This is a genomic window from Pseudomonas crudilactis (genome assembly GCF_013433315.1).
GTDB classification, from domain to species: Bacteria; Pseudomonadota; Gammaproteobacteria; order Pseudomonadales; family Pseudomonadaceae; genus Aquipseudomonas; species Aquipseudomonas crudilactis.
Genome location: NZ_WXVV01000004.1, coordinates 114,352 through 172,022 on the forward strand (window position 1 = coordinate 114,352; position 57,671 = coordinate 172,022).

Here is a 57,671-nt window from a genome sequence, read left to right on the forward strand (position 1 = left end):
CGACCCTGAGGAGCCCGAATGGGCCGGTGAAGAAGTGGACACTGGCACCTGGGACGATGCCGAGGACGAGATGGAGAAATTGACGGGGATCGAGTTGCAGATTCCCAAAGAGGCGCTGCATCCGTACCTCAATACGGATGTCGAATTGCGTTACAAGTTTGTCGATGAGTCGAGCATGGAACCGTTTTCGCAGGCGGTGACGTTACGGATCAAGGCCTGACCGCTTAACCCCGCTGCGCCTGCGCCTCTTCATGGGCCTGGCGCAGTCTTTCACGGCTGTTGGTCAAATGCAGACGCATCGCCGCACGCGCTGCATCGGAATCCTGACGGGCAATCGCGTCGTAGATTTCTTCGTGTTCGCGGCTCAGGCGGCTCATGTAGTGCTGCTGATCATCGTGAGCCAGTCGCGCCGAGTTCAGCCGCGTACGCGGAATGATGCTGGTGCCCAGGTGGGTCATGATGTCGGTGAAGTAGCGATTGCCGGTGGACAGGGCGATTTCCAGATGGAAAGCAAAGTCTGAAGCCACAGCATCGCTGGCGTGGGCAGCACTTTCGTTGAGTGCATCGAGGGCGGCGCGCATGGTCGCCAGTTGCTCGGCGCTGCGACGTTGCGCGGCAAGGCCGGCAGACTCGACTTCGAGGCTGATGCGCAATTCGAGAATGGCCAGCACATCACGCAGGGTGACGACGGTGGCCGGGTCGATACGGAAACCGCTCGGGCTCGGCGTGTCGAGCACGAAGGTGCCGATGCCGTGACGGGTTTCCACCTGGCCGGCCGCCTGCAAACGGGAAATCGCCTCGCGCACCACGGTGCGGCTGACGCCATGGGCTTCCATGATCGCCGACTCGGTGGGCAGTTTGTCACCGCGCTTGAGCAGGCCATCGCGGATCTGCTCGCTCAGCACCGTCACCAGTTCCTGGGCCAGGCTGCGGCGCTTGCGCGGGAGACGCGGGGTTTCGATCAGGTTTTCCATGGTGTGCATCTAGTCTCGAAAATTCGGCTTGTGGGCATCATAGCTCAAGCGGGTTGTACGATCACTTTCCGGTTTACATCGCTTTATGTAGGAGTGAGCCTGCTCGCGATGACGTCCGCACATTCAACTTCAATGTGACTGACCCAACGCGATCGCGAGCAGGCTCACTCCTACAGGGGTTTAGCGGTGATCAGGCAGTCACGGTTTGTTCAACCAAATGGCCGCTGTCGATCCGCACGTGCCGTGGATGGAAGCGTTTCAGACTGCTGCGATGGCCGACGCTGACAATGCTCAGCCCCGGTATCTGATCAATCAACGCCTGATACAGCGTCGCCTCGTCTTCCTCGTCCATCGCCGAAGTCGCTTCATCCATGTACAGCCACTGCGGTGCGTACAGCAACGCGCGAGCGAAGGCCAGTCGTTGCTGCTCGCCCGGCGAGAGCATGCGTTGCCAGTGATTGGCCTCGTCCAGCCGCGTGACCAGATGCGGCAGACGGCAGGTTTCCAGCACTTGTGCATAACGTTCCGGCGCGTAAGTGTCGCCCGGTTGTGGATAACTCAAAGCCTCGCGCAGCGTGCCGATCGGCAGATACGGCTTTTGCGGCAGGAACAGATAACGTGCTGCCGGCAAGCGAATGTTGCCGTGGCCCGCTGGCCACAAATGGCCCATTGCTCGCAACAGCGTCGACTTGCCGCTGCCCGAACGCCCGCTGAGCATCACTCGCTCGCCCGCTTCGACGGTCATGTCGGCGCTGGTCAGCAAATGACGACCATCGGCCAGATCCAGACCGAGGTTGTGCACCTTCAATTCACTGCCCTGATTCTGCACATCGATGGCCGGCACGCGCTGCTCGTTGTCGCTCATGGCCTGACGGAAACTCAGCAGACGATCACAGGTGGCGCGCCAGGACGCGAGGCTCTGGTACGCACTGATGAACCAGCTGAAACTCTCCTGCACGTTGCCGAATGCCGAACTGATCTGCATCAGTTCACCCAGTTCGATCTTGCCGGAAAGGTAACGCGGCGAAGCCACAATGAACGGAAAGATAATGGCCGCCTGGCTGTAACCGGCGGTGAAGAAGGTCAGGCGCTTGGACACTTTCATGATGTCCCAGAAGTTGTGCCAGACATTCCCGAAGCGAGCGCTCAATCGGCGGTTCTCGTTCGGTTCGCCGTTGTACAACGCGATGCTTTCGGCATTTTCGCGAATCCGCACCATGGAAAAACGCAGGTCAGCTTCGAAGCGTTGTTGTTGGTTGTTCAGTCCGATCAAGCGACGACCAATCAAATGCGTCAGCCAACTGCCCACCACCGCATACACCAGCACGCACCAGAACATGTAGCCGGGAATGGTGATGCCATAGACTTCGATACTGCCCGACACGCCCCACAAAATGATCGAGAACGACACCAGACTGACGATATTGCGCAGCAGCCCGATGCCCAGTTCAAGGGTGTTGGAGGTGAAGTTGTTGAGGTCCTCGGAAATCCGCTGATCCGGGTTATCGGTGTAACCGCCCTGCTCCAGCTGGTAGTAATTCTTGTCGGCGAGCCAACGCGAGAAATGCTTTTCAGTGAGCCAGGCACGCCAGCGAATGGTCAGCATCTGCGTCAGGTAGAGCCGATACACCGCACCGACAATAGCCACCGCCGCAATGCCGCAGAAATACAGAATCAAGCGCCAGAACGCCGCTTCGTCCTTCTTTTGCAGCGCGTTGTAGAAATCCTTGTACCAGGTGTTGAACCACACCGAGATGCCCACGCTCAGCAGCGAGAGCGCGATCACCGCAATCAGCAGCGTCCAGGCCTTGCCCTTCTCTTCACTGCGCCAGTACGGCGTGATGATCGCCCACACCTTGCGAAAAAACTGCCCGCGCACAGCATCGTTGACCGCGGAATATTCAGCGTTCTGATTCATGGATAAGGCTCGATATAGAAAAGAACAGACACGCACCGATCATAGTAGATCGGTGCGTTTTATCGCGAGGGCTGGCGATAGTCGTTCAGCGCAGGTTCAGCGACGAACCGGGCGCTTCTGCAGTTTGCGCTGCAGAGTGCGACGGTGCATGCCCAGGGCGCGGGCAGTGGCGGAGATGTTGCCTTCGTGTTCGGTGAGCACGCGCTGGATGTGTTCCCACTGCAGACGGTCAACCGACATCGGGTTTTCCGGCACCAGACTGTCGAGGTCGGCGTGCTCGGACAGCAACGCGGCCAGCACGTCGTCGGCATCGGCCGGTTTGCACAGGTAGTTGCAGGCGCCGCGCTTGATCGCTTCGACCGCCGTGGCAATGCTCGAATAACCGGTGAGGATCACCACGCGCATTTCCGGGTCCAGTTCCAGCAGTTTGGGCAGCAGCACCAGACCGGAGTCGCCGTCCATTTTCAGGTCGAGCGCGGCGTAATCAGGTAGATCGGCCTGGGCAATGGTCAGGCCTTCTTCGGCCGAGCCGGCAGTGCTGACGCGAAAGCCACGACGAGCCATGGCACGGGCCATCACTCGGGTGAACGTTGCGTCGTCGTCGACCAGCAGCAAATGCGGCAGTTCTTCGCCTTCGACTTGGATTTCGTCACTCATGTTGGTCTCCTCGGGCGCCGTGGGGCAGGCGCAGCTCGGTGAGCGTGCCGCCTTCCTCATGACTATAGAGTTTCACTGAGCCGCCGGCGCGTGTCACGCTGGCCTTGCTCAAAAACAGGCCAAGGCCGAAACCTTTGCCCTTGGTGGTAAAAAACGGTTTGCCGATCTGTTCGGCGATGGCCAGCGGCACACCAGCGCCGTGGTCACGAATGCTGATGGTCAGGTTCTCGACGTCCCAGTCCAGGGTCACCTTGAGGTTTTCCGGGCAGGCATCGGCGGCGTTGTTGAGCAAATTAAGCAGCGCCTGAGTCAGATCCGGCGGCGGCGCCATGCGCGGCACGGCGCCCTGACCGAGGCGGTGGAAGCGGTAACTGGCCTCCGGACGCATCAGGTGCCAGCGGTTCAACGCTTCGTCGAGCCAGTCGGTGACGTCCTGCATCTCGACAGCCAGACGCCGGTTGGCTTCAGCGGCACGCACCAGTTGCTGCAAGGTTTCCTTGCAGAGCTTGACCTGATCCTGCAGCACCTTCAGATCATCCTGCAGCATTGGGTCGGGATGATCCTGCTGCATTTCCTTGAGCAACACGCTCATGGTCGCCAGCGGTGTGCCCAGTTCATGGGCGGCGCCGGCGGCCTGGGTGGCGACGGCGAGCAATTGCTGATCGCGCAAGCCTTCTTCGCGACGAATCGCCCGTAATTCTTCCTGACGACGCAACTCTTCGGCCATGCGCGCGGCGAAGAAGGTGATCACCGCCGCGGCGAGCGCGAAGCTCAGCCACATGCCGTAGATCTGCAGGTTTTCGCGGGCCACCGGCAAGGTTTCCAGCGGATAGAACCGCGTCAACATCACGGTGTACAGCGCCAGTGCGATACCGGAGAGGATTACCGAATAGCGCCACGGCAGCGTCACCGCAGCGATGGTCAGCGGCACCAGATAATAGGAAACAAAGGGGTTGGTCGAACCACCGGAGAAGTACAGCAGCGCACTGTGGATCACCAGATCACAGGCCAGTTGCAGCGCATATTCGAGTTCGGTCACCGGCCACGAGGTGCGCAACCGCACGGCGGTAAACACGCAGAGCAGCGTCGAGCAGCCAAGGGTCATCGCCAGTTGCACCCACGGCAACGGCAGCAGTTGCAGCCAGTAGGCCAGGCCTACGGAGCCGGCCTGCGCGGCAAGCACCAGGGTGCGGATGAAAGTCAGCCGCCAGAGGTTCTGGCGAGTGGCGGATGTCAGTTGTACGGGGGCGAGCATGAGCTCTCCTGATGAGCGCTCCAGGCGGATCGCACGGAGTATAACCAAGCCACGCGCCCGAGAGGCGAAAGTGCGGCAAACGACCACATGGCGAAAACATATTCGGCGGCTATAAGGACCTCTTCGCGAGCAAGCTCGCTCCTACCTTTGAAATGCATTCCCCTGTGGGAGCGAGCCTGCTCGCGAATGGCTGCGCAGCAGCCCCGTCGATGTGTATAGAAGTTGTAACTGGGCGAACCAGCTCATAAAAGCTAGAGTCTGATGGTTTCACGCAGGCCCCCCGAACTATCACCTGCGCCCTCATCAAGGAGCTTTCATGCACACATTTCGCCGCAGCGCCGCCCTTCTCGCCCTGACCGTCGGCAGCATCGCCAGCCTTCCGGCCCTGGCCGCCGATGAGCTGCACTACAACCAGATCTCCCTGCGCGCCGAAGTCAGCACGGAAGTGGCCCGCGACCTGATGATCGTCACCCTCTACACCGAAGAGCAAAATACCGACCCGGCCAAACTTGCCGCCGACGTCAGCACCACCATGAACAAGGCCTTGGCCCAGGCCAAGCAAGTCAAAGACATCACCCTGCGCCAGGGCAGCCGCAACAGCTACCCGATCTACGACACCAAAGGCCAGAAGATCACCGGCTGGCGTGAACGCGCCGAACTGCGCCTGGAAAGCGCCGACTTCGCCGCCCTGTCCAAACTCACCGGCGAACTGTTGGGCGATCTGAAGATGGGCGGCATGGACTTCGCCATCGCCGACCCGACCCGCAAATCCAGTGAAGACCAGTTGCTCAAAGAAGCCGTGACCGCCTTCAAGGCCCGCGCCCAACTGGCCACCGATGCACTGGGCGGCAAGGGCTACAAAATCGTCAATCTGAACCTCAACAGCAACGGTTATCCACAACCGTACCTGCGCGCGCCGATGATGATGAAAGCGGCGGCCATGGATTCGGCGCCGGTGACCCCGGAAGTTGAAGCGGGCACCAGCCAGGTGAGCATGACCGCTGATGGTTCGATTGAAGTTTTGATGCAGTGATTTGATTTGATTTGAGCTGAATGAAAAACCGCCGATCGGTGAATGTTCGGCGGTTTTTTTGTGCCTGGGATTTGCTGTGGATGAACCACCGTCTTCGCGAGCAAGCTCGCTCCCACAGTTTGAAATGCATTCCACCTGTGGGAGCGAGCTTGCTCGCGAAGAACGATAACGCGGTTTCAGTTCTGCGGATCAACCCGATCCAGCGCCCGATTAACCGCCAGCTCGGCCAGCATGATGATCTGCTGAATCGCCAACGCCGTATTGCGCTCAGGCCGGCCCAACTGATCGGCAAAGTTACCGGTTAACGTGTTCGCCGAAGCGAGTGACTCACAGGCATGCGCCAGCAGGCTTTCGGTGTCGATGTTTGGTTGGATCAGGAACATCGTGCTGGGCTGCCGGGGTTTGACCGGGTCGGGGCTGAGGTAGAAATCCAGGGCGCGCTTGATGGCTTCGCGGGTTTTGATCTGGTCGTCGGCGCGGATGGCGTCTTCGAGTGGGGTATCGAGGGGTGGGTCAGGTATCAATTTATCCATGGAAAATTTCCTTATGAACTGACGCCATTCATTTCCGATCTCACTCGAGAAATGAGGTGGCAACTATGTACGGAGTGAGATTACCGGTAAGGAAACCAACCCGGCCGGACAAAAGTCCGCCCGTACATAGCCGCCATAAAAACTGCTGACAGCATGAGCTGGCGGCGATTATGGAGGGGGTTGTGCAGGTTTCCAAATTCAATAACCGGGAATCTCACCTCCCGATCGCTGAGTCTTCAGCGACAGCCAAAGACTAGAGAGCCCACGTCCGACGGACAACCTGAAAACCTTGTGGGAAGATTCTGGTTATTTGACACAAATTTAAACAGCCAAAAGCCAACCCTCACCCTAGCCCTCTCCCAGAGGGAGAGGGGACTGACCGTGGTGTTTGGGAGAGTTACGCCGACGTGAAATACCGAGCCGAACTCAGATTCTGAAACAGATCAAAAGCCCCTCACCCTAGCCCTCTCCCGGAGGGAGAGGGGACTGACCGTGGTGTTTGGGAGAGTTACGCCGACGTGAAATACCGAGCCGAACTCAGATTCTGAAACAGATCAAAAGCCCCTCACCCTAGCCCTCTCCCGGAGGGAGAGGGGACTGATCGCGTGGACTGGAGGAGATACGCCGACTCGGGATACCGAGTCGAACTCAGATTCTGCAACAGATCAAAAGCCCCTCACCCTAGCCCTCTCCCGGAGTGAGAGGGGACTGACCGAGGTGTTTGGGAGAACTACGCCGACGTGCGATACCGCGTCGAACTGAGGCTTTGAAAAACACACAAATCGGCCCCCTCTCCCTCCGGGAGAGGGCTGGGGTGAGGGGCAAACCCACCACAAATCAAAAGGCCGAACACCCGCGCTCTTCACCACTCAATAGGCCGAGTGTCAGCTCGCCTGCTCTTGATCTTGATCCACGGGCGACGTCGGAAGGCTGAGTGGAGGGATTGATCCGGGCGTGGGAGCGCAGCGACCGTTGGGCGCAGCCAAACACAGCGGGAGTAGGTGCAGCGAAGCAAACCGGAGACGCTGCGCCCGGATCGATCCCGGAGCGAAGGAACCCCGAGCCCCAGCGAGCGGGCCGCACGTAGGAGCAAGCCTTTTTGGTTACTTTTTCGGCGTCTGGAAAAAGTGACCCGCCGTAAGGGCGGAACCCTAAGCCGCCATAACCGAAGCAACGGATATACACCCAATAAAAAACGCCAAGATATACCGAGATAGACACTCCCCCGAGAAAAACGATATTTCCGATACCCCGCTATTCCCCGCTAATCTCAACCAACAACCACCTCCAATCTTCCCGGGGACTCCATGCCAAGATTCACCCTAAAACCGCTCCTGATCTCCCTGGCCCTGGCCACAATCGCCCCGCTAGCCAACGCCGCCACCACCCTGGTCTACTGCTCCGAAGCCAGCCCCGCAGGCTTCGACCCCAGCCAATACACCAGCGGCACCGACTTCGACGCCTCCGCCGAAACCGTCTTCAACCGCCTCACCCAATTCAAACGCGGCGGCACCGACATCGAACCCGGCCTGGCAACAAAATGGGACATCTCCAACGACGGCCTGCAATACACCTTCCACCTGCGCCAAAACGTCAAATTCCACACCACCGACTACTTCAAACCCACCCGCGACTTCAACGCCGACGACGTCCTCTTCACCTTCCAGCGCCTGCTCGACCCGGACAACGCCTTCCGCAAGGCCTACCCCGCCGAATCCCCCTACTTCACCGACATGGGCCTCAACACCACGATCAAATCGGTAGAAAAACTCGACGAGCAAACCGTGCGCTTCAACCTCAACAACGTCGACGCCGCGTTCGTGCAAAACCTCGCCATGAGCTTTGCCTCGGTGCAATCAGCCGAATACGCCGCCCAACTGTTGAAAGAAGGCAAAGCCGCCGACCTCAACCAGAAGCCGATCGGCACCGGCCCGTTCGTGTTCAAGCGCTACCAGAAGGATTCGCAAATCCGCTACACCGCCAACCAGGCCTACTGGAAACCCGAAGATGTGAAGATCGACAACCTGATCTTCTCGATCACCCCGGACGCCGCCGTACGCCTGCAAAAACTCAAGGCCGGTGAATGCCAGGTCAGCGGCTACCCACGCCCGGCCGACATCGAAGTGATGGAAAAAGACCCGAACCTGCGCGTGCTCAAGCAGGCCGGTTTCAACCTCGGCTTCCTCGCCTATAACACCACCCACGCACCACTCGATCAGCTAAAAGTGCGTCAGGCGCTGGACATGGCCATCGACAAACCGGCGATCATCAAAGCCGTCTACCAGAGCGCCGGCCAGTTGGCGCAAAACGCCTTGCCGCCAGCGCAATGGTCGTATGACCCGACCATCAAGGATGCCCCTTACGACCCGGCAAAAGCACGGGTGCTACTTAAAGAAGCAGGGGTTGCACCGGGTACAACCATCAACCTTTGGGCGATGACAGTACAGCGCGCTTCGAACCCGAATGCGCGGATGTCGGCGCAGATGATCCAGCAGGATTGGGAGAAGATCGGCATCAAGGCCAACATCGTCAGCTACGAATGGGGCGAGTACATCAAACGCGCGAAAAATGGCGAACACGACGCCATGATTTATGGTTGGACAGGTGACAATGGTGACCCGGACAACTGGCTTGGCGTGCTCTACAGCTGCGCGGCGGTGAAAGGCAGCAACTATGCCAAATGGTGCGATCCGGCCTACGACAAACTGGTGCAACAGGCCAAGTTGTCCACCGACAAAGATCAACGGGTAAAACTGTATCAACAGGCGCAACTGATCCTTAAACAGCAAGTGCCGATCACGCCGATTGCCAACTCCACGGTGTTCCAGCCGCTGCGCAAGGAAGTCACTGACTTCCGGATCAGCCCGTTCGGTCTAACCCCCTTCTATGGCGTGGGTATAAATAAGTAACACCGAGCCCCAAGGCGGCGCGCACAACGTGACCAGCGCACCGTTTTGGGGCTTGTTTTGCACCGTAAAAACCACCCGCAAACGGTCAAATGCGTCAGAAGTTATACAGATGCGACATTAAGGTACGTTCGTGCCACGCTTTGATGCCGGCAGTCACTCTGGATCTTGCAATGGGTATGGCCCCTGCATAAGTATCCGCAGGCACGACTCACGAGGTCGTACCTCACAACTAAAAAATGACAACAAATCATGAGGCCAACATGCTTAAACACGCGGTCATTCCGTTTTTAGTCGGCGCAGGCTTGTTAGCCTCCGCACCTTTCGCATCCGCTGCGACTAACCTGGTGTTCTGCTCCGAAGGCAGCCCGGCCGGTTTCGACCCAGGCCAGTACACCACCGGAACCGACTTCGACGCCTCAGCCGAAACCATGTTCAACCGTCTGACCCAGTTCGAGCGCGGCGGCACCGCCGTGATTCCTGGTCTGGCGACCAAGTGGGACATTTCCGACGACGGCCTGACTTACACCTTCCACCTGCGTGAAGGCGTCAAGTTCCACACCACCCCGTATTTCAAGCCGACTCGTGAGTTCAACGCCGACGACGTGCTGTTCACCTTTAATCGCATGATTAACAAGGATGATCCGTTCCGTAAGGCGTACCCGACCGAATTCCCGTACTTCACCGACATGGGGATGGACACCAACATCACCAAGATCGATAAAGTCGACGACCACACCGTCAAGTTCACTCTGAAAGAAGTCGACGCTGCGTTCATCCAGAACATGGCCATGAGCTTCGCCTCGGTACAGTCCGCCGAGTACGCAGCGCAGCTGCTGAAAGAGGGCAAGGCTGCCGACATCAACCAGAAGCCGATCGGCACTGGCCCGTTCGTGTTCAAGAGCTACCAGAAAGATTCCAACATCCGCTACACCGGCAACAAGGACTACTGGAAGCCGGATGACGTGAAGATCGACAACCTGATCTTCGCCATCACCACCGACCCGTCGGTACGTATTCAGAAGCTGAAAAAGAACGAGTGCCAGGTCACCCTGTTCCCGCGTCCAGCCGATCTGAAAGCGTTGAAAGAAGACAAGACCCTGAAGATGCCTGACCAGGCTGGCTTCAACCTGGGTTACATCGCCTACAACGTGATGGACAAGGTCAAGGGCAGCAACGAAGCGAACCCACTGGCTGACCTGCGCGTACGTCAGGCGCTGGACATGGCGGTGAACAAGCCGCAGATCATCGATTCGGTTTACCAGGGCGCCGGCCAACTGGCCGTCAACGCCATGCCGCCGACCCAATGGTCCTACGACACCACCATCAAGGACGCCAAGTACGATCCTGAGAAAGCCAAACAGCTGCTCAAGGAAGCCGGCGTCAAGGAAGGTACCGAGATCGTGCTGTGGGCGATGCCGGTTCAGCGTCCGTACAACCCGAACGCCAAACTGATGGCTGAAATGCTCCAGTCCGACTGGGCCAAGATCGGCTTGAAAGTGAAGATCACCAGCTACGAGTGGGGCGAGTACATCAAGCGCTCCAAAGGTGGCGAGAACCAGGCCATGATCATTGGCTGGAGCGGTGACAATGGTGATCCGGACAACTGGCTGAACGTGCTGTTCGGTTGCGACTCGCTCAGCGGCAACAACTTCTCCAAGTGGTGCGACAAGAAGTTCGACGGCCTCGTCAAAGAAGCCAAGCGCACGACCGATCAGGGCAAGCGCACTGAACTGTACAAACAGGCGCAACACGTCCTCAAAGATGCAGTTCCAATGACACCTATCGCTCACTCGACGGTGTATCAACCCATGCGCGCCAACGTGCAGGACTTCAAGATCAGCCCATTTGGCTTGAACTCCTTCTACGGCGTCAGCGTCAGCAAATAAGGCACTGCAACGGCGACGTTTTTGACGTCGCCGTTGTTTTACCTGCCGGGAATTTAGGAATTTGCCTACAGCCAATTCCACTGCGGACTACCGCAGCGGTATAGGACGCGTCGCCTTTTCCTACGAGCTTTAAGGCATTTACGCATTTACTGCCAGGACCGCGGCCCCTACCGTCGGGTACTGACCAGTTTCTGCGTGGGCCACCGGTTTGCCGTACGTACTGGATTGAGCTCGATGCAGCCAAAACGTCTCCGGATGAGACGACGGCGCATTGAACAACACTAAAAAAGAGGGAGCGTCATGCGCCATACCTTGATTTTTTCCGCAATGCTGAGCGCCGGCCTGTTGGCCGCCTCGTCCGCCAGTTTCGCCGCCAGCAAAAGTCTGGTGTTCTGCTCTGAAGGCAGCCCGGCGGGTTTCGACACCGCGCAGTACACGACAGCGACGGATAACGACGCCGCCGAACCGATCTACAACCGTCTGGTCGAGTTCGAAAAAGGCGCGACCAATGTCGTACCTGGTCTGGCGACCATGTGGGACATTTCCGAGGATGGTCTCAAGTACACCTTTCACCTGCGTGAAGGTGTGAAGTTTCATACAACGCCGTATTTCAAACCGACCCGCGACATGAACGCCGACGACGTGCTGTTCACGTTTAATCGCATGCTCGATGCACAGCAACCCTTCCGTAAGGCTTATCCGACCGAGTTCCCGTATTTCAACGGCATGAGCCTGAACAAGAACATCGCCAAGGTCGAGAAGACCGGGCCGCTGACCGTGGAGTTCACGCTCAACAGCGTCGACGCCGCGTTCATTCAGAACATCGCCATGAGCTTCGCCGCCATCCTGTCCGCCGAATACGCCGACAAACTGCTGGCCGAAGGCAAGCCGAGCGACATCAACCAGAAACCGATTGGCACCGGGCCATTCGTGTTCAAGAGTTATCAGAAAGACTCGAACATCCGTTACACAGGTAATAAACATTACTGGGATCCGAGCCGGGTCAAACTCGACAACCTGATCTTCGCGATCAACACCGACGCCTCGGTGCGCGTGCAGAAGCTCAAGGCCGGCGAATGCCAGATTACCTTGCATCCGCGCCCTGCCGATGTTGAAGCGCTGAAGGCCGATCCGAAACTGCAGCTGATCTCCAAGCCGGGTTTCAACCTCGGCTACATCGCCTATAACGTGCGCCACAAGCCCTTCGACCAGCTCGAAGTGCGCCAGGCGCTGGACATGGCGGTAAATAAACAAGGGATTCTCAACGCTGTTTATCAAGGCGCCGGCCAACTGGCCGTCAACGCCATGCCGCCGACCCAGTGGTCCTACGACGACAGCATCAAAGACGCCGCCTACAACCCGGAAAAAGCCAAAGAGCTGCTCAAGGCTGCCGGCGTCAAAGAAGGCACCGAGATCACCCTGTGGGCGATGCCGGTGCAGCGCCCGTACAACCCGAACGCCAAACTGATGGCCGAAATGCTCCAGGCGGACTGGGCCAAGATCGGTCTGAAAGTGAAGATCGTCAGCTACGAATGGGGCGAGTACATCAAGCGCACCAAAAATGGCGAGCACGACATCAGCCTGATCGGCTGGACCGGTGACAACGGCGATCCGGACAACTGGCTCGGCACGCTGTACAGCTGCGATGCCATCGGCGGCAACAACTATTCCATGTGGTGCGATCCGGCTTACGACAAGCTGATCAAACAGGCCAAGGTCGTCACCGACCGCGACCAGCGCACCGTGCTCTACAAACAGGCTCAGCAATTGCTTAAACAGCAAGTGCCGATCACGCCTGTCGCCCACTCGACGGTCAACCAGCCGTTAAGCGCGAGGATCGAAGGGTTCAAAGTCAGCCCGTTCGGTCGCAACGTGTTCTCGGGTGTCGGTATCGATTAAACCAGACGATTAGCCGCAACGCTGAGGGGCGCTGTCTAGCCCCTCACGCAAGCGATTTGCCGAAATTCGCCAATCCGGCTTTTTGCAAACGTTTGCGATGTGTGAATGAGTTCTAAACCAATAACCGGCATACCAAAAAAAGCCGGCATAAAAAGAAAGTAAAGGAGCTTCACCCATGAAACTGAGCAACACCGCGATACTGGCTTTGGCCATCAGCAGCATCACCGCCGGAGCCCATGCTGAAAGCGTCAGCCAGGACTTCATACCGACGCAACTGGCCAGCACCAGCGCCCAGTCCGAAGCCAAGGGTTTTATCGATGGCCAGAGCCTGTCGGGTTCGACCCGTAACTGGTACGCCAACGAAGAAAAAAAGCGCGGCGGCACTTTCAGCTATGAACGCCACGGCGAAACCCTGACCGGTTCGCGCCGGATCAACTGGGTTCAGGGCACCATCCTCAACTACACCTCGGGCTTCACCCAAGGCACCGTGGGAATCAGCACTGAAGTCGCGGCGTACAACGCCATTGCACTGGATCGCAGCCGCGAAGACATCAAGGGCGGTTCCAACCGTACCCTCGCCCACTCCAACGGCGACGCCGTCGATCAGTGGAGCAAACTGGGTCTGGCCAACGTCAAGGCGCGTATCTCCAACACCACCCTGACCGCCGGCCGCATGAACTTCAGCAGCCCGATCGTCGACGTTATCGGCAACCGTCCGCTGCCTTCAAGCTTCGAAGGCGTGGCGATCCACAGTGAAGAATTCGACAATCTGTCGTTCGACCTCGCGACCTTCGACCGCGTGTCGCCACGTACCGAACAGAGCCTGTCGAAATTCCGCACCGAATACAGCAACACCGGCGTTGAAACCGACCACGTCAACACCGCCGGCGTGAACTATCAGCCGCTCAAGAGCCTGAAAACCAGCCTCTACGCGACCCAGGCTGAAGACTTCTGGAACCAGTACTACTTCGGCGCCACTCACGAACTGGGCGACAGCTCGGTACTGAGCCTGACCACCGGCCTGAACTACTACAAGACCGTCGACGAAGGCAAAAAGTTGATGGGCGAGATCGACAACGACACCTACTCGCTGTCGTTCGGTCTGACTCACCAGGCACACACCCTGACCTTCTCGTACCAGGAAGTGAACGGTAACGAGTACTTCGACTACCTGCACGAAACCAACGGCATCTACCTGGCCAACTCCCTGTTGTCGGACTTCAACGGACCAAACGAGAAATCCTTCCAGATCGCCTACGGCATCAACATGGCCGAGTACGGCATTCCGGGCCTGAAGTTCAACGCCTACAGCGCTCGCGGTTGGGGCATCGACGGTACTCACTACGTCGGCACCGCTTACGACGTGCGCAACATGGACGGCGAACACCATTACGAATACGGCATCGGCTCTTCGTACGCTGTGCAGAGCGGCCCGCTCAAGGCCACCACGATCCGCGCGACCTACACCACCCACCGCGCCAGCGAAAACCAGGCTGACGGCAGCATCAACGAGTTCCGTCTCGTGACTACCATCCCGTTCAACATCCTGTAAAAAACGCCAGCCGACGGCTGACTCATGATGAGTCGGCCGTTCGGCTTTTTGTCTTCAACCGATTGCAGAGGGTTATCGATGAAAATGCTTCCCCTACGTGCGGCCGTTGCGGCTGCGTTGCTGAGTGTCGCCATCGGCGTCTCGGCCAAACCCTTGGTGGTCTGCACCGAAGCCAGTCCGGAAGGCTTCGATATGGTCCAGTACACAACTGCAGTCACGGCGGATGCTGTGGCCGAAACCATCTTCAATCGTCTGGTGGACTTCAAGCCTGGCACCACGGAAATCGTTCCGGCCCTGGCAGACACCTGGGAAATCAGTGAAGACGGCCTGACCTACACGTTCCACCTGCGCCAAGGCGTCAAGTTTCACACCACCGAATACTTCAAGCCGACCCGCGACATGAACGCCGACGACGTGGTCTGGAGCTTCCAGCGTCAGCTGGACCCGAATCACCCGTGGCACAAGCTGTCGAGCGTGGGCTTCCCGTACTTTGAAAGCATGGGCTTCAAAGAACTGCTCAAAAACGTAGAAAAAGTCGACGACCACACGGTCAAGTTCACCCTGACCCGCCGCGAAGCGCCGTTCCTGGCCGACGTCGCGATGCCGTTCACCGCCATCTACTCCGCCGAGTACGCCGATCAGTTGCTCAAGGCCAACAAGACCGGCGACCTCAACAACAAGCCTGTCGGCACCGGCCCGTTCATTTTCCAGCGCTACGCCAAGGATGCGCAGGTGCGCTTCAAGGCCAACCCGGATTACTTCCGTGGCAAGCCACCGGCCGACGCGTTGATTCTGGCGATCGCCACCGACAACAACGTGCGCCTGCAGAAGCTCAAGGCCAACGAGTGCCAGATCGCCCTGTATCCGAAGCCGGATGACATCCCGAGCATCAAGAAAGACGACAAGCTCAAGGTCGATGAGCTGAACGCGATGACCGTTTCGTACATCGGCATGAACACTCAGCATAAATACATGAGCGACGTGCGCGTGCGTAAGGCCATCAATATCGCCTTCGACAAAGCGGCTTACGTCAACGCGCTGTTCGGCCCGGGCAATGCGACCGTCGCGGTCAACCCGTACCCGGACACGCTGCTGGGCTACAACCACGACCTGAAGAACCCGCCACGTGACCTCGACAAGGCCCGCGCCCTGCTCAAGGAAGCCGGGGTGCCGGAAGGCACCGTGTTTACCCTGTTTACCCGCAACGGTGGCGGCCCGACCAACCCGAACCCGATGCTGGGCGCACAAATGATGCAGGCTGACCTGGCGAAAGTCGGGATCAAGATCGACATCCGCGTGATGGAATGGGGCGAAATGCTCAAACGCGCCAAGGCCGGTGAGCACGACATGGTCTCGGCCGGATGGGCGGGCGACAACGGCGACCCGGATAACTTCCTGACGCCTATGCTCAGTTGCGAAGCTGCCAAGAACGGCGAAAACTACGCGCGCTGGTGCAACGAGAAATTCCAGGCACTGCTCGACGAAGCACGGGCTAAAGTAGATCCGGCCGAACGCGCGAAACTCTATGAGCAGGCTCAGGTCCTGTTTAATCAGGATCAACCGTGGATCAGCATGGCCCACACCCGGATGTTTACTGCAATGCGCAACAACGTAGAGGGCTATCACATCAGCCCTCTCACCACTAATAACTTCGCCACCACCCAGGTGAAGTAGATAAGAAACTCCCGGTGTTCCTGACCCAGGGACACCGGGCACGCCTAACCGGCTGATGAGGTACCACACAAGATGTTTAGTTTTATTGCCCGCCGACTGGGGTTGTTGATCCCCACGTTTTTCGGCATCACCTTGCTGACTTTCGCGTTGATTCGCATGATTCCGGGCGACCCCGTGGAAGTGATGATGGGCGAACGTCGGGTCGACCCCGAAATGCACGCTCAGGCAATGGAACGCCTAGGTCTGAACAAGCCACTGTATGCCCAGTATCTGGACTACATCGGCAAACTGGCCCACGGCGATCTCGGCGAATCCCTGCGTACCCGTGAAAGCGTATGGACCGAGTTCACCTCCCTCTTCCCGGCGACCCTGGAACTGTCCATGGCCGCCCTGCTGTTCGCCGGCATTCTGGGCCTTCTGGCCGGGGTGATTGCGGCACTCAAGCGAGGATCCCTGTTCGACCACGGGGTGATGGGCATCTCCCTCGCGGGGTATTCGATGCCGATCTTCTGGTGGGGCCTGATCCTGATCATGTTCTTCTCGGTGAGCCTGGGCTGGACCCCGGTATCCGGGCGGATCGATCTGCTCTACGACATCGAGCCACGCACCGGTTTCATGCTGATCGACACGCTATTGGCCGACGACATGGGCGCGTTCCTCGATGCCCTGCATCACCTGATCCTGCCGGCCATCGTGCTCGGCACTATTCCGCTGGCGGTGATCGCGCGGATGACCCGTTCGTCGATGCTCGAAGTGCTGCGCGAAGACTACATCCGCACCGCCAAGGCCAAAGGCCTGTCGCCGTCGCGCGTGGTGTTCGTGCACGGTCTGCGTAACGCACTGATTCCGGTACTCACCGTGGTCGGCCTGCAAGTCGGCACGCTGCTGGCCGGTGCGGTACTGACCGAAACCATTTTCTCCTGGCCCGGCATCGGTAAATGGCTGATCGAAGCCATCGGCGCCCGGGACTACCCGGTTGTGCAAAACGGCATCCTGTTAATCGCCTGCCTGGTGATTCTGGTCAACTTCGTAGTGGACATCCTCTACGGCTTTGCCAACCCACGCATCCGTCATCAGCGCTGAGGTCCATAACCATGAGCACTCCAACATCCTCAGTAGCCACCGCCGCCAACGCGGATCAAAGTCTGCTGTACCCGTCACCGTACAAAGAATTCTGGCAAGCCTTCTCGAAGAACAAGGGCGCGGTTGCCGGCCTGCTGTTCATGCTGCTGGTGATTTTCTGCGCACTGTTCGCGCCGTGGGTCGCCCCGCACAACCCGAGCGAGCAATACCGTGACTTCCTGCTGACGCCGCCGGCGTGGCTGGAAGGCGGGCAAATCCAGTTCCTGCTCGGCACCGATGAACTCGGTCGCGACTTGCTGTCACGCCTGATCCAGGGTTCGCGCCTGTCGCTGCTGATCGGTTTGTCGTCGGTCGTCATGTCGCTGATTCCGGGGATCCTACTGGGTCTGTTCGCCGGTTTCTTCCCGAAGATGATCGGCCCGACCATCATGCGTCTGATGGACATCATGCTGGCCCTGCCGTCGCTGCTGCTGGCGGTGGCGATCGTCGCCATCCTCGGCCCTGGCCTGATCAACACCGTGATCGCCATTGCTGTGGTTTCGCTGCCGTCCTACGTGCGTCTGACCCGCGCGGCCGTGATGGGCGAACTGAACCGCGACTACGTGACCGCCGCGCGCCTGGCCGGTGCCGGTCTGCCGCGTCTGATGTTCATCACCGTGCTGCCGAACTGCATGGCGCCGCTGATCGTTCAGGCGACTCTGAGCTTCTCTTCGGCGATTCTCGATGCCGCTGCGTTGGGCTTCCTCGGCCTTGGCGTTCAACCGCCAACCCCTGAGTGGGGCACCATGCTGGCCTCGGCCCGCGACTACATCGAACGCGCATGGTGGGTGGTGAGCCTGCCTGGTTTGACCATTTTGCTCAGCGTGCTGGCAATCAACTTGATGGGCGACGGTCTGCGCGATGCGCTGGACCCGAAACTCAAGAACGCCGCCTGAGGAGATTCCCATGTCACTGCTAGAAATCAAGAATCTCAACGTTCGCTTCGGCGACAAGACCGCGACCCCCGTCGTCGATGGCCTCGACCTGAAAGTCGACAAAGGCGAAGTGCTGGCCATCGTTGGCGAGTCGGGTTCGGGTAAATCTGTGACCATGATGGCGCTGATGGGCCTGATCGAGCATCCCGGCATCGTCACCGCCGACTCGCTCAGCTTCGACGGCAAAGACATGCTCAAGCTGAGCAACCGTCAGCGTCGGCAGATCGTCGGCAAAGACTTGTCGATGGTGTTCCAGGACCCGATGACCGCGCTGAACCCGAGCTACACCGTCGGTTTCCAGATCGAAGAAGTGCTGCGCCTGCACCTGAAAATGTCCGGCAAGCAAGCGCGTAAACGCGCGATCGAACTGCTGGAAAAAGTCGAAATCCCCGGCGCCGCTAGCCGCATGGACGCCTACCCGCATCAACTGTCCGGCGGTATGAGCCAGCGCGTCGCGATCGCCATGGCGATTGCCGGAGAGCCGAAACTGCTGATCGCCGACGAACCGACCACTGCGCTGGACGTGACGATTCAGGCACAGATCATGGATCTGCTGCTGGCGTTGCAGAAAGAACAGAACATGGGCCTGGTACTGATCACCCACGACCTCGCGGTCGTGGCTGAAACTGCCCAGCGCGTCTGTGTGATGTACGCCGGCCAAGCCGTTGAAGTCGGTCAGGTGCCGCAACTGTTCGACGTCCCGGCGCACCCGTACAGCGAAGCACTGCTCAAGGCGATTCCCGAGCACAGCCTCGGCGCCGCACGTCTTTCGACCCTGCCGGGCATCGTTCCGGGCCGCTACGACCGTCCGCAGGGTTGCCTGCTGTCGCCACGCTGCCCGTACGTGCAGGACAGCTGCCGCGCGCAGCGTCCAGGCCTTGATCCGAAAGCCCACAGCCTCGCCCGCTGCTTCTTCCCGCTGAACCAGGAGGTGGCGTAATGGCCGTCGTACTTACCGCCCGCGACCTGACCCGTCACTACGAAGTCTCACGTGGCCTGTTCAAGGGCCATGCGACCGTGCGCGCACTGAACGGCGTGTCGTTCGAACTGGAAGCCGGCAAGACCCTCGCTGTTGTAGGCGAATCGGGCTGCGGCAAATCCACCCTCGCCCGTGCGTTGACGCTGATTGAAGATCCGTCGTCCGGATCCTTGAAAATCGCCGGCCAGGAAGTCGCCGGCGCCGACAAGGCCCAGCGCAAGCAACTGCGCAAAGACGTGCAGATGGTCTTCCAAAGCCCGTACGCGTCGTTGAACCCACGGCAGAAAGTCGGTGACCAGCTCGGCGAGCCGCTGCTGATCAACACCAACCTTTCCGCCGCCGAACGTCGCGAAAAAGTCCAGGCGATGATGAAGCAGGTCGGCTTGCGTCCCGAGCACTATCAGCGCTATCCGCACATGTTCTCCGGCGGTCAGCGCCAGCGTATCGCCCTGGCTCGCGCCATGATGCTGCAACCGAAAGTGCTGGTGGCGGACGAACCGACCTCGGCACTGGACGTGTCGATTCAGGCGCAGGTGCTCAACCTGTTCATGGATCTGCAGCAGGAGTTCAACACCGCGTACGTGTTCATCTCGCACAACCTCGCGGTGGTGCAACACGTGGCCGATGACGTGATGGTGATGTACCTCGGTCGCCCGGTGGAACTGGGGCCGAAGAACGACATCTACGAGCGTCCGCTGCACCCGTACACCCAGGCGCTGCTGTCGGCGACCCCGACCATTCACCCGGACCCGAACAAGCCGAAAATCAAGATCGTCGGCGAACTGCCCAACCCGCTGAACCCGCCACCGGGCTGCGCTTTCCACAAGCGCTGCCCGTATGCGACCGAGCGTTGCAGCACTGAAGAGCCAGCGTTGCGCCAGCTCGACAGCCGGCAAGTGGCTTGCCACTACGCCGAGCAGTTCCTCGACGGCGCGGCATAAGCAAATCTGGAGAGCGATACAAAACACTGTGGGAGCGAGCTTGCTCGCGAAGGCGTTGGATCATTCAACATAGATGTCGCCTGATACACCGCTTTCGCGAGCAAGCTCGCTCCCACAGTGATCGCATTTCAAAGAGAGTGACGTGTTAACCAAACCCCTTCTGCCTCAATTGCGCATCAGTCGAGGCAGAAGGGGTTTTCTTTTGCCTGCGATTTACGTCTGGCTGTCGCCGTCGTCGTCATCAGTGTCCGGCTCGTCAGTGGTCGAGTCGTCATCGTCTTTACTGCCGCCCTGGTCCTGATCGCCCGGCTCGGACTCAGACTTGGCGAGCATCAAGCCGCTATGCCCAATCTTTCCGTTGAACGCCTGGGAATCGTGATCCTCGCACTCGGCCCAGGCCGTCGCGGTGCCGAGGGACAGCATGACCATCACTTTCAACAGCAATAAAACCCGTAGCAACCTGCTTTTCATAGCCGACTCCATCCATTTTCAGGTGAGACATTCGTGCCTGACTGGCGCTGTGTGAAATCTAGTTCCGATCCATCGGGTTCACCAGATAGGACGCTAACGAGCAGGCAGAAATGCCCTCAGCAGACAGATTGCTTTCGAATAACGCCAATAGCCGGATCAGCTAAGCGACCGGGCGCACGCGCGTGGCCTGCCAAGTCAGAGGGATGGAAATCAACACCATCAGCGCACTCGCCAGCCACACACTGTGACCACCGAATTGACCATACAACTGGCCACTGAGTACCGGTGACAACAGCGCACTGGCGCTCCAGCTCATAAAGAACAGGCCAAAGTACTGACCGCTTTTGCCGCCTTGGGCAAAGCGCATCGCCAGCACATTCAGCGGCGGCATGAAAAAGGCCTCGCCCAAGGTCCAGATCAGCGTCGACAGGCAGACGTAAAACAGCCCGGAACCGAACGGCAGCATGCCCAACCCGCAAGCCAGTAACACACTGCCGAGCAGCATTTGCCGACGCATGCCCCAACGTTCGCCCCAGTGCGACAGCGGAATCTGCAGGGCGATCACCAGCAACGCATTGAGGCCGAACTGCCAGCCGATCGCCTCGGTGCTCAAGTGATAGTAATCACGCAGGTAATTGCCCAGCGTGCTGTAGACCGTATCAAACGCGATGCCAAGCACGGCCGTCGCCGCCAGCAACCAGAGGAACGGCTTGTCGCGATACGGCACCCCGGAACCTGCGTCATCCGTGGACTTTTTGTCATTGATCAGCACCGGCCGCTGCCACGTGGTGCGAACAAACCAGAGCAGCGCCAACAACGTCATCGCCGCGCTGCCGAAAAACACCCAGCGAAAATCGGTCTGCGCCAGCACCCCGCCCGCGACGCCGGCGGCCGCCATGCCGAGGTTGCGCGCCACCCGGCTCAAGGCCTGCGCACGCGAACGTTGAGCGACTTCGCAATATTCCATGATCAGCCGCTGATGCAGCGTGCGAATGGCACCATCGTTGGTTCCGCTGAGCAACAGCAAAGCAGCCAGCAACGGCACTTGCGTGACCAGCCCCAGCAGCATCAGCACCCACACTGAAACAAAGAACAGCGACGCCGTCAGCCGCGCCGTGCGCACATGATCACTGAGCCAGCCACCGAGCATCGAACCGACCAGCAACCCCGCGCCATAGGCCGAGAGCAACCAGCCCACGGTCTCGATCGCCAGCCCCAGCTCCTGACGCAGGTACAACGCCATGAACAGCTTGACCATGCTGCTCAGGCGATTGATGAACAACAGCGCACCGAGCACCCAGGCCATTACACTGAAATAGCCGTCCAGTCGTAGCAAGTGAGTCAGGCGACTCGTCATTCCATTGACCTCTCAGAGCGACTTGGGTGGAGCTGAAACACTAACGGTCAGCAGGCTGGATGTCGCGTTCAAGTGCATCGAGATCACGATAAACCGAGGCGTCCTACAGCCATTGCGCGCGATAAAACCGTGCCGAAGATCAAAAGCCCCTCACCCTAGCCCTCTCCCGGAGGGCGAGGGGACTGATCGCGGGGTTTGGGAGAGCTACGCCGACCTGAAATACCGAGCTGAACTCAGACTCTGAAACAGATCAAAAGCCCCTCACCCTAGCCCTCTCCCGGAGGGCGAGGGGACTGACCGAGGTGTTTGGGAGAGCTACGCCGACCTGAAATACCGAGCTGAACTCAGACTCTGAAACAGATCAAAAGCCCCTCACCCTAGCCCTCTCCCGGAGGGAGAGGGGACTGATCGCGGGGTTTGGTAGAGCTACGCCGACCTGAAATACCGAGCTGAACTCAGACTCTGAAACAGATCAAAAGCCCCTCACCCTAGCCCTCTCCCGGAGGGCGAGGGGACTGATCGCGGGGTTTGGTAGAGCTACGCCGACCTGAAATACCGAGCTGAACTCAGACTCTGAAACAGATCAAAAGCCCCTCACCCTAGCCCTCTCCCAGAGGGAAAGGGGACTGACCGAGGTGTTTGGGAGAGCTACGCCGACGTGAAATACCGAGTCGAACTCAGATTCTGAAAAGCACACAAATCGGCTCCCTCTCCCTCGAAGAGGGCTGAGGTGAGGGGCAGCCCCAACACAAACCAATAGCCGAACACCGCTTGGCCCTTAACCACTCAATAGGCCGAGTGTCAGCTCGCCTGCTTTTGATCTTGGAGCCCGTCGGCAGGCTGAGTGGAGGGATTGATCCGGGGGTAGGCGCGCAGCGCCGTTCGACGAAGTCGAACACATCGAAAGGAGGTGCAGCGAAGCAAACCGGAAGCGATGCCCCCGGATCGATCCCGGAGTGAAGGAACCCCGAGCCCCAGCGAGTGGGCCGAACGTCAGGGCGCAGACCTTTGGTTCCTTTGGGGCGTTTGCCAAAGGGACTCGCTGTAAGAGCGAAACCGCCAGCGGCAACACCCAAAGCAACGGATATTCACCCAAAACCCCAAGAACCTGGTCGGCCCACAGGCCGCCAAGACCAAAGCAAAAAGCCCCCGATGCTTTCACATCGAGGGCTTCGGACCAACCAATTCAGAGCTTAATGATGCTCACGCGTCGCGCGGAATTTCACATCCGGCCAACGCTCTTCCATCAACGCCAGATTAACCCGCGTCGGCGCCAGGTAAGTCAGGTGACCACCGCCATCAACGGCAAGGTTCTCCACAGCCTTGTTAGAGAATTCCTCAAGCTTCTTCTTGTCAGTGCACTCAATCCAGCGCGCGGAATACACAGTGATCGGCTCATACGAGCACTCAACCTTGTATTCCTCCTTCAAACGGCTGGCGACCACATCGAACTGCAGCACACCCACGGCGCCAAGAATGATGTCGTTGCTGCGCTCCGGGAAAAACACCTGCGTCGCGCCCTCTTCAGCCAACTGCTGCAGCCCCTGTCGCAACTGCTTGGACTTCAGCGGATCACGCAGACGCACACGACGGAACAGCTCCGGCGCAAAGTGCGGAATACCGGTGAAACCGAGGGTCTCGCCTTCGCTGAAGGTGTCGCCGATCTGGATCGTGCCGTGGTTGTGCAGACCAATGATGTCGCCGGCAAAAGCTTCTTCCAGCTGCTCACGCTCGGAGGAGAAGAACGTCAGGGCGTCGCCGATGCGCACGTCCTTGCCGGTGCGCACATGGCGCATCTTCATGCCTTTCTCGTACTTGCCGGAGCAAATGCGCATGAAGGCAATGCGGTCGCGGTGTTTCGGGTCCATGTTCGCCTGGATCTTGAAGATGAAGCCCGAAAACTTCTCTTCGACCGGTTCAACGGTACGCTCGTTAGCGACACGGGCCAGCGGACGTGGTGCCCAGTCAACGACGGCGTCGAGAACGTGGTCAACACCGAAGTTGCCCAGCGCCGTACCGAAGAACACCGGGGTCAGTTGACCGTCGAGGAATTCCTGCTGGTTGAATTCGTGGCAGGCGCCCTGCACCAGTTCCAGCTGCTCGATGAAACGCTCGTACTCGTCGCCCAGGTGCGCACGCGCCTCGTCGGAGTCGAGCTTCTCGATGATCTTGGTTTCGGTGCGTTCGTGACCGTGACCGGCGGTGTAGACAATGATGTAGTCGTCGGCCAGGTGGTACACGCCCTTGAAGTCGCGGTAGCAACCGATCGGCCAGGTGATCGGTGCGGCCTTGATCTTCAGAACGGCTTCGATCTCGTCGAGCAGTTCGATCGGGTCGCGAATGTCACGGTCGAGTTTGTTGATGAAGCTGACGATCGGCGTGTCACGCAGACGGCAGACGTCCATCAGCGCAATGGTCCGTGGCTCGACACCTTTACCGCCGTCGAGGACCATCAATGCCGAGTCCACCGCCGTCAGGGTGCGGTAGGTGTCTTCGGAGAAGTCTTCGTGGCCCGGGGTGTCGAGCAGGTTGATCATGTGTTCGCGATACGGGAACTGCATGACCGACGTGGTAATGGAAATACCCCGTTGCTTCTCCATCTCCATCCAGTCGGATGTCGCATGGCGATCGGATTTACGGGATTTCACCGTACCGGCCACTGCAATCGCCTTGCCCATCAACAGGAGCTTTTCGGTGATCGTGGTTTTACCGGCATCGGGGTGGGAAATAATGGCGAAAGTGCGGCGTTTCGCGACTTCGGCGGCCTGGTTGGTCATGGGAAATCGCCTGGCGGTGATTCAAAAAAGGGCCGCGATTATAGCCCAACTCGATGCAATAACCGAACCGTTGAGCACATTAAGGGTGGCCAAATGCTGCCGCAGATGGGAACCTTTTAAAGCACGGAGACGTCCATCCCCTGTTACGAATTTTCGTCAGGGGCTGAAAAATCAGCAAGTTAGCCTGACGAGGCTGCGCTCATGGCTCGCTTTCAGACCGCTTTTTGCCGGGGCTGAGGGAGCTGCTTCTCGCGAACGTTTATTCCCGGCAGCCATGTATGGCATGCCACACGGGAGAGCGTTCGCCGACTACAAAAAAAGGAGTCCGCCTGTGGCTATCCGCTATGGCAAGGGGCTGATGGGAGGTGCGGTGGTGATCGCGCTCCTGGCCCTGCTGGTCCACTGGATCGGCATCAACACGATCGAACACTACCGCGACGATTTGTTGTTTTACCTGCAAGCTCATCTGATTCTCGTCCTCGCTTCAATGCTGGCCGCCCTGGTCGTGGGCATCCCCGCCGGTATCTTTCTCAGTCGCCCGACCATGGTCGGCCGCGCTGAACGCTTCATGCAGATCTTCAATATCGGTAACACCGTGCCTCCGCTGGCCGTGCTTGCGATTGCCCTGGGCGTCCTCGGCATTGGCAGTGGCCCGGCGATCTTTGCTTTATTCCTCGCTTCGTTGCTGCCGATTGTGCGCAACACCTACGAAGGCCTGAAAAATGTGCAGGGTTCGCTGAAAGAAGCGGCCGTCGGCATCGGCATGACCCCGCGCCAGGTGCTGTGGAAAGTCGAATTGCCCAACGCCGTGCCGATCATCGTCGGTGGCGTGCGCGTGGCTTTGGCGATCAACGTCGGCACCGCGCCGCTGGCGTTCCTGATCGGTGCCAACAGCCTCGGCAGCCTGATCTTCCCTGGCATCGCCCTGAACAATCAGCCGCAACTGCTGCTCGGCGCCGCGTGCACCGCGCTGCTGGCCTTGCTGCTCGATGGCGTCGTCACCCTCGCCAGCCGCCTCTGGCTGGAACGCGGTTTGCGCCCGTCTTAAGGCTCTTGCGAAGGAATATTTATGAAACGATTTAGTTCGACTCTGGGATTGATAGCGGGTTGCGTTCTGCTGTTCGCAGGAATCGCGCAAGCAGCCGACAAACCAGTGATCCGCCTCGGCGCCCGGGTCTTCACCGAGCAGACCCTGCTCGCGGAAATCACCGCGCAATACCTGCGCAGCAAAGGTTATGACGCGCAGGTCACCGGTGGTCTGGGCAGCAACCTCGCCCGCAGCGCCCACGAAAGCGGGCAGCTGGACATGCTCTGGGAATACACCGGCGTGTCGCTGGTGGCCTACAACCATGTCACCGAAAAACTCGACAGCGCCCAGTCCTACGCCCGGGTAAAAGAACTCGACGCGAAAAAAGGTCTGGTCTGGCTGACCCCGTCGAAATTCAGCAATACCTACGCCCTCGCGCTGCCGAAAAAGGTCGCTGAGGAATATCCGCAGATCAACAACATCAGCCAGTTGAACGAAGTGCTGCGTGCCGAAGCCAAGACCAATCACTTGGTGGCGTTGGACACCGAGTTCGCCAACCGCTCCGACGGTCTGATCGGCATGGTCGATCTCTACGGCATGAACCTGACCCGCAAGAACATCCGCCAGATGGATGCCGGGCTGGTTTACACGGCGTTGCGCAACGGCCAGGTGTTTGCCGGTCTGGTCTACACCACCGACGGTCGCCTCAACGCCTTCGGCCTGAAGTTGCTGGAAGACGACAAGCATTACTTCCCCGACTACACCGCCGCGCCGGTGGTGCGTCAGGCTTATCTCGACAAGCACCCGCAACTGGCCGAACAGCTCAAGCCGCTGGCCGAACTGTTCGATGACGAAACCATGCGCCAGCTCAATGCGCGGGTCGACGTCGATCACGAAAGCCCTTCGAAAGTCGCTGCCGATTTCCTGCGCCAGCATCAACTCAACTAAGGAGGAAAAGTCATGGAATTTCTGAACGCCTTTTCCCACCTCGACTGGCAGCAGGTGATGCACCTGACCTGGCAGCACATCACCCTCGTCGGCATTGCCGTGACCCTGGCGATTGTCGTTGGCGTGCCGCTGGGCATTCTGATGACACGCTTTCCGACCCTAGCAGGTCCCTTGCAGGCCAGCGCCACGGTGCTGCTGACCGTGCCGTCGATTGCCCTGTTCGGCCTGCTGCTGCCGTTCTACTCGAAGTTCGGTCAGGGCCTCGGCCCGATGCCGGCGATCACTGCGGTGTTCCTTTATTCGCTGCTGCCGATCATGCGCAACACCTACCTCGCCCTCACCGGCGTAGAGCCCGGTATCCGTGAAGCCGCGCGCGGCATCGGCATGACCTTCGGCCAGCGCCTGCGCATGGTCGAGTTGCCGATTGCGGTGCCAGTGATCCTCGCCGGCGTGCGCACCGCCGTGGTGATGAACATCGGCGTAATGACAATCGCCGCGACCATCGGCGCCGGCGGCCTCGGTGTGTTGATCCTCGCTTCCATCAGCCGCAGTGACATGTCGATGCTGATCGTCGGCGCGCTGCTGGTCAGTCTTCTGGCCATTTTCGCTGACCTGTTTCTCCAATGGCTGCAACGCTCGTTGACTCCAAAAGGACTGCTCAAATGATCGAACTTCAAAACCTCAGCAAAACTTTCCAAAGCAACGGCAAAGATGTCAAAGCCGTGGACTCGGTGAGCCTGACCGTCAATGAAGGCGAAATCTGTGTGTTCCTCGGGCCATCGGGTTGCGGCAAAAGCACCACGCTGAAGATGATCAATCGCCTGATCAAACCGACCTCGGGCAAGATCCTCATCAACGGCGAAGACACCACCGATCTCGATGAAGTGACCCTGCGCCGCAACATCGGCTACGTGATCCAGCAGATCGGTCTGTTCCCCAACATGACCATCGAAGAAAACATTGTCGTCGTGCCGAAACTGCTCGGCTGGGACAAACAGAAATGCCACGACCGCGCCCGCGAATTGATGAGCATGATCAAGCTTGAGCCCAAGCAGTATCTGCATCGCTATCCGCGAGAGTTGTCCGGTGGCCAGCAACAGCGCATCGGTGTGATCCGCGCATTGGCGGCGGATGCGCCGCTGCTGTTGATGGACGAGCCGTTCGGCGCGGTCGATCCAATCAACCGCGAAATGATCCAGAACGAATTCTTCGAGATGCAGCGCGCGCTGAACAAGACCGTGATCATGGTCAGCCACGACATCGACGAAGCGATCAAACTCGGCGACAAGATCGCCATCTTCCGCGCCGGCAAACTGCTACAGATCGATCATCCGGACACGCTGCTCGCGCACCCGGCAGACGACTTTGTCAGCAGCTTCGTCGGCCAGGACAGCACGCTCAAGCGTCTGCTGCTGGTGAAAGCCGAAGATGCGGCGGACAACGCGCCGTCGGTGAGCCCGGAAACCCCGGTGGCCGATGCGCTGGAATTGATGGACGAACATGACCGTCGCTACGTGGTGGTTACCTGTGCCGAGAACAAGGCGCTGGGTTACGTGCGCCGTCGTGATCTGCACCGTCAGACCGGCACGTGCGCGCAGTTCCTGCGTGAGTTCAACGCCACGGCGGCGTACGACGAGCATTTGCGCATCCTGCTGTCGCGCATGTACGAGTTCAATCGCGCGTGGTTGCCGGTGATGGATGCCGAGCGGGTGTTCCTTGGCGAGGTGACGCAGGAGTCGATTGCGGCTTATCTGAGCTCGGGTCGTTCGCGCGGGATGAAGACCAGTATCGTCTCGCCGGCTGAAGCAGTGGTCGCCTGATTAACCGGTAAAAACACAAAACCCTGTGGGAGCGAGCTTGCTCGCGAAAGCGGAATATCAGTCAACAACGATGTCGACTGTGAAAAAGCCTTCGCGAGCAAGCTCGCTCCCACAGGGTCATGGTGATTTTTTGTTCATTCACAGGGCGGAAAAGAATCTCAACACCTGACAACAGCGCAGCCTGTCTCAAGCAGCTTGCGAAACCGCCAAAATCCCCTTCACCCCCTCCTCTCGCCGCCAACGTCGCCGATGTTGCGCCCATCACACTTACCCAAGACTTAGCCGACATAATCCACGAACGTGCAGGTATTTTTAACACTTGAAAATTCTCGGGGAACATCTGCCCGTCATCTCGGTCGGCTACAAAGAGTAATGAACGCGACGCACGTCAGAAGCGTGCAAAAACGCGACATTTTTAGTTGATCTCACGCCCCTCACGCCCTAAAGTTCGCGCCGAACGTCCATGCTGGAAACGATCCATCCGGCTCAAGTACTGACGACGAGACAGCAAGGCCAAGGGAAAGCTGCACATCCCATGGCCTTTTTGCTTTCGGCGACATGCCTTGGGAAGTAGGCGAACCAAAGTGGGGATACGGAGGACGTTCATTTGCACCCATTGTTTTTACTTGTTTGCCCATAGGAGCTCCCAGCATGTCGATCCAGGTCGAAGACTATTTCGCGCGCGCTACATTCGACAAAATGAAGGCGTTCGCCGACAAACAGGAAACCCCGTTCGTGGTGATCGACACCGCGATGATCAGCCAGGCCTACGATGACCTGCGCGCTGGTTTCGAATTCGCCAAGGTCTACTACGCGGTCAAGGCCAACCCGGCCGTCGAGATCATCGACCTGCTCAAAGAAAAAGGTTCGAGCTTCGACATCGCCTCGATCTACGAGCTGGATAAAGTGATGGATCGCGGCGTCAGCGCCGACCGTATCAGCTACGGCAACACCATCAAGAAATCCAAGGACATCCGCTACTTCTACGAGAAGGGCGTGCGTCTGTTCTCCACCGACTCCGAAGCCGACCTGCGCAACATCGCCAAGGCTGCCCCGGGTTCGAAAGTCTATGTGCGCATCCTCACCGAAGGCTCGACCACGGCTGACTGGCCACTGTCGCGCAAATTCGGCTGCCAGACCGACATGGCCATGGACCTGCTGATCCTCGCCCGCGATCTGGGTCTGGTGCCTTACGGCATCTCGTTCCACGTTGGCTCGCAGCAACGCGACATCAGTGTCTGGGACGCGGCGATCGCCAAGGTCAAAGTGATCTTCGAGCGCCTGAAAGAAGAAGACGGCATTCACCTCAAGCTGATCAACATGGGCGGTGGCTTCCCGGCCAACTACATCACCCGCACCAACAGCCTGGAAACCTACGCTGAAGAAATCATCCGCTTCCTGAAAGAAGATTTCGGTGATGACCTGCCGGAAATCATTCTCGAGCCGGGCCGTTCGCTGATCGCCAACGCCGGTATTCTGGTCAGCGAAGTGGTGCTGGTTGCGCGCAAATCGCGTACTGCGGTCGAGCGCTGGGTGTACACCGATGTGGGCAAGTTCTCCGGCCTGATCGAAACCATGGACGAAGCGATCAAGTTCCCGATCTGGACCGAGAAGAAAGGCGAGATGGAAGAAGTCGTCATCGCTGGACCGACTTGCGACAGCGCCGACATCATGTACGAGAACTACAAGTACGGTCTGCCGCTGAACCTGGCCATTGGTGATCGTCTGTACTGGCTGTCGACCGGTGCGTACACCACCAGTTACAGCGCGGTAGAGTTCAATGGCTTTCCGCCGTTGAAGTCGTTTTACGTGTAAGTGCTGAAGCCATAATGCAAAAAGCCCATGACGTGTCATGGGCTTTTTCGTGTCTGGCTTCAAAATTTGTGGTGTGCTTTCGATCTATCCCCCTCACCCCAGCCCTCTCCCCCAAGGGGGCGAGGGGGAAAGGGAGCAGATCGGGGGCTTTTCAAAACCTGAGGTCGACTGGATATCTCAGGTCGGTGTAGTTGGAACATCCAACTCGGTCAGTCCCCTCTCCCTCTGGGAGAGGGTTAGGGTGAGGGCTATTGGCACCGAAGCGCATACCGCCCAGCCAACGCCTGAATCTTTGGATCTACAGCACTCGCCAACGTCTGACTCGCCACCCGCAAGAAATTCAGATTGCCGCCGGCCAATGCTTTCTCAAGCCAATCGACCGCCTCATCGATCCGCCCCTCATCCGCTAAAACTGCAGCAAAACTGAACTGCCCGCGAAAATCCCCACCCTCCGCCGAGCGCCGATACCATTCACGCGCCGCCACCGGATCCGCCGAGCACACCTGGCCTTCTTCCAGATACCGCCCCAACAGATTCATCGATTTCGCATGACCCAATTCAGCCGCGCAACGATACAGCGCCAACGCCTGAAGGTGATCCACCGCCACCCCGCGTCCCGTCGCCAGCAGATTGGCGAGGTTGTACATCGCCCAATCCAGTCCGGCCTCCGCAGCAATCCGATAGTGCAGCGCAGCAACCGACGCATCCGCCGCAATGCCCCAACCATGCTCATGACAACGCCCGAGCATATTGCGCGCCATCAGATGCCCGCGTCCGGCCGCGATGCCGAACCAGCGCAGCGCCAGCGCTTGATCCTGTGCGATTCCCTGGCCATCCAGCAGGATCTGGCCTAGCAGCGCCTGCGCTTCAACCTCGCCCTGACCCGCCGCGAGCAAAATCGCTTGCGCGGCACGCGCCGGGCTTTCGCCGAGCATGGCGCTGAGTTGTTCGCCGTCGAGGACTTCCTCGCGACGCAATTGGAAACTCATACCTCGACCCAGCGCCGCAGCAAGTTGTGATACGTGCCGGTGAGGCGGATCAGCGAAGGGTGCTCAGGCATGTCCTGCGTAAGCTGCTGAATCGCCCCGTCCATCTCGAACAGCAGCGCGCGCTGGCTGTCTTCGCGCACCAGACTCTGTGTCCAGAAGAACGACGCATAACGCGCACCCCGCGTAACCGCGTTGACCTTGTGCAGGCTGGTGCCGGGGTACAAGACCATGTCGCCGGCCGGCAACTTCACCCGTTGCGTGCCGAAGGTGTCCTGGATTTCCAGCTCGCCGCCGTCGTAATCCTCAGGTTCGCTGAAGAACAGCGTCGCCGACAGATCGGTACGCACCCGTTCGATACTGCCCTTGGGTTGGCGCACGGCGTTGTCGATGTGGAAATCGAAACTGCCACCGGCGGTGTAACAGTTCACCAACGGCGGGAAGACTTTGTGCGGCAACGCGGCGGACATGAACAGCGGGTTTTTCCACAACCGCTCAAGCATCGCTGCGCCGATTTCCTTGGCCAGTGGATGGCCTTCGGGCAGTTGCAGATTGTGCTTTGCCTTGGCCGACTGAAAGCCGGCGGTGATCTTGCCATCGGCCCAATCGGCGTGCTCCAGCGCCTCACGAATGCGCTGCACTTCGTCTTTTGCGAACAGTCCGGGGATGTGCAGCAGCATGGCGATGTCACCTGATGGCAAAGAGGCGGCAATGGTATTGATTCTTATTGACCGTGTAAAACCCGAGAGACGAACGAACTGGCAAAAACCGTAAGGTTAAATTGTAAAGAATGTAAATTCAGTGCGAATAACAATGTTTCGCAATTGATACGAATACTTGTTTAACCTATATTCCGCGGCCTCAAATCCTTGGGGAGGGGAATAAAAATGGCACGTCAACACGCACAATTACCGGTCAGTTCACCACGTCTGCTCGCCTCTGCAATTGGTGTGGCAATCACCGCCGGCTCCGCTGGCCAGATGGTGTTCGCCGCGGAAAAAACCGACAGCAAAGCCACCGGCAATGCCATCGCCCTGGACGCCACCGCTATCACCGGCGAAGCGCAGGACTCAACGTCCTACCAGGTCGAAAAAGCCTCCTCGCCCAAGTACACCGCGCCGCTGGTCGACACGCCGCGCTCGGTCACCGTTATTCCGCAACAAGTGCTCAAAGACACCGGCGCCCTGAACATGCAGGACGCATTGCGCACCGTGCCGGGCATCACCTTCGGCGCCGGTGAAGGCGGCAACCCACAGGGCGATCGTCCGTTCATTCGTGGTTTCGACGCCCAGGGCGACACCTACCTCGACGGCGTGCGCGACACCGGTTCGCAGAGCCGCGAAATCTTCGCCGTCGAAAACATTGAAGTCAGCAAGGGCCCGAACTCCGCCATCGGCGGTCGCGGCGCGGCAGGCGGCAGCATCAACCTAGTGAGCAAGAAAGCGCACTTGGGCAACTCGTTCGACGGTGGTTTCACCTGGGGCTCCGACCAGACCCAGCGCTACACCCTCGACGGCAACTACCAGTTCAGCGACACCGCTGCCGGCCGTTTGAACCTGATGAGCCACGAGAGCAATGTCGCCGGTCGCGACAAAGTCGATTACGACCGCTGGGGCATCGCGCCATCTCTGGCGTTTGGCCTGGGCACCGACACCCGCGTCAACCTCGATTACTACCATCTCGAAAGCAACGACACCCCGGATTCGGGCGTGCCGTACACCATTCCTGCTGGCGGCTCCGCTGCACGCACCAAGTCCAATCCGGACAAGCCGTACGCCGGCGGTGACCACAGCAATTTCTACGGTCTCGATCGCGATTTCCGCAAAGGCCGCACCGACACCGCGACCTTCGCCATCGAGCATGACCTGAGCGACTCGCTGACAATCAAGAACACCCTGCGCCACGGCACCAGCATGCAGGATTACATCCTGACCCAGCCGGACGACAGCAAGGGCAACGTCAACAATGGCAGCCTCTGGCGTCGTGCCAACACTCGGGTGAGCAACACCGAGACCACCACCAACCAGACTGACCTGTTCGGTAACTTCTACGTTGCCGGCTTCAAGAACAGCTTCTCCACCGGTGTCGAATACACCCATGAGGAAAGCCAGAAGTCTTCGTACAACGTCAACACCGACACGACCCCGCGCACCACCAACGTGCCAGCGAGCAGCAACTGCACGCCGTCGATGATCGGCGCGTCGAGTAACTACAACTGCACCTCGCTGTCGAACCCGAACCCGAACGATCCGTGGAACGGCGCAATCTCGCGCAACTACGCCGGCACCGACACCCAGGCCAACACTTACGCGCTGTACGTGTTCGACACCCTGGAGCTGAACGAGCAGTGGCTGGTGAACATGGGCCTGCGTTACGACCACTTCGATACCGACTACAAGAGCTACAACGCCGCTGGCACCACCACGTCCAAGGGCGATGACACCAGCGAGTTCGTCACCGGTCAGTTCGGCGTCGTCTACAAGCCGGCGGAAAACGGCAGCATCTACGCCTCCTACGCCACCTCGGCCACGCCGCCGGGCAACACCTTGGGCGAAGGTCAGGAAGGCAACCCGTTGGGCGGCACCCCGGATCGCAGCGGCAACCTGCTGAGCAGCGACATGGAGCCGGAAACCACCAAGAACTACGAGATCGGTACCAAGTGGGATCTGCTCAATGATCGCCTGTCGCTGACCGCTGACATCTTCCGTACCGAGAAAGAAAACGCTCGTGTGCAAGTCGACACCACCTCGTACGAAAACGCCGGCAAGACCCGTGTGCAAGGTGTCGAGCTGTCGGCCAGCGGCAAGATCACCGACAAGTGGCAAGTGTTCGCCGGTTACGCCTTCATGGACAGCGAACAAGTCGACGGCGGCCCGCTGGGCAAGGCCAACGATGGCAACGAACTGCCTAACACGCCGAAAAACAGCGCCAGCCTGTGGACCACTTACCAGGTCACGCCGAAGCTGACCATCGGTGGCGGTGCGTTCTACGTCGACGACGTGTACGGCAGCGTGGCCAACACCACCATGGTTGATTCGTATGTTCGTTACGACGCGATGGCCGCGTACAAGCTGACCAAGAACGTCGACCTGCAACTCAACGTGCAGAACCTGACCAACGAAACCTACTACGACAAAGCCTTCTCGACCCACTTCGCCAACCAGGCGGCGGGCCGTACGGCGCTGTTGAGCACCAACTTCCACTTCTAAGAAAGGTGGAACCTGTGAAACCTGTGGGAGCGAGCTTGCTCGCGAAAGCGGTGGGTCAGTCAGCCTTCATGTCACTGACAGATTGCATTCGCGAGCAAGCTCGCTCCCACAGGTGATGTGATCAACAGGCTCGGCCCCGTTCATTCAATTGAACGGGGCTTTTGTGCGTAATAAAGAACGCTTCTCGATAACCCACGGCATAATGCGCGCCGTGAAGACAATTTCCGAACGGACGGCGAGTGACGTGTTGAAGAAAACCCTGTTCCAGTTGCACTGGTTTTTTGGCATCACCGCAGGCTTGGTGCTGGCGTTGATGGGCATCACCGGCGCGGCCTATTCGTTTCAGGACGAAATCCTGCGGGCGCTGAATCCGTCCGTCCTGCAAGTAGAAAAGCAGGTGGCCGGTGTGCTGCCGCCCGTGGAACTGGTCGAGCGCATCGAAGCCACGTCCGGCAAAAAAGTCTCGATGCTTTGGGTCGAGACCGACAGCGGCAACGCCGCGAAAGTGTTCTTCACCCCGCCCAAGGGCGAACGTCGTGGCGAGATGCGTTACTTCGATCCATACACCGCCGAGTTCATGGGCGATGCGGTCGGCCAGGATTTCTTCGGCCTGATGCTGCAACTGCACCGCTTCCTCGCCATGGGCGATACCGGGCGCAACATCACCGGCGCCTGCACATTGATCCTGCTGTTTTTCTGCCTCTCTGGTTTGTATCTGCGCTGGCCACGGCAGTGGAACAGCTGGCGCGTGTGGCTGACGCTGGACTGGAAGAAAAAGGGCCGCGCCTTCAACTGGGACCTGCATTCGGTAGCCGGTACATGGTGCTTGTTGGTGTATCTGCTGCTGGCACTGACCGGGTTGTCGTGGTCGTACGAGTGGTACAACAAAGGCCTGACCAAATTGCTCTCCGATGCCCCGCAAAACGAACGCGTGCGCGGCGGTCGTGGCCCGGCACCGGAAGGCCCGGCGCCGACTGCCGATTACGCAGCGATGTGGAGCAGCATCTACAGCGCTGCCGGCCCGGGGCTGGCTGCCTACAACATCCGTATGCCGGCCGTCGCGGGCCAACCGGCGACCGTGTTCTATCTGCTCGACAGCTCGCCGCACGATCGCGCGTTGAATCAGATTACACTCGACCCGGCCACCGGCATCGTCAAACGTGTCGACCGTTACGCCGACAAGAGCTTCAAGGCGCAACTGCTGACCAGCATTTATGCGCTGCACGTCGGCAGCTATTTCGGCCTGGCCGGGCGGATCATCATCACCCTCGCGGCGGTGTGCATGCCGCTGTTTTTCATCACTGGCTGGCTGCTGTACCTCGATCGTCGGCGCAAGAAAAAGCAGATAAAGGATGCGCGCCAAGGTCTCGAGCAACCGGCCGGCGATGCGTCGGCATGGCTGATCGGCTTCGCCAGCCAAAGCGGTTTTGCCGAGCAACTGGCGTGGCAGACCGCCGGGCAATTGCAGGCAGCCGGATTGCCGGTGAAGGTGCAGCCGCTGGCGAATGTCAGCGAGCAGGATCTGCGTGAATCGAACAACGCACTGTTTGTCGTCAGCACCTTTGGCGACGGCGAAGCACCGGACAGCGCGCGTGGATTCGAACGCAAAGTGTTGAGCAAGGCGGCAACCTTCGACAGTCTGAATTACTCGATACTCGGCCTCGGAGATCGTCAATATCAGCACTTCTGCGGTTTCGCCAAACGCCTGCACCAGTGGTTGGCTGAGCACGGCGGCAAGACATTGTTCGCCCCGGTGGAAGTCGACAGCGGCGATCCGTATGCCCTGCGTCACTGGCAAACCCAACTCGGCCTGCTCACCGGGCAAGCACCGGCCGACACCTGGCAAGCGCCGAGTTACGACAACTGGACGCTGGTACGCCGCGAACTGATGAACCCGGACAGCAGCGGTGCGCCGGTTTACTTGTTGAGCCTGAGCGCACCGAACACCAGCAGTTGGCTGGCCGGTGATCTGGTCGAAGTGCTGCCGCGCAACTGCCCGTGGGCCATCGAGCATTTCCTCGACGGCCTCGGCATTCGCGGCGAGACCATGGTGAAAATCAACGGCCTCGACGAGCCGCTGGAAGTCGCGTTGGCGTCGCGGCAGTTGCCGGAACACCGTGCACATCTGGTCGGTTTGCATGCGCAATCACTGGTCGATGCAATGGTGCCGTTGGCCATGCGCGAATACTCGATCGCCTCGATTGCAGCCGACGGCGTGCTGGAGTTGATCGTGCGTCAGGAACAGCATTCGGATGGCAGCCTCGGCATTGGTTCCGGCTGGCTGACCGAGCATGCGCCAGTGGGTGGCAGCATCAGTTTGCGGGTGCGACGCAACAGTGGCTTCCATCTGCCGAACGAACCCGTGCCGATGATTCTGCTGGGCAACGGCACCGGTCTGGCCGGGCTGCGCAGTTTGCTCAAGGCGCGGATTGCCGATGGTCAACAGCGCCAGTGGTTGCTGTTTGGCGAGCGCAATCGTGAACACGATTTCCTCTGCCGCGCCGAGCTGGAAGAGTGGCTGATCAATGGTGATCTGGAACGGCTGGATCTGGCGTTTTCGCGGGATCAGGCGGAGAAGGTTTATGTGCAGGATCGCTTGCGTGAATCGGCTGACGAGTTGAAGAAGTGGCTGGCGGACGGGGCGGTGATTTACATTTGTGGCAGTTTGCAGGGGATGGCTTCGGGGGTTGATCAGGTGCTTAACGACATTCTCGGGGCAGCCGAAGTGGAGCGGTTGATTGAGCAGGGTCGTTACCGCCGCGACGTCTATTAAAGAGCCCCTCACCCTAACCCTCTCCCGGAGGGAGAGGGGACTGATTGGGGGATGCTTGAGATGTACGCCGACCTGCGACTGCTTTACCGAATCCATAATCGACACGGTGTTTCAGGTCGACGTACCTCTTCAGACTCCTCCGTCGGCCCCCTCTCCCTCCGGGAGAGGGCTGGGGTGAGGGTTAGCTCTTGATCTTCAAACCGGCTGCAACCTCTGCTCAAAAACCGCCACCCCATTCAAATCCCGCAACACCACACTCATCTCCCCACTCCCCCCTTCAATATTCACCTCGCCAAAAAACTGAAACCCGGCAAACGGTGAAGTGTTCTGCACCGGCGGCGCCTTCTCGAACACCACCTCCGGACCAAAGGTCTTATCCAGCGGATTAGGCCCAAAGCTCCCGGCATTCAGCGGCCCGGCGACAAACTCCCAGAACGGTTCGAAATCCTGAAACGCCGCGCGATCCGGGTGATAGTGATGCGCCGCGCAGTAATGCACATCTGCCGTGAGGAAGACAAAATTGCGCACCTGCTGCGCACGCAGATAGCCGAGCAATTCGGCGATTTCCACCTCGCGCCCCTGAGCCGGTCCCGGGTCACCGTTAGCCACCGCTTCCCAACGCGGGACACCCGGACTGACCTCGCCATCCGGCACGCCAAGGCCGATTGGCATGTCGGCGGCAATGACCTTCCACTGGGCTTTGGATTTCTTCAAGCCGCGCTTGAGCCAGTCCAGTTGCTCGCGACCCAGGAACGGTTTCGCCGCGCCAAGGTTGTCGTCATTGGCGCCGCGATAACTGCGCATGTCGAGCACGAACACATCGAGCATCGGCCCGTAATTGATCTTGCGATAAATCCGCCCACCACCGTCGGCGGCCTGCAAACGCATCGGTGAATATTCCAGCCAGGCCTTACGTGCACGGCCGACCAGGGTGTGGATATCTTTCTCCTGATAACGCTCGTCGAGTTGCTTGCCCGGCGACCAGTTGTTGACCACCTCATGGTCGTCCCACTGCCAGATCTGCGGCACTTCGGCGTTGAAGCGGCGGATGTTTTCGTCCATCAGGTTGTAGCGGTAGTTGCCGCGATAGTCGTCGAGGGTCTGCGCGACTTTGCTCTTGGCTTCGGTGGTGAGATTGCGCCAGATGCGGCCACCTTCGGTGGTGAGCTGTGCAGGCACCGGGCCGTCGGCGTAGATCGTGTCGCCGCTGTGGATAAAGAAGTCCGGCAGGCGCAGACGCATGGCTTCATAGATGCGCATGCCGCCGATGTCCGGGTTGATGCCGAAGCCCTGGCCGACGGTGTCGCCGCTCCAGACGAAACGAATATTGCGCCGTGCCGTCGGTGCGCTGCGCAGGTGGCCGAGCCACGGTTCGCTGGCGACGCCGGTGCGGGCATCCTTGAAGTACACGCGATAGAAAATCGCCTGATCGGCGGGCAGCCCGGTGAGCTCAACGCGGACGGTGAAGTCGCTGCGGGCATCGGCGAGCGCCGAGACCACCCGGCGCGGGTGACGAAACTGGCTGCGAGTGTCCCACTCGACCACCATATGCGCGGGACGATCGCTGCGGCTCCAGATCATCGCGCGGTCGCCTTGCAGGTCGCCGGACTGCACGCCATCGGTCAGTTGCGGGCGGTCCTTGACCGAAGCAATCACCGCCGGCGCCAGGCCTGGCATCAGCAATCCGGCGCCGACGACTTGCATGACACGCCGGCGACCGGGGTTGAAATCGCTCATGGTGTTCTCCCTGAAAAAAGGAAAACTTAAGCATGTTCACATGACCCGGAAATGACACCAGACACACCACACAACCCATGTGGGAGCGAGCTTGCTCGCGAATGCGTCCTATCAGTCGAAATCTTATTCGCTGACACACCGCTTTCGCGAGCAAGCTCGCTCCCACAGGGGCTTTGTGGAGGCAGTTAAGTCTTCGCCGGCTCCAGCGCCAGCTCAACGGCTTCCGGGCGTTTGACCGTCGCATAGACCACAGCCGTCAACAAACTCCCCGCGACAATCGCCAGCAAATACAACAACGCATGATTGATCGCATTCGGAATCGCCAGCACAAACAAGCCACCGTGCGGCGCCATCAGTTTGCAGCCGAAATACATCGACAAAGCGCCAGTCAACGCACCACCGGCAATGCTCGCCGGGATCACCCGCAACGGATCTTTCGCGGCAAACGGAATAGCACCTTCGGAGATAAAGCACAGCCCCAGCACGAAGGCAGCCTTGCCGGCCTCGCGTTCAGTTTGAGCAAACTTGCGCCGCGCAATAAACGTGGCAATGCCCAGGCCAATCGGCGGCACCATGCCCGCTGCCATGGTCGCGGCCATCGGTGCATAACTCTGCGACGCCAGCAGTCCCACCGAGAACGCGTACGCGGCCTTGTTGATCGGCCCGCCGAGGTCGACGCACATCATGCCGCCGAGCAGCACACCGAGCAGAATCGCGTTGGTGGTGCCCATGCTGTCGAGAAAACCCGTCAGCGCCCCGAGCATGCCGGCGACCGGTTTACCGACCACGTAGATCATCACCAGACCGGTAAACAGGCTGGCGAACAACGGGATGATCAAAATCGGTTTCAGCGCCTCAAGACTCTGCGGTAACGCTACATAACGACTGATCGCCTTGGCCGCGTAGCCGGCAATAAACCCTGCGATGATGCCACCGATAAACCCCGCGCCCAGCGTGCTCGCCAGCAAACCACCAATCATCCCCGGCGCCAGGCCCGGACGGTCAGCAATCGAATAGGCGATGTAGCCGGCCAGCAACGGCACCATCAACTTGAACGCAGTTTCGCCGCCGATCTGCATCAGCGCAGCGGCCAGCGTGCCTTCTTCCTTGAACGCGGTGATGCCGAACACGAACGACAGCGCGATCATCAAACCGCCGGCCACGACCATCGGCAGCATGAACGACACCCCAGTCAGCAGGTGTTTGTAGACGCCGGTTTTTTCTTGCTTGGCCGGTGCCTTGGCGTCACCCGCAGCACTTTCCACAACACCTTCGGCCAGCGCTTTTTTCAGCGTGGCTTCGGACTGTTTCAAGGCAATCCCGGTGCCGCAGCGATAAATTTTCTTGCCGGCGAAACGCTCGGTGGCGACTTCGATATCCGCCGCCAGCAACACCACGTCGGCTTCGGCAATCGCCGCTGCGCTCAACGGGGTTTTCGCGCCCACCGAGCCTTGGGTTTCGACCTGCAGTTCATAGCCCAGGCGCTTGGCGGTTTGCTGCAAGGCTTCGGCGGCCATGAAGGTGTGGGCGACACCGGTCGGGCAGGCGGTAATCGCGACGATGCGCGGTGCACGTGGCGCATCAGCGACCGGTTCAGCCGCGCTGGCAACGTAGACCTCAGCCTCTTCTGCGCCACGACGCAGCACCGCTTCAACATCCTGCAACGCCTGCGCCGGGGCAATCTGGAAAACACGTTTACCGACAAAACGCGTCATGTCGACCGCGCCGGTGGCGACGAGCAAAACCCACTCGGCCGCGGCAATGGTCGCCGCCGACAACTCGCGTTCCGGGTGCGCCGCATCGACCACTTCAACGCTGGTGCTCCAGCCCTGACGCTGCGCCGCCGCATCGAGCAAACGCGCGCACAGCACACTGGTGACCATGCCGTTCGGGCAAGCCGTAACAATGGCTAATTTCATGACAAACCCTCTTATTGTTCTGTCAGGGGACGCACGCGCACGCCCTGTTCGAGCTGCGCCAGTTGCGCGGCATCGTTGATGCCAAAACCGATCTGGGTCACCGCCATCGCCGCAATCGCGGTGGCCGTGCGCAGGGTTTGTTCAGGCGTGTCGGCGCTGAGCAGACCGTGGAGCATGCCGGCCAGCAACGAGTCGCCGGCACCAACCGTGCTGGCGACGCTGACCTTCGGTGGCGTGGCGTGCAGTGCCGAACCGACGCTGAACCAGTTCACGCCATCAGCACCGTGGGAAATCACCACGTGTTCGATGCCTTGGGCATGCAAACGCGCCGCTGCCTGAGCTTCTGCCGCGTGAGAAACCACGTCGCAACCGAGCGCGTCGGCGAGTTCTTCAGTGTTCGGTTTGATCAGCCACGGACTGGCTTTCAAAGCTTCGCGCAATGCTTCGCCACTAGAGTCGAGAGCGACTTTCAGGCCGAGCTGATTGAGCCGTTCGATCAACTCGCGCAACCACTGCGCCGTCACGCCACGCGGCAAACTGCCGGCGACCACCACCGCATCGTGACCCGGCGCAATCTGCACCAGACGCTCCAGCAACGCTTGCTGTGCAGCCGCGTCGACCACCGGCCCCGGGCCGTTGATGTCGGTGATGCGGCCATCCTGTTCCGCGACTTTGATATTGCTGCGCGTCTCACCCGGCACGCGGATAAACGCGTCGACAAAACCGCGCTTGGCGAACAGGGTTTCGAACGCTTGCAAATTGTCTTCACCGAGAAACCCGCTGACCGTCAGTTGATGGCCGAGGTCGGCGAGCACCTGAGCGACGTTCACGCCTTTGCCGGCGGCGTGGGTGTGCATCTCGTCGCTGCGATTGACCTGACCGGCCTCCAGACGTGGCAGTTCGACGGTAAGGTCGAGCGCCGGGTTGAGGGTCAGGGTAAGAATCTTGGCCATTACAGGGCCTCCACTAATGCGCGCACTTCATTCGCGCTGCCCACGGCCAGGGCCTGTTGAGCAAGGGTTTGCGCCTGGGTCAGGCTGAGTTCGCGGATGCGCGCTTTCACTTCAGCAATGCTGCGCCCGGAGACACTGAGTTCATCGACACCGAGGCCGACCAGCACCGGCACCGCCAGCGGATCTGCCGCCAGTTCACCGCAAACGCCGACCCATTTGCCATGGGCATGGGCCGCGCGCACGGTGATGTCGATCAGTTGCAGCACCGCCGGGTGCAAGCCGTCAGCCTGCGCCGACAGCGTCGGGTGACCACGGTCGATGGCCAGCGTGTACTGGGTCAGGTCGTTGGTGCCGACGCTGAAGAAGTCGACTTCCTTGGCCAGCACCGGCGCGAGCAAAGCGGCGGACGGCACTTCGATCATGATCCCCAGTTGCAGATCGGCGACCGGGATTTCCAGACGTAGACGCTCCGTCATGTCGCGGGCCTGGCGCCACTCTTCGACGCTGCCAACCATGGGGAACATGATTCGCAACGGACGGTTATCCGCCGAACGCAGCAGGGCGCGCAATTGCGCTTCCATGATCTGCGGGCGCTGCAAGGTCAGGCGAATGCCGCGCACGCCGAGGAACGGGTTTTCTTCCTTGGCGATCGGCCAATACGGCAGCGGTTTGTCGCCGCCGACATCGAGCGTGCGCACCACCAATGGGCGACCGGCGAGGCCATCGAGGACGCGGCGGTATTCGGCTTCTTGCGTGGCCTCGTCGGGCGCTTGCGGGTGGGCCATGAAAATCAGTTCGGTACGCAGCAGACCGATGCCTTCGGCGCCCTGCTCCACCGCACTGATCACGCCAGCGCTTTCGCCGATGTTGGCGAACACTTCAACGGCGTGACCGTCAGTGGTGTGTGCCGGTTGATGGCGTTGTTCGGCGGCAATCTTCAGGCGTTGCTCACGGGTGTCGCGTTCTTCGGTGGCGCGTTGCAGGGTCGCCGCATCGGCGTCGACGTGCAGGCGACCGCGTTGGCCGTCGAGCAGCAACGGTGTGCCCGGCGCCAGCAACAACACCGCCGCGCCAGCGCCGACCAGCGCTGGAATCCCGAGAGCACGAGCGACGATGGCGCTGTGCGCCGTGGCGCCGCCGCGTGCGGTGAGAATCCCCGCCACGCGCGCTGGGTCCAGCCGTGCGACGTCGGACGGACCGACCTCGTCCATCACCAGAATGTAGGGTTGCTCGGGCTCGCTCGCAGTCTGCACGCCACGCAGTTGCGCCAGCACGCGGCGACCGACGTCACGCAAGTCCGCCGCGCGCTCTGCGAGCAACGCGTCTTGCAGCGATTCCTGTTGTTTGGCAGCCGCCTCGATCACCGCCATCCACGCCGCTTCGGCGCTTTCGCCCTGCTTGAGGCGGGTGTCGACTTCGTCGGTGAGTTCCGGGTCGTCGAGCATTTCCTGATGGGTGATGAAAATCTCGCGGATGGCTTTGGCTTTGCTGCGTTCGATCAGGCCCTGAATGTCGCTGCGCACATCGCTGAGCGCTTGCTTGAGACGTTCGCGCTCGACGGCGGCGGACTCGCCGCGCAAGGGGTAATCGATGGTTTGCTGAACTTGAATATGCGCAGGCCCGATGGCGATGCCGGGTGCTGCCGGGATTGCTTGCAACTGTGCGCCGGATGCCGGAGCGATCAGTACTTCGGCGATGTCGGCGATCACTTCGCGCTGCTGACTCACCGCTGGCAGCGGTTCGACTTCTTCACCAAGGCCTTCTTCGATCGCGGCAAGCAACGCCGGTAAAGCGTCGGCAGCGATGCTCGGCTCGGCAATCAACTCCAGCACCTGACCGCGACGGGCGCCGAGGCTGAGCAGTTTGCTCAAACTCTTCACCGACACAGCACTGTCCTGACCGTCGACGATGCGCACGCGTATTTCGCCATCAAAACTCTTCGCCAGTTGCGCGAGGATCTTCGCCGGACGCGCGTGCAAGCCGTGGGCGTTGGCCAGCGCAATGCGCGCACTCGGCCAATCGGCGGGCAATTCACCACCGAGCACTTCGAGAACTTTGCGGCTGCTGGTGGCGCGCCCCAACTCGTGGCCGCGACCTTCGATGAGCAACGCACACAATCGTTCGAGCAGCGCCTGATGTGCTTCGCCAAGGCTGGCCAGACAGAACAGACCGCTGAGCGGCTGGCCGAGGTAGCGCATCGGTTTGTCCGGGGTGACGAACGCCAGGCCCGGACGCTTCACGGTTTGCTCGCTGTGCAACCACCACAAACCATCGCCCAGCGGCAGCGCTTCGACCTGTTGCAGCACCGCCGAGAAACCGTTGCTCACACAATCGGCCTGACGCAGCAGGCGCGCGCCACGCCAGACCAGCTCTTCGAAATCGTCGGCCGAAACGCCGAGGCCGATCATCTGCGCATCCAGCGCCAGCTCTTGCGGCGCGCCTTGCAGCAGTTTCAGCAACGCTTCAGGCGAACTGGCACGACGCAGGGCCTGGCCCAGATCGGTCTCGCCGAGGGCGCGAGTCAACAGTTGCAGCAGGCGCAGGTGTTCGTCGGATTTGGCGGCGATACCAATCGCCAGATAAACGATCTGGCCATCACCCCAATCCACGCCCTCGGGAAACTGCATCAGGCGCACGCCAGTGGCGAATACCTGATCGCGGGTTTCCGGCGTTCCGTGGGGAATGGCAATACCTTGACCGAGAAAGGTCGAGCCCTGGGCTTCCCGTGCCTGCAATCCAGCGAGGTAACCGTCGGCAACCAGACCATCGGCCACCAGGTGATTGGCGAGCAGTTGCAGCGCAGCGGGTTTATCCACGGCCGATTGGCCCATGGATATCTGCTCTATAGTGAGCTCGAGCATGCGATCTCCTTTTTGGCGCTTTATGAGTGCCAGGTATTGTTTTGAATGGTTTGCAGCTTAGGCGCTTTACCGCTTTGCTTTTTGGCGGCAGTTTTGGCGGTTTCACGGCAGAACCGGCCAAAGACGTCTAAAACGTAGAAAATACGCTTGCTGAAACGTTTAATCTAGATTGATCGGCACGTTACTCGATAATGTCCCATCCTTGAAGTCCAACTTGTCGGATGCGCTGCGACAATGGTCGCCTGCCCTAATCGGGTAGGATTGGCGAAAATGTCGCGGCAAGCTCGAAAAAACAAGGAAATCCCGGGTTGAAACTCAGTGATATCGCGCGGTTGGCCGGAGTGTCCGTGACCACCGCCAGCTACGTCATCAACGGCAAGGCCGAACAGCAACGCATCAGCAACGCCACCGTCGAGCGGGTGCGGGCGGTGGTCGATCTGCACGGCTTCACGCCAAACCCTCAAGCGGCCGGTCTGCGCAGTCGGCACACGCGCACGCTGGGCTTTATTCTGCCGGATCTGGAAAACCCCAGTTACGCGCGGATCGCCAAACTGCTCGAGCAAGGTGCGCGCGCGCGCGGCTATCAGTTGCTGATCGCGAGCTCCGATGATGCGCCTGACAGCGAGCGCCAGTTGCTGCAACTGTTCCGCGCGCGCCGTTGCGATGCGCTGATCGTTGCCAGTTGCCTGCCGGCCGGTGATGACAGTTATCGTCAGTTGCAGGCCAAAGGCACGCCGATCATCGCCATCGACCGGGTCATGGAACCCGAGCATTTCTGCTCGGTGATCAGTGACGACCGCGAAGCCAGTCAGCACCTGACCCAGAGCTTGCTTGACCCGCAACCGAAGCAGATCGTACTGCTCGGTGCGCGTCCGGAACTAAGCATCAGCCAGGAGCGGGCTGCCGGGTTCAAACAAGCGCTGGTCGATTTCAAAGGCGAAGTGCTGGTCGAACACGCCGAGTCTTTCAGTCGTGAATGCGGCAAGCAGTTGATGGAAGAACTCCTGCAACGTCTGGGGCATTTGCCCGACGCACTGGTGACAACTTCCTACGTGCTGTTGCAGGGCGTGTTCGATGCGCTGCATGACTTCCCGCTGAAATCGCGGCCACTGCGCCTCGGCACTTTCGGCGATACGCAGTTGCTGGATTTCCTGCCGCTGCCGGTCAACGCCATGGCTCAACAACACCAATTGATCGCCGACAAGGCGCTGGAACTGGCGCTGGCTGCGGTCGAGCAGTCGGAGTACAAGCCCGGCGTGCAGGCCATTGCGCGGACCTTCAAGCAGCGTATTCACCGGGACTGAACCGTGGAGCTGATCGACAGCCACACCCACCTCGACTTCCCCGACTTCGACGCCGATCGCTCGGCGTTGCTCGCCGAAAGCCGCGCGCTCGGGGTGCGGCGGATGGTGGTGTTGGGTGTCTATGAAGGTAACTGGCAACGGGTCTGGGATCTGGTGCAGGGCGATGCGGATTTGTACGCAGCGTTTGGTCTGCACCCGGTGTATCTCGATCAGCATCGTCCCGAAGATTTGTCGGCGCTTGGTGATTGGCTGTCTCGATTACGCGGTCATCGGCAGTTGTGTGCGGTGGGCGAGATCGGTCTGGATTACTTTATCGAAACCCTCGACCGCGAGCGGCAACAGGCGCTGTTCGAGGCGCAGCTGCAATTGGCCGCGGATTTCCAATTACCGGCATTAATCCACGTTCGCCGTAGCCATGCGGCGATCATCGCTACGCTCAAACGCTACAAGCTCAAACGCGCGGGGATCATCCACGCCTTTGCCGGCAGCCGTGAAGAGGCGCGGGAGTACATCAAACTCGGTTTCAAACTGGGTCTGGGCGGCGCGCCGACTTGGCCGCAGGCGTTGCGCATGCATCGGGTGCTGGCGGAACTGCCGCTGGAGTCGATCGTGCTGGAAACCGATTCACCAGACATGCCGCCTGCGATGTTTCCCGGCCTGCGCAACAGCCCTGCGCACTTGCCGGCCATTTGCGCGGCGCTGGCCGAACTGATGAAGATCAGCCCGCAACAATTGGCCGCCGCCAGCACCGCCAACAGCTGCGAAGTGTTTGGCTGGTAATCAGTCGGCGTGCGCCTTGGCGGCCTCCAGAAGCAGCGTCAGATGCTGACGCTGGCGCGCATAACGCACGACCAGAAAGTACACAAAAATCGTGATCAACGACGCGTTCAATTGTTCGGTAACACTGAGCAGCCCCACCCACTCCATCACTAACGCCACAAACAGCGCGGTACACACCGTCACCGAAGCGCTGAAGCGCAGTAACGCCAGCGAATCGAGGGACTTGAAGCGCTTGATCTGTTTTGGGCAACGCAGCTCGAGGGTTTTCTGGCAATGCTCGCAGGTGAACGGTTCGTTGATCGAGATGGCATTGAGCTGCCAGGGTTTGAGCGCCAGCGTAGTCTGACAATGAGCACAACGGCCCTGGACTCCCAGGGTTGCGACGGACATGAGCGGACTCCTCTTCGCGATCAGATGAGCATGGATACTGGCCTAATGATGGGGAAACGCCAGAGCCCGGAGGAAAACAGGATCGGGCTTACGACGTGAAGTGAAAAAGTACTACAAAAAGTTCTGAAAAATGCGGCCCCTGTGGGAGCGAGCCTGCTCGCGAAAGCGCTGTGTCAGGTGACAGCGATGACACTGACAGACTGCATTCGCGAGCAGGCTCGCTCCCACAGGGGGGTTGGCTCAGACGCGGAAGGCGCTGATCAGTTGTTTAAGCTCGACAACTTGGGCTGATAGCGCCCGGCTGGCATCTTCGGTCTGGTGCGCACCTTGCGCGGTGCGCTCGCCGGCGCGGTTGATCTCGACGATGTTCTGGTCGATGTCATGGGCCACCGCCGTTTGCTGTTCAACCGCGGCGGCAATCTGCTGGTTCTGATCGACGATCATGCCCACAGCCCCGAGGATGTTTTCCAGCGCCTGCTGGACTTTTTCCGACTGCCCCACCGTGCCGTTGGCCATCTGATGGCTGACGCCCATGGCCTTCACCGCCGCGCCGACGCCGCCGTGCAGCTTGGCGATCATCTGTTCGATTTCTTCGGTCGATTGCTGGGTGCGTTTGGCCAAGGTGCGCACTTCGTCGGCGACCACGGCAAAACCACGTCCTTGCTCGCCAGCGCGCGCCGCTTCGATCGCGGCGTTGAGCGCCAGCAAGTTGGTTTGTTCGGCGATGCTTTTGATCACTTCCAGTACGCGACTGATAGCCTGGCTGTCGCTGGCCAACTGGTTGATCACCAGCACCGACTGATCGATTTCGCTGGCCAGTGCAGCAATGCTGCCCTGTTGCGATTCGACCAGGCCGCGACCGCTGATGGTCTCGTCATTCACGCTGTGGGCACTGCTTACCGCTGCGGCGGCACTGCGCGCCACCTCCAGTGAGGTCGCCGACATCTGGTTCATCGCCGTCGCCACTTGTTCGATCTGCGTACGTTGCCCTGCGACCGCCTGATTGCTCTGCGCCGAAACATTTTCAACCTGCCCGGCCTGACGCTCGACCTCACCGACGGTCTGCCCCACCCGCTCGATCAAGTCGTGAATCTTCTTCACCGTGCCGTTGAACACTTCGCCCAACTCACCTAACTCATCACGACTGTTGGCCTTGAAGTTGACCGTCATGTCGCCGGCCGCGACCTTGTCCATCATCGCCCCAAGGCGTTTAAGCGTGGTGCGGGTCGAGGCGTAGAAACCGCCGTAGAGGTAGAAAATCAATACGAACACCACCGACAGGGCCACAGCCTGCAAAAGCATGTGTGTGCGGTTCTGCGCCAAACGCTGCTGCAATTGAGTGTCGAGGAATTTCAGCGTGGCGTCGTTGAGCTCATAGGTCTTGCCGATCAGCCCAGTGACCTGATCGTAAAAAGCCTGCCACGGCGCATCGAGGGTGTCGGCCATGACGACCTGCTCTTCGAACAGTTCGCTGGCCTGTTTCAACGAGGCCTTGCTGCTGTCAGCCGCAGCACTGAGGTGTTCGCGCGCAGCTTTGCTCGAGCCGAGCGCATCCTGCAGTTTCAGAGCGTACTCGGCCTGGAGTTTCTCGATCTGCACCAACAACTCATCGAAACGAGTGCTTGAAGAGCTGTTGAGAAAACCCTGGCCCAGCGAATACGAGCCCATGGCCCGGCCTTCGCCAAGGGTTTGCGTGACCGTCGGGGTGATCAGGGTGACCAGTTCGCTGAGCTGACGGATGTCGCTCTGGTTGTCGCGGCTCAGGCCGGCCTGACTGGTGATGATCTGACTGAATATCTGCGCACTGGCCAGCAGTTTGCCAATCAACGCGCTTTTGCTTTGCAGCGAGTTTTCCGTTTGCTGCGCCTTGAATGCGGCGATCATTTCGTCGCGTTTGCCGTCGAACACCTTGATCTGCTCGGGATCATCGGTCATCGCCGTCAGCCTTTGCAGATGCGCCAGTACCGCTTGTTCGAGGCTGGTGATCTGCGCTTCGACATTCCCGGCTTTGCCAGACTGACCGAGGGTGACGTTGATCTGCACCAGATTGTTGAGCGTTTCCAGGTCCCGGCGCAGGGCCACGCTGCTGCCCAGCAGATCAAGGCTTTGCAGCTCGACGCGGGTGCCTTGGAATTCGCGATAGGAATCGCGCACCAGATAGAAATTGGTCACCAGCATCGGCACCAGGAACAGCACGCTGATCAGGCTGAACTTCATGCCGAAGCTCAGACGGTTCATCAGCGAGACAGCGGGATAGAGCAAGCTCTTCACTGGAAGTCTCCCTTGGTTTTTCTTGTTTTTATTGGCAGGCGCGGGGCGAAAGCAGATAGCCACTATCGAGCGCCATCTCTGTATAGCTCAAATCGGAGGGAGGTTTTGTAACTTAAGGTTAACGACATCGCAGCCCGCGAAACACACATCTCCTGCAGGAGCTGTCGCAGGCTGCGATATTTTGTTCTTTCTGGAAATCAGTGGATCAGAACTGTCCACAAGGCAAATCCGGCATACCACAGCACCGCCGCACGCAGCAGCAGCTCCCACAGGCAATCGAGGGTGTTGATGCCTTCCGGCCCGACCACGGGAGGTGGAATTTCACCCGCCGCCAAACCGACCCGATTGATCAGTTGCGCCGCGCTGATGTTCCAGTTGAGCAGTTCATGCAGCATCACCCGGCTGACCGCGACAAAATTGCCGACCAGCGCCAGACTCGCCGCCAGCAAGCGTACCGGCAGCCAGTCGAAGGCATGCCGCAGATGCGCGGCGCGCTCGACCAGCGCCGGGTTCTGCCCGTGTTCTTGCGCAAGCGCCAACAGGCGATACGCCAATGCCGCCACCGGGCCGAGCACGAAATACCAGAAGATCACCGCAAAAAAGCTCTGGTAGGCCTGCCACAACAGATGCCCTTGCACACGCTCAAGCAGTTGCTCGCCACTGTCGGCGCAGATGTCCAGATCGCGCTTGGCCACATGCGCAGCGGCTTGCAGATCCTCACGGCGCCAGGCATCACGGAACGGCCCGAGGCCGCCGAGCAAGTCGCCACGCCCCAGACTGTAAATCACCACCAGCAAATGTACCGGCAAGGCCAGCAAGCCGTAGGCCACAGGCTCCAGTACCAATAGCAACAACGCCAGCAGCGCCACCGGAAACAGCACCAGAATCGTCAGCACCAGCCAGGGCTGCTTCGCCAGCCGCTCGCTGCTTTCGAGCTTGTTCAGTTCGCGGATCCATCCGCCATCGCGTTGAACCCGATGACGCAGGGCCGAAAACTTCTCGATCCACAACGCCAGCAGTAACACCAGAAAACTCATTGTCCTTCCTCTTGTGCCAGGGCTGCGCGGTAACGCGCCCAGTCGAATGCCGGGCCAGGATCGGTCTTACGCCCGGGTGCTATGTCGCTGTGCCCACAAATGCGGGCGCCGGTGATGGCCGGAAATGTGCTTTGCAACTGGCGGGTCAACGCCGTCAACGCCTGATACTGCGCGTCGGTGAACGGTAGATCATCGGTGCCTTCGAGCTCGATGCCCACGGAAAAATCGTTACAGGTTTCGCGCCCTTCGAACACCGATACACCCGCATGCCACGCCCGCTCAAGACAGGAGACAAACTGCGTGACCTTGCCGTCACGCTCAATCAGAAAATGCGCCGAGACGCGCAAGTCGGCGATCCCTGCAAAGTAGGGATGTTCAGTGACATCCAGACGATTCTGGAAAAATTCCTGCACCTTGCCCGTGGCGAACTGCGCCGGCGGCAGGCTGATGTTGTGGATGACCAACAGGGAAATTTCGCCCGCAGGACGTTCATTGAAGTTGGGCGATGGGCAGACCTGCACCCCGTGACACCACCCGCTAGCGGGATCCAACTGCATACCGATTCCTTCAACGCCGACTGTGTTGGCACCCAGTATGCCGTGATCGGCCCCCGGCGCGCGATCACTTGCCGCGATTGAGTCGCCGCAGATTACCCAGCACCGACTCCAGCGCCCGATCGAACAGCAAGGTGTCATCCAGTGCACGCACCGCACCGCGCTGGAATTCTTCGGCCAGCGCAAGGCGACTGCGTTCCAGCACCTTCATGCCGGTGCGATCGACAAACACATATTTACCGGTGGCTTCGATGATCGCCGCGAGTTTGCAACGCAGACTGTGTTCATCGTCCTCCTGAAACGCCACCCAACTGCCCAGACGCAGTTGCTCGACCTGGCGCAGACCCGCAGCGTCGTGGGGCAAGCGTACCGACGTCAGCGCCACGCCGCCCTCATCGGCGGTTTGCAGCACGATCTGCTGCGACACCTCGATCATCGGCGCGGCCGGATCCGCCTCGACAGGACGCTCCAGCACCCGCACATGCAAGGCTTCCAGCTCACTGAAAAACTCGCTGGTGGCGAACGGATCAAACGCAGAACTGGTCAGGCCATCCCGCAGCGACTTAAGCAAACCCGGCACCAGCGCCAGCAAACGCAGACTGGATTCAGTGTCTGCATGACGCTGCACACTCCAGATCAATTGCTCCATGGTTTGCACATCGGCCTGCCATTCAGCTGACTGATCGCCATGCTTGAGGCAAGTCAGCAGCAGAACCTTGCTCCAGGCGTCCCGGACGAAGGTAACCACGGTCGGCGGCAGTGTTTTACCCAGCAGCGCTTGATTCAACGCCCGTTCGACCCGACGCCGGGCCAGTTCGGTTTTCGCACGCCCCTCTTCGGCGTCACGCAGTCGCTGCTCAAGCAGCTCGCTGCGGCGGCGCTGATCGCTGGTGAACGCGAGAAAATCAGCCAGCAACTCGGAGAAAATCGCCGGATCATCAACAAAGTCAGTCAGCAGCCGCTGCACCACTTGTTCGATGCGCAGGTACAAACTGTCGCGCGCCTCACCGTCGCAGTCGCCCCAGCCCATCGCCGCCTCAGCGATTTCGTTGAGCAGGCGCCGCGCCGGATGCGTGCTGCGGCTGAAGAAACTCTTGTCGAGCACCGCGACCTTGAGCATCGGGATCTGCAACCGCGCGATCAGAGCCTTGAGCGAATCCGGCACATTGCGGTCTTCAAGAATGCAGTCGAAGACCATGGCGATCAGGTTGATCACGTCTTCGTCCGCATCGCCGACGATCCGCGATTTGCCACTTCTGACGCTGACGCGGGTCAGCAGCTGCTCGAGCTGATTGCGCAGATCGAAGTCATCCTGAGCCGCCAGCGCCGGCACGTACTGTTGCAAGTGCGAGAGCAGACGTAAAAGGTCGCGAGTGGAGATGGGTTGCGCCGCAATGCTGGACTCCAGCGTCGGTGCGACACTGCCGCGTACGTGCGTTAGCAATTGCTGCAACGCGGCGAAAACTTCCTGCACGCTTTCGTCGACTGGCGGCGTGTCGTCGCTCTCCTCACTGTTCACGTTGACGATCGCACGATCAATCGCCCGGCGGGCCGGGGCTGGTTTCAACTCCGGCAGCACACCGGTGGCGAGCAGCAGTTGATTGGCTTCAGCGTAAAGTTGTTCGGTGTCGGCCAATACATAGCGCTCGAACAGTTTGAGCAGGATCAGCTTGACCTTGATTTCCACACCCAGGTTACGGCCGGCCTGCAGGAAAAACTCACAGAGCATGGCCGGCCCGAGCGGGTTGTGCTGATCGTCGAGCGGGTTGCTGAGCAGCGCATTAAGCCGCGCGGTCAGTTGATCCAGGGCGAAGCCGTCACGCTTGAGTACGCGACCGACCATGGTCTCGACCGCCACACTGCGTTCCATGTCGTCGCTACGCGGAGCGAACTCGTCGTACTTGAGGGCGTGCGGCAGTGCGTTGTGCGTGGGATCGTACTGAGTCAGACCGACGAAGGCTTCGAAGAATTGCTCGAGAAAACCGCGCTCGATGTTTTTGCGCTTCAGACGCAGGTCGCGCATGGCTTCGAAAAAGATGTTCTGCTCGACATCGTTGCGCGCCCGATCAGCCATTTCAAACAGCGTGTCGTCGGCGTTATCGAACAGTTCCTGCAGACCGTGACGCAGTTGCTGGGCAGCCTTGTCGCGAACCTGAAGCAGAATCACAGGCAGGCGGGCGAGCGGCGAGTGATTCGCCTGATCGGTAGCAGCCTTGTGCAAAGGCACTACTTTCCCGTCGTTGTGCATCCAAGCCTCCTGAAACGGTGATTCGTTCGGTCACTTTCAACACAAGCCTCCTGTGGGAGCGGGCTTGCTCGCGCAGGCGATCTGTCAGTGACATGGTTGGTGACTGACACTGCGCTTTCGCGAGCAAGCTCGCTCCCACAGGTCTCAACAACTTTGGCCGCACCGCACGTCAAAGCTATGACGTCAAATGCAAGGCGAATTATCTTTCATAACTTGCACCCGGCGCCATAGCCGTCAGGGTTTCCCCTATACCGCCCTTTCAGTGACCACGCCTGGCCGGGTTTGCTCAAAGAAAATCGACCGGATGCAGGCAAGCATGCAAGTTCTCGCCTTGGGTTGGCTCGTGCCATGCCCCTATAATCGAACCACTTTGTTTGTGGAGCCCGTTATGCCGAATCTACGTCTCGCCGATTTGACCGCCGAAATCGAAGCCAACGTGCGCCGTGCGTTGCTCGAAGACATCGGCAGCGGCGACATCACCGCGCAACTGATCCCGGCCGAACGTCTGGCCAAAGCCACCATCATCACCCGCGACGCAGCCGTCATCTGTGGCACGGCGTGGGTCGATGCCGTGTTTCGTCAGCTCGATCCGCGAGTGGCAGTACATTGGCAAGTGGTCGATGGCGAACGAGTGAAGCCCAATCAACCGCTGTTTCATCTGGAAGGCCCCGCCCGTTCGCTGTTGACCGGTGAACGCAGTGCGCTGAACTTCCTGCAGTTGCTTTCCGGTGTAGCCACCCGCGCGCAGTACCTGGCCGATTTCGTGGGCACCACTCAGGTCAAACTGCTCGACACCCGCAAGACCCTGCCGGGCCTGCGTCTGGCGCAGAAATACGCGGTGACCTGCGGTGGCTGCCACAACCATCGCATCGGCCTGTACGACGCGTTCCTGATCAAGGAAAACCACATCGCCGCCAGCGGTGGCATTCCACAAGCCATTGCCGCCGCGCACAAGATTGCGCCGGGCAAACCGGTGGAAGTCGAAGTGGAAAGTCTGGATGAATTGAAGGAAGCACTGGCCGCCGGCGCCGACATCATCATGCTCGACGAACTGAGTCTGGACGACATGCGTGAAGCCGTGCGCCTGAACGGCGGCAAGGCGAAACTGGAAGCCAGCGGCGGCATCAATGAAAGCACGCTGCTGCCGATCGCCGAAACCGGGGTGGACTACATCTCGATTGGCGCGATGACCAAGGATGTGAAAGCGGTGGATCTGTCGATGCGCCTCAGCCTCTGAAGACCTCGCGCAATAAAAAACGCCAGCCCGGTTGAGGCTGGCGTTTTTGTTTCAGACCACCAGATTATTCATCTCGCAGTACTCTTCCCAATCGACACCCAGCACTTCGGCCGCCTCTTTGTGCAGCACAAGGCGCTGCGCCTCGAACTCCTCCGGCGTGCTCGTGTACTTGAGCGTCAGTTCCCACGGCTGCAGGCCCTGCGCTTCAGCCTCGTCTTCGAAGGCCCACTGAATCTGATCTTTCTGATCATCGGGACTGAGATCCTTGATCTCTTCCAACAGCTGCGGGGCGTCGAGTTTGTACTTTTCCAGCGCCTGTACGTGACGTTGCTCTTGAGTTAATTCGGTCATGGCGTTCTCGCTGATCGTAAGAATGGAGGATGGATCTGGATCATCAAGGATCTCTCTGACGCGGATTTGTCCGGCCTTCGGAACCATTCGGGATCATCTGAAAACTGCTAAGCGATGCTCATGCAGGCACCGAATATAGGACGTTTGCATGACGAATTACACGGCTCTTTACATCTCTCCCACAAAAAGCTGACCTGCGGAACATAAATCCGCTTTTGCGGGGGTGAGAGTGCTGAAGCAGGTGGTGCCCGAGACAGGAATCGAACCTGCGACCTTCGCGTTACGAGTGCGCTGCTCTACCGGCTGAGCTACACGGGCGGTGGGCTAAACCTAGCACCGGTCTTGAAGTCCGGCAACTTCACAGAATGTTCCGATATTTCGCAGACAAAAAAATGCCCCACCGTTTACACGGCGGGGCATTTTTATTGCGCTAAAGCCTGGGGGTGATTAAACGCCCGAAGCCTTGGCCGCTGCCACGTCTTTGATGGACAGCTTGATACGGCCGCGGTTGTCCACGTCCAGTACCAGCACTTCCACTTCCTGGCCTTCTTTCAGGATGTCGGTCACTTTCTCTACGCGAGCGTCGCTCAGCATCGAGATGTGCACCAGACCGTCCTTGCCCGGCAGGATGTTGACGAATGCGCCGAAGTCGACGATGCGCTCAACCTTGCCCACGTAGATCTTGCCGATCTCGGCTTCAGCGGTGATGCCCAGAACGCGCTGACGTGCTGCTTCAGCGGCTTCCTTGGTTTCACCGAAGATCTTGATCGAACCGTCGTCTTCGATGTCGATCGAAGCCTTGGTTTCTTCACAGATCGCACGGATGGTCGCGCCACCTTTACCGATAACGTCACGGATCTTGTCGGTGTCGATCTTCATCGCGATCATGGTCGGAGCGTTGGCCGACAGTTCGGTACGCGACTGGCCGATGATCTGGTTCATCTGACCGAGGATGTTCAGGCGCGCTTCCAGGGCTTGGCCCAGAGCGATTTCCATGATCTCTTCGGTAATGCCCTTGATCTTGATGTCCATCTGCAGCGCAGTAACGCCTTTGGCGGTACCGGCTACTTTGAAGTCCATGTCGCCCAGGTGGTCTTCGTCACCGAGGATGTCGGTCAGGACGGCAAATTTCTCGCCTTCTTTAACCAGACCCATGGCGATACCGGCAACCGGTGCTTTCATCGGCACACCAGCGTCCATCAGGGCCAGGGAAGCGCCGCAAACGGAAGCCATCGAGCTCGAACCGTTGGATTCGGTGATTTCCGAAACCACACGGATGGTGTACGGGAACACGTCAGCGGCTGGCAGCATGGCCGAAACCGAACGACGGGCCAGACGGCCGTGACCGATTTCACGACGACCAGCGCCACCCATGCGACCACACTCGCCCACCGAGAACGGAGGGAAGTTGTAGTGCAGCATGAACGGGTCTTTTTTCTCGCCTTCCAGGGTGTCCAGCAGCTGTGCGTCACGGGCAGTACCCAGAGTCGCGACTACCAGAGCCTGGGTTTCACCACGGGTGAACAGCGCCGAACCGTGAGTCTTCGGCAGAACGCCGACTTCGATGTTCAGCGGACGTACGGTCTTGGTGTCGCGGCCGTCGATACGTGGCTTGCCGTTTACGATGTTTTCGCGAACGGTGCGGTATTCGATTTCGCCGAAAGCGGCTTTGACTTCGCTGGACGAAGGCTGGCCTTCTTCACCGGACAGCTTGGCAACGACCTGATCCTTCAGCTCGCCCAGACGCGCATAACGGTCGGCCTTGACGGTGATGGTGTAAGCCTGGGAGATCGCATCGCCGAACTCGGCACGGATCGCGCCCAGCAGTTCGGTGGCTTCTGGCGCAGGAGCCCAGGTCCAGGTTGGCTTGGCAGCTTCGGCAGCCAGTTCTTTAACCGCGTTGATCACCACCTGGAACTCGTCGTGAGCAAACAGTACCGCGCCCAGCATCTGGTCTTCGGTCAGCTCTTTGGCTTCCGATTCAACCATCAGCACGGCGTCGGAAGTACCGGCAACGACCATGTCCAGACTCGAAGCAGCTTGCTGCTCGTAGGTCGGGTTCAGCAGATAGCCGGTGCTTTCGTGGAAAGCAACGCGAGCGGCGCCGATCGGGCCGTCGAACGGGATGCCCGAGATGGCCAGGGCAGCCGAGGTACCGATCATCGCAGCGATGTCCGGATCGGTCTTCTTGCTGGTCGAAACGACGGTGCAGACAACCTGCACTTCGTTCATGAAGCCTTCTGGGAACAGCGGACGGATCGGACGGTCGATCAGTCGGGAAGTCAGGGTTTCTTTCTCGGAAGGACGGCCTTCACGCTTGAAGAAACCGCCAGGGATCTTACCGGCAGCGTAAGTCTTTTCCTGGTAGTGAACGGACAGAGGGAAGAAGCCCTTGCCTGGATCGGCTTGTTTTGCACCGACTACAGTCACCAATACGCTGACGTCGTCGTCAACGGTGACCAATACTGCGCCGGAGGCCTGACGGGCGATACGGCCAGTCTCGAGGGTAACGGTCGATTGACCGAACTGGAATTTTTTGATTACCGGGTTCACGGTGTCCTACCTTCTTTGTGGCTCTT

The 57,671-nt window shown here is 59.6% G+C and carries 42 protein-coding genes and 1 tRNA gene (1 of these 43 running past the window's edge); 21 read left to right on the forward strand and 22 right to left on the reverse strand.

Annotated elements, in window-relative coordinates:
• On the forward strand, positions 1-220 hold the 3' portion of the coding sequence (locus tag GTU76_RS06245) for a hypothetical protein (RefSeq protein WP_180698257.1). It extends 161 nt beyond the left edge of the window; 220 of the gene's 381 nt are visible here — the last part of the coding sequence; the start codon falls outside the window, past its left edge; its stop codon occupies positions 218-220.
• A gap of 4 nt (positions 221-224) precedes the next feature.
• On the opposite strand, the gene GTU76_RS06250 is transcribed toward GTU76_RS06245, so the two are convergent.
• The 4 genes from GTU76_RS06250 to GTU76_RS06265 form a co-directional block, all read right to left on the reverse strand.
• Positions 225-974, reverse strand: a complete 750-nt coding sequence (locus GTU76_RS06250; RefSeq protein ID WP_175555344.1) for a FadR/GntR family transcriptional regulator — start codon at positions 972-974, stop codon at positions 225-227.
• A gap of 190 nt (positions 975-1,164) precedes the next feature.
• A complete protein-coding gene (locus GTU76_RS06255; RefSeq protein WP_016984325.1) occupies positions 1,165-2,892 on the reverse strand; it encodes an ABC transporter ATP-binding protein/permease in 1,728 nt (575 codons plus the stop codon).
• Between the two features lie 96 nt (positions 2,893-2,988).
• A complete protein-coding gene (locus GTU76_RS06260) occupies positions 2,989-3,549 on the reverse strand; it encodes a response regulator transcription factor (protein WP_003221630.1) in 561 nt (186 codons plus the stop codon).
• Positions 3,542-4,804: an ATP-binding protein gene (locus tag GTU76_RS06265; protein ID WP_180698258.1), complete on the reverse strand. Its 1,263-nt coding sequence runs from the start codon at positions 4,802-4,804 to the stop codon at positions 3,542-3,544. Before GTU76_RS06265 ends, GTU76_RS06260 begins: the two co-directional genes overlap by 8 nt.
• A gap of 316 nt (positions 4,805-5,120) precedes the next feature.
• Here GTU76_RS06265 and GTU76_RS06270 point away from each other — a divergent pair, with 316 nt between their 5' ends.
• A complete protein-coding gene (locus tag GTU76_RS06270; RefSeq protein WP_016984326.1) occupies positions 5,121-5,837 on the forward strand; it encodes an SIMPL domain-containing protein in 717 nt (238 codons plus the stop codon).
• 176 nt (positions 5,838-6,013) lie between these two features.
• Here the strand turns inward: GTU76_RS06270 and GTU76_RS06275 are convergent, their stop codons facing one another.
• The gene (locus GTU76_RS06275; protein WP_180698259.1) at positions 6,014-6,370 is read right to left on the reverse strand and encodes a DUF6124 family protein; all 357 of its coding nucleotides are present in this window, start codon (positions 6,368-6,370) and stop codon (positions 6,014-6,016) included.
• A gap of 1,307 nt (positions 6,371-7,677) precedes the next feature.
• Here GTU76_RS06275 and GTU76_RS06280 point away from each other — a divergent pair.
• From GTU76_RS06280 to GTU76_RS06320, 9 genes are all read left to right on the forward strand, one after another.
• Positions 7,678-9,279, forward strand: a complete 1,602-nt coding sequence (locus GTU76_RS06280; protein WP_180698260.1) for an ABC transporter substrate-binding protein — start codon at positions 7,678-7,680, stop codon at positions 9,277-9,279.
• Positions 9,280-9,539: 260 nt separating this feature from the next.
• Positions 9,540-11,165 carry an ABC transporter substrate-binding protein gene (locus tag GTU76_RS06285; RefSeq protein ID WP_016985410.1) on the forward strand — a complete coding sequence of 542 codons (1,626 nt, stop codon included), beginning with the start codon at positions 9,540-9,542 and terminating at the stop codon, positions 11,163-11,165.
• Between the two features lie 300 nt (positions 11,166-11,465).
• Positions 11,466-13,064, forward strand: a complete 1,599-nt coding sequence (locus GTU76_RS06290; protein ID WP_180698261.1) for an ABC transporter substrate-binding protein — start codon at positions 11,466-11,468, stop codon at positions 13,062-13,064.
• A gap of 175 nt (positions 13,065-13,239) precedes the next feature.
• Positions 13,240-14,616, forward strand: a complete 1,377-nt coding sequence (locus GTU76_RS06295) for an OprD family porin (protein ID WP_175555347.1) — start codon at positions 13,240-13,242, stop codon at positions 14,614-14,616.
• 78 nt (positions 14,617-14,694) lie between these two features.
• Entirely contained in the window at positions 14,695-16,290 is a 1,596-nt protein-coding gene (locus GTU76_RS06300; protein WP_016985408.1) for an ABC transporter substrate-binding protein, read from the forward strand.
• Between the two features lie 72 nt (positions 16,291-16,362).
• A complete protein-coding gene (locus GTU76_RS06305) occupies positions 16,363-17,373 on the forward strand; it encodes an ABC transporter permease subunit (protein ID WP_007953665.1) in 1,011 nt (336 codons plus the stop codon).
• 11 nt (positions 17,374-17,384) lie between these two features.
• Positions 17,385-18,308 carry an ABC transporter permease subunit gene (locus tag GTU76_RS06310; protein ID WP_016985407.1) on the forward strand — a complete coding sequence of 308 codons (924 nt, stop codon included), beginning with the start codon at positions 17,385-17,387 and terminating at the stop codon, positions 18,306-18,308.
• Positions 18,309-18,318: 10 nt separating this feature from the next.
• Positions 18,319-19,287 (forward strand): ABC transporter ATP-binding protein, encoded by a 969-nt coding sequence (locus GTU76_RS06315; protein WP_016985406.1) that lies wholly within the window; start codon positions 18,319-18,321, stop codon positions 19,285-19,287.
• Positions 19,287-20,267 (forward strand): peptide ABC transporter ATP-binding protein, encoded by a 981-nt coding sequence (locus GTU76_RS06320; RefSeq protein WP_007917625.1) that lies wholly within the window; start codon positions 19,287-19,289, stop codon positions 20,265-20,267. Before GTU76_RS06315 ends, GTU76_RS06320 begins: the two co-directional genes overlap by 1 nt.
• Before the next feature lie 213 nt (positions 20,268-20,480).
• Here GTU76_RS06320 and GTU76_RS06325 read toward each other — a convergent pair whose 3' ends face one another.
• From GTU76_RS06325 to GTU76_RS06335, 3 genes are all read right to left on the reverse strand, one after another.
• Entirely contained in the window at positions 20,481-20,738 is a 258-nt protein-coding gene (locus GTU76_RS06325; protein ID WP_016985405.1) for a hypothetical protein, read from the reverse strand.
• A gap of 160 nt (positions 20,739-20,898) precedes the next feature.
• Complete coding sequence (locus GTU76_RS06330; RefSeq protein ID WP_180698262.1) at positions 20,899-22,095, reverse strand: MFS transporter; 1,197 nt, start codon at positions 22,093-22,095, stop codon at positions 20,899-20,901.
• A gap of 1,193 nt (positions 22,096-23,288) precedes the next feature.
• Positions 23,289-24,872, reverse strand: coding sequence for a peptide chain release factor 3 (locus tag GTU76_RS06335; protein ID WP_016986350.1), 1,584 nt, complete (start codon positions 24,870-24,872; stop codon positions 23,289-23,291).
• Between the two features lie 358 nt (positions 24,873-25,230).
• Here GTU76_RS06335 and GTU76_RS06340 point away from each other — a divergent pair, with 358 nt between their 5' ends.
• The 5 genes from GTU76_RS06340 to GTU76_RS06360 all read left to right on the forward strand — a co-directional run bounded on the left by GTU76_RS06340 (position 25,231) and on the right by GTU76_RS06360 (position 30,482).
• The gene (locus GTU76_RS06340; RefSeq protein WP_169844036.1) at positions 25,231-25,920 is read left to right on the forward strand and encodes an ABC transporter permease; all 690 of its coding nucleotides are present in this window, start codon (positions 25,231-25,233) and stop codon (positions 25,918-25,920) included.
• 21 nt (positions 25,921-25,941) lie between these two features.
• Positions 25,942-26,847, forward strand: a complete 906-nt coding sequence (locus tag GTU76_RS06345; protein WP_180698263.1) for a glycine betaine ABC transporter substrate-binding protein — start codon at positions 25,942-25,944, stop codon at positions 26,845-26,847.
• 12 nt (positions 26,848-26,859) lie between these two features.
• Positions 26,860-27,513: an ABC transporter permease gene (locus GTU76_RS06350; RefSeq protein ID WP_007915307.1), complete on the forward strand. Its 654-nt coding sequence runs from the start codon at positions 26,860-26,862 to the stop codon at positions 27,511-27,513.
• Positions 27,510-28,667 carry an osmoprotectant ABC transporter ATP-binding protein OsmV gene (locus GTU76_RS06355; RefSeq protein WP_016986352.1) on the forward strand — a complete coding sequence of 386 codons (1,158 nt, stop codon included), beginning with the start codon at positions 27,510-27,512 and terminating at the stop codon, positions 28,665-28,667. The genes GTU76_RS06350 and GTU76_RS06355 overlap by 4 nt, the downstream gene beginning before the upstream one ends.
• 651 nt (positions 28,668-29,318) lie before the next feature.
• Positions 29,319-30,482, forward strand: coding sequence for a type III PLP-dependent enzyme (locus GTU76_RS06360; protein WP_016986476.1), 1,164 nt, complete (start codon positions 29,319-29,321; stop codon positions 30,480-30,482).
• A gap of 248 nt (positions 30,483-30,730) precedes the next feature.
• Here GTU76_RS06360 and GTU76_RS06365 read toward each other — a convergent pair whose 3' ends face one another.
• Positions 30,731-31,471 (reverse strand): tetratricopeptide repeat protein, encoded by a 741-nt coding sequence (locus GTU76_RS06365; RefSeq protein WP_180698264.1) that lies wholly within the window; start codon positions 31,469-31,471, stop codon positions 30,731-30,733.
• Positions 31,468-32,148, reverse strand: coding sequence for a Fe2+-dependent dioxygenase (locus GTU76_RS06370; RefSeq protein ID WP_180698265.1), 681 nt, complete (start codon positions 32,146-32,148; stop codon positions 31,468-31,470). Before GTU76_RS06370 ends, GTU76_RS06365 begins: the two co-directional genes overlap by 4 nt.
• Before the next feature lie 207 nt (positions 32,149-32,355).
• Between GTU76_RS06370 and GTU76_RS06375 the strand changes: the two genes are divergently transcribed.
• Positions 32,356-34,677 carry a TonB-dependent receptor gene (locus GTU76_RS06375; RefSeq protein ID WP_016986479.1) on the forward strand — a complete coding sequence of 774 codons (2,322 nt, stop codon included), beginning with the start codon at positions 32,356-32,358 and terminating at the stop codon, positions 34,675-34,677.
• A gap of 244 nt (positions 34,678-34,921) precedes the next feature.
• Complete coding sequence (locus GTU76_RS06380) at positions 34,922-37,450, forward strand: PepSY domain-containing protein (protein WP_180698304.1); 2,529 nt, start codon at positions 34,922-34,924, stop codon at positions 37,448-37,450.
• 195 nt (positions 37,451-37,645) lie between these two features.
• Here the strand turns inward: GTU76_RS06380 and GTU76_RS06385 are convergent, their stop codons facing one another.
• The 4 genes from GTU76_RS06385 to ptsP form a co-directional block, all read right to left on the reverse strand.
• Entirely contained in the window at positions 37,646-39,187 is a 1,542-nt protein-coding gene (locus tag GTU76_RS06385; RefSeq protein ID WP_180698266.1) for an alkaline phosphatase D family protein, read from the reverse strand.
• 185 nt (positions 39,188-39,372) lie between these two features.
• Complete coding sequence (locus GTU76_RS06390; protein ID WP_180698267.1) at positions 39,373-41,106, reverse strand: PTS fructose-like transporter subunit IIB; 1,734 nt, start codon at positions 41,104-41,106, stop codon at positions 39,373-39,375.
• A gap of 11 nt (positions 41,107-41,117) precedes the next feature.
• Complete coding sequence (pfkB, locus tag GTU76_RS06395) at positions 41,118-42,059, reverse strand: 1-phosphofructokinase (protein WP_016986483.1); 942 nt, start codon at positions 42,057-42,059, stop codon at positions 41,118-41,120.
• Positions 42,059-44,920, reverse strand: a complete 2,862-nt coding sequence (ptsP, locus tag GTU76_RS06400) for a phosphoenolpyruvate--protein phosphotransferase (protein ID WP_180698268.1) — start codon at positions 44,918-44,920, stop codon at positions 42,059-42,061. The genes pfkB and ptsP overlap by 1 nt, the downstream gene beginning before the upstream one ends.
• A gap of 308 nt (positions 44,921-45,228) precedes the next feature.
• On the opposite strand from ptsP, the gene cra reads away from it, so the two are divergent.
• Positions 45,229-46,224, forward strand: a complete 996-nt coding sequence (gene cra / locus GTU76_RS06405; protein ID WP_180698269.1) for a catabolite repressor/activator — start codon at positions 45,229-45,231, stop codon at positions 46,222-46,224.
• A gap of 3 nt (positions 46,225-46,227) precedes the next feature.
• Positions 46,228-47,004: a TatD family hydrolase gene (locus GTU76_RS06410; protein ID WP_180698270.1), complete on the forward strand. Its 777-nt coding sequence runs from the start codon at positions 46,228-46,230 to the stop codon at positions 47,002-47,004.
• Here the strand turns inward: GTU76_RS06410 and GTU76_RS06415 are convergent, their stop codons facing one another.
• The 5 genes from GTU76_RS06415 to GTU76_RS06435 form a co-directional block, all read right to left on the reverse strand.
• A complete protein-coding gene (locus GTU76_RS06415; protein WP_175555358.1) occupies positions 47,005-47,394 on the reverse strand; it encodes a hypothetical protein in 390 nt (129 codons plus the stop codon).
• 240 nt (positions 47,395-47,634) lie between these two features.
• Positions 47,635-49,665 (reverse strand): methyl-accepting chemotaxis protein, encoded by a 2,031-nt coding sequence (locus GTU76_RS06420; RefSeq protein ID WP_175555359.1) that lies wholly within the window; start codon positions 49,663-49,665, stop codon positions 47,635-47,637.
• A 197-nt stretch (positions 49,666-49,862) separates the two neighbouring features.
• Positions 49,863-50,702: a regulatory signaling modulator protein AmpE gene (ampE, locus tag GTU76_RS06425; RefSeq protein ID WP_016986489.1), complete on the reverse strand. Its 840-nt coding sequence runs from the start codon at positions 50,700-50,702 to the stop codon at positions 49,863-49,865.
• Positions 50,699-51,259 (reverse strand): 1,6-anhydro-N-acetylmuramyl-L-alanine amidase AmpD, encoded by a 561-nt coding sequence (gene ampD / locus GTU76_RS06430; protein WP_016986490.1) that lies wholly within the window; start codon positions 51,257-51,259, stop codon positions 50,699-50,701. Before ampD ends, ampE begins: the two co-directional genes overlap by 4 nt.
• A gap of 64 nt (positions 51,260-51,323) precedes the next feature.
• A complete protein-coding gene (locus GTU76_RS06435) occupies positions 51,324-53,504 on the reverse strand; it encodes a DUF1631 domain-containing protein (protein ID WP_016986491.1) in 2,181 nt (726 codons plus the stop codon).
• A gap of 388 nt (positions 53,505-53,892) precedes the next feature.
• Here GTU76_RS06435 and nadC point away from each other — a divergent pair, with 388 nt between their 5' ends.
• On the forward strand, positions 53,893-54,741 hold the full coding sequence (nadC, locus tag GTU76_RS06440; RefSeq protein ID WP_016986492.1) for a carboxylating nicotinate-nucleotide diphosphorylase: 849 nt from the start codon (positions 53,893-53,895) through the stop codon (positions 54,739-54,741).
• Between the two features lie 51 nt (positions 54,742-54,792).
• Here nadC and GTU76_RS06445 read toward each other — a convergent pair whose 3' ends face one another.
• The 3 genes from GTU76_RS06445 to pnp form a co-directional block, all read right to left on the reverse strand.
• Complete coding sequence (locus GTU76_RS06445; protein WP_016986493.1) at positions 54,793-55,092, reverse strand: DUF6388 family protein; 300 nt, start codon at positions 55,090-55,092, stop codon at positions 54,793-54,795.
• Between the two features lie 242 nt (positions 55,093-55,334).
• A tRNA-Thr gene (locus GTU76_RS06450) sits at positions 55,335-55,410 on the reverse strand.
• Between the two features lie 129 nt (positions 55,411-55,539).
• Positions 55,540-57,645, reverse strand: coding sequence for a polyribonucleotide nucleotidyltransferase (gene pnp / locus GTU76_RS06455; RefSeq protein WP_016986494.1), 2,106 nt, complete (start codon positions 57,643-57,645; stop codon positions 55,540-55,542).
• Positions 57,646-57,671 lie beyond the last annotated feature (26 nt).

Coding starts and splice junctions, on each gene's coding strand:
- GTU76_RS06270 (WP_016984326.1), top strand. CDS start 5,121: ATGCACACATTTCGCCGCAGCGCCGCCCTTCTCGCCCTGACCGTCGGC.
- GTU76_RS06295 (WP_175555347.1), top strand. CDS start 13,240: ATGAAACTGAGCAACACCGCGATACTGGCTTTGGCCATCAGCAGCATC.
- ampE (WP_016986489.1), bottom strand. CDS start 50,702: ATGAGTTTTCTGGTGTTACTGCTGGCGTTGTGGATCGAGAAGTTTTCG.
- GTU76_RS06445 (WP_016986493.1), bottom strand. CDS start 55,092: ATGACCGAATTAACTCAAGAGCAACGTCACGTACAGGCGCTGGAAAAG.
- pfkB (WP_016986483.1), bottom strand. CDS start 42,059: ATGGCCAAGATTCTTACCCTGACCCTCAACCCGGCGCTCGACCTTACC.
- GTU76_RS06355 (WP_016986352.1), top strand. CDS start 27,510: ATGATCGAACTTCAAAACCTCAGCAAAACTTTCCAAAGCAACGGCAAA.
- GTU76_RS06285 (WP_016985410.1), top strand. CDS start 9,540: ATGCTTAAACACGCGGTCATTCCGTTTTTAGTCGGCGCAGGCTTGTTA.
- GTU76_RS06280 (WP_180698260.1), top strand. CDS start 7,678: ATGCCAAGATTCACCCTAAAACCGCTCCTGATCTCCCTGGCCCTGGCC.
- GTU76_RS06435 (WP_016986491.1), bottom strand. CDS start 53,504: ATGCACAACGACGGGAAAGTAGTGCCTTTGCACAAGGCTGCTACCGAT.
- GTU76_RS06360 (WP_016986476.1), top strand. CDS start 29,319: ATGTCGATCCAGGTCGAAGACTATTTCGCGCGCGCTACATTCGACAAA.
- GTU76_RS06325 (WP_016985405.1), bottom strand. CDS start 20,738: ATGAAAAGCAGGTTGCTACGGGTTTTATTGCTGTTGAAAGTGATGGTC.
- GTU76_RS06290 (WP_180698261.1), top strand. CDS start 11,466: ATGCGCCATACCTTGATTTTTTCCGCAATGCTGAGCGCCGGCCTGTTG.
- GTU76_RS06265 (WP_180698258.1), bottom strand. CDS start 4,804: ATGCTCGCCCCCGTACAACTGACATCCGCCACTCGCCAGAACCTCTGG.
- GTU76_RS06370 (WP_180698265.1), bottom strand. CDS start 32,148: ATGCTGCTGCACATCCCCGGACTGTTCGCAAAAGACGAAGTGCAGCGC.
- GTU76_RS06320 (WP_007917625.1), top strand. CDS start 19,287: ATGGCCGTCGTACTTACCGCCCGCGACCTGACCCGTCACTACGAAGTC.
- GTU76_RS06305 (WP_007953665.1), top strand. CDS start 16,363: ATGTTTAGTTTTATTGCCCGCCGACTGGGGTTGTTGATCCCCACGTTT.
- GTU76_RS06310 (WP_016985407.1), top strand. CDS start 17,385: ATGAGCACTCCAACATCCTCAGTAGCCACCGCCGCCAACGCGGATCAA.
- GTU76_RS06275 (WP_180698259.1), bottom strand. CDS start 6,370: ATGGATAAATTGATACCTGACCCACCCCTCGATACCCCACTCGAAGAC.
- GTU76_RS06300 (WP_016985408.1), top strand. CDS start 14,695: ATGAAAATGCTTCCCCTACGTGCGGCCGTTGCGGCTGCGTTGCTGAGT.
- ptsP (WP_180698268.1), bottom strand. CDS start 44,920: ATGCTCGAGCTCACTATAGAGCAGATATCCATGGGCCAATCGGCCGTG.
- ampD (WP_016986490.1), bottom strand. CDS start 51,259: ATGCAGTTGGATCCCGCTAGCGGGTGGTGTCACGGGGTGCAGGTCTGC.
- GTU76_RS06385 (WP_180698266.1), bottom strand. CDS start 39,187: ATGAGCGATTTCAACCCCGGTCGCCGGCGTGTCATGCAAGTCGTCGGC.
- GTU76_RS06365 (WP_180698264.1), bottom strand. CDS start 31,471: ATGAGTTTCCAATTGCGTCGCGAGGAAGTCCTCGACGGCGAACAACTC.
- nadC (WP_016986492.1), top strand. CDS start 53,893: ATGCCGAATCTACGTCTCGCCGATTTGACCGCCGAAATCGAAGCCAAC.
- GTU76_RS06250 (WP_175555344.1), bottom strand. CDS start 974: ATGGAAAACCTGATCGAAACCCCGCGTCTCCCGCGCAAGCGCCGCAGC.
- GTU76_RS06345 (WP_180698263.1), top strand. CDS start 25,942: ATGAAACGATTTAGTTCGACTCTGGGATTGATAGCGGGTTGCGTTCTG.
- GTU76_RS06340 (WP_169844036.1), top strand. CDS start 25,231: ATGGGAGGTGCGGTGGTGATCGCGCTCCTGGCCCTGCTGGTCCACTGG.
- GTU76_RS06330 (WP_180698262.1), bottom strand. CDS start 22,095: ATGACGAGTCGCCTGACTCACTTGCTACGACTGGACGGCTATTTCAGT.
- GTU76_RS06335 (WP_016986350.1), bottom strand. CDS start 24,872: ATGACCAACCAGGCCGCCGAAGTCGCGAAACGCCGCACTTTCGCCATT.
- GTU76_RS06390 (WP_180698267.1), bottom strand. CDS start 41,106: ATGAAATTAGCCATTGTTACGGCTTGCCCGAACGGCATGGTCACCAGT.
- GTU76_RS06255 (WP_016984325.1), bottom strand. CDS start 2,892: ATGAATCAGAACGCTGAATATTCCGCGGTCAACGATGCTGTGCGCGGG.
- GTU76_RS06375 (WP_016986479.1), top strand. CDS start 32,356: ATGGCACGTCAACACGCACAATTACCGGTCAGTTCACCACGTCTGCTC.
- GTU76_RS06260 (WP_003221630.1), bottom strand. CDS start 3,549: ATGAGTGACGAAATCCAAGTCGAAGGCGAAGAACTGCCGCATTTGCTG.
- GTU76_RS06315 (WP_016985406.1), top strand. CDS start 18,319: ATGTCACTGCTAGAAATCAAGAATCTCAACGTTCGCTTCGGCGACAAG.
- GTU76_RS06415 (WP_175555358.1), bottom strand. CDS start 47,394: ATGTCCGTCGCAACCCTGGGAGTCCAGGGCCGTTGTGCTCATTGTCAG.
- GTU76_RS06350 (WP_007915307.1), top strand. CDS start 26,860: ATGGAATTTCTGAACGCCTTTTCCCACCTCGACTGGCAGCAGGTGATG.